Annotated in this window: 37 protein-coding genes; 18 read left to right on the forward strand and 19 right to left on the reverse strand. The window is 73.4% G+C overall.

What is annotated here, in order from left to right:
- The 3 genes from AC067A_RS35515 to AC067A_RS35525 all read left to right on the forward strand — a co-directional run.
- The coding region (locus AC067A_RS35515) for an acyl-CoA dehydrogenase family protein (protein ID WP_132919430.1) at positions 1-95 on the forward strand (95 nt) is incomplete at its 5' end.
- Between the two features lie 28 nt (positions 96-123).
- Complete coding sequence (locus AC067A_RS35520) at positions 124-909, forward strand: electron transfer flavoprotein subunit beta/FixA family protein (protein ID WP_479247461.1); 786 nt, start codon at positions 124-126, stop codon at positions 907-909.
- A gap of 39 nt (positions 910-948) precedes the next feature.
- Positions 949-1905 (forward strand): electron transfer flavoprotein subunit alpha/FixB family protein, encoded by a 957-nt coding sequence (locus AC067A_RS35525; protein WP_479247463.1) that lies wholly within the window; start codon positions 949-951, stop codon positions 1903-1905.
- Between the two features lie 81 nt (positions 1906-1986).
- Here the strand turns inward: AC067A_RS35525 and AC067A_RS35530 are convergent, their stop codons facing one another.
- The 3 genes from AC067A_RS35530 to AC067A_RS35540 form a co-directional block, all read right to left on the reverse strand.
- Positions 1987-2373 carry a zinc ribbon domain-containing protein gene (locus AC067A_RS35530; protein ID WP_479247464.1) on the reverse strand — a complete coding sequence of 129 codons (387 nt, stop codon included), beginning with the start codon at positions 2371-2373 and terminating at the stop codon, positions 1987-1989.
- Positions 2374-2490: 117 nt separating this feature from the next.
- Positions 2491-3198, reverse strand: a complete 708-nt coding sequence (locus AC067A_RS35535; protein ID WP_479247466.1) for a TetR family transcriptional regulator — start codon at positions 3196-3198, stop codon at positions 2491-2493.
- A gap of 88 nt (positions 3199-3286) precedes the next feature.
- Positions 3287-4048, reverse strand: a complete 762-nt coding sequence (locus AC067A_RS35540; protein WP_479247468.1) for an SDR family NAD(P)-dependent oxidoreductase — start codon at positions 4046-4048, stop codon at positions 3287-3289.
- Between the two features lie 190 nt (positions 4049-4238).
- Here AC067A_RS35540 and AC067A_RS35545 point away from each other — a divergent pair, with 190 nt between their 5' ends.
- Together AC067A_RS35545 and AC067A_RS35550 are read left to right on the forward strand one after the other, a co-directional pair.
- The gene (locus tag AC067A_RS35545; RefSeq protein ID WP_479247470.1) at positions 4239-4850 is read left to right on the forward strand and encodes a TetR/AcrR family transcriptional regulator; all 612 of its coding nucleotides are present in this window, start codon (positions 4239-4241) and stop codon (positions 4848-4850) included.
- The gene (locus AC067A_RS35550) at positions 4822-5340 is read left to right on the forward strand and encodes a GlcG/HbpS family heme-binding protein (RefSeq protein ID WP_479247472.1); all 519 of its coding nucleotides are present in this window, start codon (positions 4822-4824) and stop codon (positions 5338-5340) included. Before AC067A_RS35545 ends, AC067A_RS35550 begins: the two co-directional genes overlap by 29 nt.
- A gap of 110 nt (positions 5341-5450) precedes the next feature.
- Here AC067A_RS35550 and AC067A_RS35555 read toward each other — a convergent pair whose 3' ends face one another.
- Positions 5451-6602 (reverse strand): acyl-CoA dehydrogenase family protein, encoded by a 1152-nt coding sequence (locus AC067A_RS35555; RefSeq protein WP_479247474.1) that lies wholly within the window; start codon positions 6600-6602, stop codon positions 5451-5453.
- A 116-nt stretch (positions 6603-6718) separates the two neighbouring features.
- On the opposite strand from AC067A_RS35555, the gene AC067A_RS35560 reads away from it, so the two are divergent.
- A complete protein-coding gene (locus AC067A_RS35560) occupies positions 6719-7324 on the forward strand; it encodes a TetR/AcrR family transcriptional regulator (RefSeq protein WP_479247476.1) in 606 nt (201 codons plus the stop codon).
- 97 nt (positions 7325-7421) lie between these two features.
- On the forward strand, positions 7422-8738 hold the full coding sequence (locus tag AC067A_RS35565; protein WP_479247477.1) for an ROK family transcriptional regulator: 1317 nt from the start codon (positions 7422-7424) through the stop codon (positions 8736-8738).
- A 25-nt stretch (positions 8739-8763) separates the two neighbouring features.
- Here AC067A_RS35565 and AC067A_RS35570 read toward each other — a convergent pair whose 3' ends face one another.
- Positions 8764-10977, reverse strand: coding sequence for a discoidin domain-containing protein (locus tag AC067A_RS35570; protein WP_479247479.1), 2214 nt, complete (start codon positions 10975-10977; stop codon positions 8764-8766).
- A gap of 413 nt (positions 10978-11390) precedes the next feature.
- Here AC067A_RS35570 and AC067A_RS35575 point away from each other — a divergent pair, with 413 nt between their 5' ends.
- The 3 genes from AC067A_RS35575 to AC067A_RS35585 all read left to right on the forward strand — a co-directional run bounded on the left by AC067A_RS35575 (position 11391) and on the right by AC067A_RS35585 (position 13496).
- Complete coding sequence (locus tag AC067A_RS35575; RefSeq protein WP_479247481.1) at positions 11391-12227, forward strand: AraC family transcriptional regulator; 837 nt, start codon at positions 11391-11393, stop codon at positions 12225-12227.
- 82 nt (positions 12228-12309) lie between these two features.
- Positions 12310-12780, forward strand: coding sequence for a cupin domain-containing protein (locus AC067A_RS35580; protein ID WP_479247483.1), 471 nt, complete (start codon positions 12310-12312; stop codon positions 12778-12780).
- Entirely contained in the window at positions 12777-13496 is a 720-nt protein-coding gene (locus AC067A_RS35585) for an SGNH/GDSL hydrolase family protein (RefSeq protein ID WP_479247485.1), read from the forward strand. Before AC067A_RS35580 ends, AC067A_RS35585 begins: the two co-directional genes overlap by 4 nt.
- Positions 13497-13710: 214 nt before the next feature.
- Here AC067A_RS35585 and AC067A_RS35590 read toward each other — a convergent pair whose 3' ends face one another.
- The 5 genes from AC067A_RS35590 to AC067A_RS35610 all read right to left on the reverse strand — a co-directional run bounded on the left by AC067A_RS35590 (position 13711) and on the right by AC067A_RS35610 (position 20475).
- Positions 13711-14847: an XdhC family protein gene (locus AC067A_RS35590; RefSeq protein WP_479247487.1), complete on the reverse strand. Its 1137-nt coding sequence runs from the start codon at positions 14845-14847 to the stop codon at positions 13711-13713.
- A 41-nt stretch (positions 14848-14888) separates the two neighbouring features.
- Complete coding sequence (locus tag AC067A_RS35595; protein WP_479247489.1) at positions 14889-16361, reverse strand: NCS2 family permease; 1473 nt, start codon at positions 16359-16361, stop codon at positions 14889-14891.
- Positions 16362-16604: 243 nt separating this feature from the next.
- Entirely contained in the window at positions 16605-18992 is a 2388-nt protein-coding gene (locus AC067A_RS35600; RefSeq protein WP_479247491.1) for a xanthine dehydrogenase family protein molybdopterin-binding subunit, read from the reverse strand.
- A gap of 2 nt (positions 18993-18994) precedes the next feature.
- A complete protein-coding gene (locus AC067A_RS35605) occupies positions 18995-19582 on the reverse strand; it encodes a (2Fe-2S)-binding protein (protein ID WP_017238277.1) in 588 nt (195 codons plus the stop codon).
- 2 nt (positions 19583-19584) lie between these two features.
- Positions 19585-20475: an FAD binding domain-containing protein gene (locus AC067A_RS35610; protein ID WP_479247493.1), complete on the reverse strand. Its 891-nt coding sequence runs from the start codon at positions 20473-20475 to the stop codon at positions 19585-19587.
- 301 nt (positions 20476-20776) lie between these two features.
- Between AC067A_RS35610 and AC067A_RS35615 the strand changes: the two genes are divergently transcribed.
- Both AC067A_RS35615 and AC067A_RS35620 read left to right on the forward strand, forming a co-directional pair.
- The gene (locus tag AC067A_RS35615; RefSeq protein ID WP_479247495.1) at positions 20777-22474 is read left to right on the forward strand and encodes a PucR family transcriptional regulator; all 1698 of its coding nucleotides are present in this window, start codon (positions 20777-20779) and stop codon (positions 22472-22474) included.
- A 289-nt stretch (positions 22475-22763) separates the two neighbouring features.
- Positions 22764-23552, forward strand: a complete 789-nt coding sequence (locus tag AC067A_RS35620; RefSeq protein WP_479247497.1) for a hypothetical protein — start codon at positions 22764-22766, stop codon at positions 23550-23552.
- Positions 23553-23611: 59 nt separating this feature from the next.
- Here the strand turns inward: AC067A_RS35620 and AC067A_RS35625 are convergent, their stop codons facing one another.
- Both AC067A_RS35625 and AC067A_RS35630 read right to left on the reverse strand, forming a co-directional pair.
- Positions 23612-25306 (reverse strand): WD40 repeat domain-containing protein, encoded by a 1695-nt coding sequence (locus AC067A_RS35625; RefSeq protein WP_479247498.1) that lies wholly within the window; start codon positions 25304-25306, stop codon positions 23612-23614.
- Between the two features lie 120 nt (positions 25307-25426).
- Entirely contained in the window at positions 25427-26257 is an 831-nt protein-coding gene (locus tag AC067A_RS35630) for a GntR family transcriptional regulator (protein WP_479247522.1), read from the reverse strand.
- 443 nt (positions 26258-26700) lie between these two features.
- On the opposite strand from AC067A_RS35630, the gene AC067A_RS35635 reads away from it, so the two are divergent.
- Entirely contained in the window at positions 26701-27567 is an 867-nt protein-coding gene (locus AC067A_RS35635) for a (2Fe-2S)-binding protein (protein WP_479247500.1), read from the forward strand.
- 204 nt (positions 27568-27771) lie between these two features.
- Positions 27772-28878, forward strand: a complete 1107-nt coding sequence (locus AC067A_RS35640) for a DUF2637 domain-containing protein (RefSeq protein WP_479247502.1) — start codon at positions 27772-27774, stop codon at positions 28876-28878.
- A gap of 42 nt (positions 28879-28920) precedes the next feature.
- On the opposite strand, the gene AC067A_RS35645 is transcribed toward AC067A_RS35640, so the two are convergent.
- From AC067A_RS35645 to AC067A_RS35660, 4 genes are all read right to left on the reverse strand, one after another.
- Positions 28921-29325 carry an ATP-binding protein gene (locus AC067A_RS35645; RefSeq protein WP_026058037.1) on the reverse strand — a complete coding sequence of 135 codons (405 nt, stop codon included), beginning with the start codon at positions 29323-29325 and terminating at the stop codon, positions 28921-28923.
- Between the two features lie 68 nt (positions 29326-29393).
- A complete protein-coding gene (locus AC067A_RS35650; RefSeq protein WP_479247504.1) occupies positions 29394-31136 on the reverse strand; it encodes a pyruvate dehydrogenase in 1743 nt (580 codons plus the stop codon).
- A 27-nt stretch (positions 31137-31163) separates the two neighbouring features.
- Positions 31164-32705 (reverse strand): protein phosphatase 2C domain-containing protein, encoded by a 1542-nt coding sequence (locus tag AC067A_RS35655; protein ID WP_479247505.1) that lies wholly within the window; start codon positions 32703-32705, stop codon positions 31164-31166.
- Positions 32706-32843: 138 nt separating this feature from the next.
- On the reverse strand, positions 32844-36617 hold the full coding sequence (locus AC067A_RS35660; RefSeq protein ID WP_479247507.1) for a S8 family peptidase: 3774 nt from the start codon (positions 36615-36617) through the stop codon (positions 32844-32846).
- A 232-nt stretch (positions 36618-36849) separates the two neighbouring features.
- Here AC067A_RS35660 and AC067A_RS35665 point away from each other — a divergent pair, with 232 nt between their 5' ends.
- Both AC067A_RS35665 and AC067A_RS35670 read left to right on the forward strand, forming a co-directional pair.
- The gene (locus AC067A_RS35665) at positions 36850-37833 is read left to right on the forward strand and encodes a helix-turn-helix domain-containing protein (RefSeq protein ID WP_479247509.1); all 984 of its coding nucleotides are present in this window, start codon (positions 36850-36852) and stop codon (positions 37831-37833) included.
- Between the two features lie 290 nt (positions 37834-38123).
- On the forward strand, positions 38124-38606 hold the full coding sequence (locus tag AC067A_RS35670) for a DUF456 domain-containing protein (RefSeq protein WP_479247511.1): 483 nt from the start codon (positions 38124-38126) through the stop codon (positions 38604-38606).
- Positions 38607-38698: 92 nt separating this feature from the next.
- Here AC067A_RS35670 and AC067A_RS35675 read toward each other — a convergent pair whose 3' ends face one another.
- From AC067A_RS35675 to AC067A_RS35685, 3 genes are all read right to left on the reverse strand, one after another.
- Positions 38699-40051, reverse strand: coding sequence for an AlkA N-terminal domain-containing protein (locus tag AC067A_RS35675; protein WP_479247513.1), 1353 nt, complete (start codon positions 40049-40051; stop codon positions 38699-38701).
- A 208-nt stretch (positions 40052-40259) separates the two neighbouring features.
- Positions 40260-41375, reverse strand: a complete 1116-nt coding sequence (rsgA, locus tag AC067A_RS35680) for a ribosome small subunit-dependent GTPase A (RefSeq protein WP_479247515.1) — start codon at positions 41373-41375, stop codon at positions 40260-40262.
- A gap of 276 nt (positions 41376-41651) precedes the next feature.
- A complete protein-coding gene (locus AC067A_RS35685; RefSeq protein ID WP_479247517.1) occupies positions 41652-42776 on the reverse strand; it encodes a YihY/virulence factor BrkB family protein in 1125 nt (374 codons plus the stop codon).
- Between the two features lie 17 nt (positions 42777-42793).
- On the opposite strand from AC067A_RS35685, the gene AC067A_RS35690 reads away from it, so the two are divergent.
- Positions 42794-44467: an acyl-CoA dehydrogenase family protein gene (locus AC067A_RS35690; RefSeq protein ID WP_479247518.1), complete on the forward strand. Its 1674-nt coding sequence runs from the start codon at positions 42794-42796 to the stop codon at positions 44465-44467.
- Positions 44468-44766: 299 nt separating this feature from the next.
- Complete coding sequence (locus AC067A_RS35695) at positions 44767-46059, forward strand: helix-turn-helix domain-containing protein (protein WP_479247520.1); 1293 nt, start codon at positions 44767-44769, stop codon at positions 46057-46059.
- The last annotated feature ends 90 nt before the right edge of the window (positions 46060-46149 follow it).

Here is a 46149-nt window from a genome sequence, read left to right on the forward strand (position 1 = left end):
CCGTGGAGCGCATGATGCGCGACGCCAAGATCACCCAGATCTACGAGGGAACCAACCAGGTTCAGCGCATCGTGATGGCCCGCAACCTCCCGTAACCCCCCGCCTCTCGAAAGGAGCCAGGCCGTGACCCTGAAGATCGCTGTCTGTGTGAAGTACGTCCCCGACGCGACCGGCGACCGCGGTTTCGCCGACGACCTGACGACCGACCGCGAGGCCGTCGACGGGCTGCTCTCGGAGCTGGACGAGTACGCCGTCGAGCAGGCCCTGCGGATCTCGGAGGAGTCCGACGACGCCGAGGTCACCGTCGTGACCGTGGGCCCGGACGACGCCAAGGACGCGCTGCGCAAGGCGCTGTCGATGGGGGCCGACAAGGCCGTCCACGTCAACGACGAGGACATCCACGGCTCCGACGTCATCGCCACCTCCGCGATCCTGGCCAAGGCCCTGGAGAAGACCGGTTTCGACCTGGTCGTCTGCGGCATGGCCTCGACCGACGGCACGATGGGCGTGCTGCCCGCGCTGCTCGCCGAGCGTCTGGGCCTGCCGCAGGTCACCCTGCTCTCCGAGCTCTCCGTCGAGGACGGGCTCGTGAAGGGCCGCCGTGACGGCGACGCCGCCACGGAGCTCCTGGAGGCCCCGCTGCCCGCCGTCGTGTCGGTCACCGACCAGTCCGGCGAGGCCCGTTACCCCTCCTTCAAGGGGATCATGGCCGCCAAGAAGAAGCCGGTCGCCGAGCTGGACCTGGACGACCTGGACATCGACGCGGACGAGGTGGGCCTCGCCGGGTCCTGGACGCTGGTCGACGCCGTCGCCGCGCGTCCGGCCCGTACGCAGGGCACGATCGTCACGGACGAGGGCGACGGCGGCAAGCAGCTCGCCGCCTTCCTCGCCACCCAGAAGTTCATCTGACCCGCCGTCGGTCACTCACCCACACAGGAGCTACGAATCATGGCTGAGATCCTGGTTCTCGTGGACCACGCCGACGGTGCGGTCCGCAAGCCGGCCCTCGAACTGCTCACCCTGGCCCGCCGCATCGGCGAGCCCACGGCGGTCGTCCTCGGCGCCGGCGAGGCGGCGGCCTCGATCGCCGCCACGGCCGGGGAGTACGGCGCGGCCACCGTGTACGTCGCGGACGGCGCCGAGTTCACCGAGCAGCTCGTCGTGCCGAAGGTCGACGCGCTCACCCAGCTCGCCAAGGAGAAGGAGGTGGCCGCCGTCCTGGTGACCTCCTCCGGCGAGGGCAAGGAGATCGCGGCCCGCGTCGCGCTCCGCCTCGGCTCCGGCCTGATCACCGACGCCGTGGAGCTGGAGGCCGGCGAGAACGGCCCGGTCGCCACCCAGTCCGTCTTCGCCGCCTCGTACCAGGTGCGGTCGACGGTCTCGCACGGCGTCCCGGTCATCACGGTCAAGCCGAACTCCGCCGCCCCGGAGGCCGCTCCGGCCGCCGGCACGGTCGAGAACGTGACCGTCGCCTTCACCGGCAACGCCGCGAAGGTCGTCTCGCGCACCCCGCGCGTCTCCACCGGCCGCCCCGAGCTGACCGAGTCCGCGATCGTGGTCTCCGGCGGCCGCGGCGTCGGCGCCGCGGAGGGCTTCGCGGTCGTCGAGAAGCTGGCCGACTCGCTCGGCGCGGCCGTCGGCGCCTCCCGCGCCGCCGTGGACGCCGGCTGGTACCCGCACTCCAACCAGGTCGGCCAGACGGGCAAGCAGGTCTCGCCGCAGCTGTACGTCGCGGCGGGCATCTCCGGCGCGATCCAGCACCGGGCCGGCATGCAGACGTCGAAGACGATCGTCGCGGTCAACAAGGACCCCGAGGCCCCGATCTTCGACCTGGTCGACTACGGCGTGGTCGGCGACCTCTTCGAGGTGCTGCCGCAGCTGACGGACGAGATCGGCGCCCGCTGACCTTCCGGTTCCGCACACGAAGGGGGGCGGGGGTGGCACTCTGTGCCACCCCCGCCCCCCTTTCGTCGTCGGAGACGTCCGTCAGAACCAGCCGTCGAGCGGGACCTCGTCGCAGAGCCGGACCACCGGCCTGCGTCCGGTCTCCCCCGCACCCGAGGAGAGCTTGACCCGGACCCCGGGGCGCACCGCGTGGAGGGGTCCGTCGACCCGGCAGCGGACCACGAAGCCCTCGGTCATGTGCACCGGCCAGAGGTCCGCGTCGGCCGCGGCGACCCCGCGGCGCACGGATATCACGCCTTCGCCGTCGCTGAGTTCGGGCGCGAGGTCGGTCGACCCGCAGGTCGGACAGAGCAGGCGCTGGAACGTCGTGCTGTGGCACCAGCGGCAGCGCTGGAAATAGAGCTCGGAGTCCGGGGTCGATTCGTCGTCCTGGACGGCGGTCCCGCTCCTCAGTCCCGTGTGGAACACGATGCCTCTCCTTGCACTCGGCGGCTCGACCGTGCAAGGCAAAGATATGGCACTGAGTGCCATCAAATAAAGACCTCAGTTCCCTCAATTCCGGATACCGAGACCCCCTGCCGCCTCTCAGCCCTCGCCGAGGCTCGACTCGACCTCGCGCACCACGCGCCACATCGGGGTGGACCGCTTGGTGATCACCACGACCACGTCCCCGGTCTCCTCCGCCGGGGCCTCCGAGGCCGCGTCCGTGCTCCAGGTGCCGCGCACGAACTCCAGGGCCCGGTCGACCTCCGCCTGTGGGTCGCCCTCCCCGCCCGAGCGGAGCCAGTGGCGCAGGGCGTGGTTGTGGGCGGCGACGACGGCAGCCGCGACGACGTTGGCCCGCAGGGTGCCGTCCCTGCGGTCGGCCCAGCGGGTGCGGAGGTAGTCGCCGAGGGTCTTCTCGTACCGCCAGACGACCGACAGCTCGTAGGTGCGCAGTCCGGCCACCTCCCGGGTGAGCCGGTAGCGCTGCACCGAGAAGGTCGGGTTCTCGGAGTACATCCGCATGACGAGCCGGGCGGCGTCGCAGACCCGTACGACGGGGTCGTCGGAGTCGGCGCTGGCCGCGAGGAACCGCGTCATGTCGGCGAGGCACTGCTCGTGGTCGGGGAAGACCACGTCCTCCTTCGACGGGAAGTACCGGAAGAAGGACCGCCGGCCGACCCCCGCGAGCGTGACGATGTCGTCGACCGTGGTCTGCTCGTAGCCCCGCTCCAGGAAGAGCTGGAAGGCGGCGGCGATGAGGGAGTCCCGCATCGCGGGCTTCGTGGAGTTCGTCGACGCAGTTCCCATGGCCCGAACCTAACACCCGAAAGGACTCCCCGCGGCACTTGGTGCCGGAAGAATCCGGCACCGAGTGCTCTCAGGAGGGTACGGAGGTTCAGCGGGGAGCCATGCGCAGGGCGCCGTCCATCCGGATCGTCTCGCCGTTGAGGTAGTCGTGCTCGGCGATCATCGTGACCAGCCGGGCGTACTCCTCCGGGCGGGCGAGGCGCTGCGGGAAGGTGACGCTCGCGGCGAGGCCGGCCCTGACGTCCTCGCCGAAGCCGGCCATCATCGGGGTGTCGACGATGCCGGGGGCGACGGTGACGACCCGGATGCCGAACTGCGCGAGGTCGCGGGCCGCGGTCACCGTCATCCCGGCGACACCGGCCTTGGAGGCGGCGTACGCGATCTGGCCGACCTGACCCTCGAACGCGGCGATCGAGGCCGTGTTCACGACGAGGCCGCGCTGTCCGTGCTCGTCGGGCTCGTGGCGGGCGATGGCCTCGGCGGCGAGCCGCATCACGTTGAACGTGCCGAGCAGGTTGACCTCCAGCACCGTACGGAACAGGTCGAGGTCGTGCGGTCCCCTGCGGCCCAGGATGCGCGCGGAGGGGGCGATGCCGGCGCAGTTCACGGCGAGCCGCAGCTCGGCACCGTCGGCGTCGATCGCGGCCAGGGCCTCGCGCACCTGCTCCTCGTCGGTGACGTCGGCGGCCAGCAGCCGGACGCCCTCCGGCAGCTGCCCCGCGGCCGCCACGGCCTTGCCGAGGTCCAGGCCGTAGACGGTGGCGCCGCGGGCGGCGAGCGCGGCGGCGGTGGCGGCCCCGAGACCGGAAGCGGCACCGGTGACGAGAGCGGCGGAGCCGGCGATGTCCATGGAACTCCTCGTTCGTGTCGTGCGGGTGCGACCCTGCCGCCGGGATGGCCGCCGGATCGGGCGCGTGCCCGCGGAGGACCGCGCGGTCCGCGCGATCTGCGCCGCCCACCATAGAACCGTGGCCCGTGCCCCCGGAAGCGGAGGCCGAGGGCTCGGCGAGGAAGTAGTCGACCGGTCGTAGACTCGGACCATGGGGCGAACGAGTGACGCGCGGGAGCGCATCCTGGCCGCCGCGGAGCAGCTGATGCTGTCCCGCGGCTACGCGGCCCTGGGCGTGGCCGAGATCTGTGCGGCGGCCGGCGTCCCGAAGGGGAGCTTCTACTACTTCTTCGCGTCCAAGGAGGAGCTGGCGCTCGCCGTCGTGGACGAGCACTGGACCGCCCGGCGGGCCGAGTGGGACCGCGCGCTGGACCCGGACGTCCCGCCGCTCGCGCGGCTGCGGCGGCTGTACGAGTCCACCGGGGACGGGCTGCGCGCCGACCGGGAGAGCTGTGGCGTGGTCACCGGCTGTCTGCTCGGGAACCTGGCCCTGGAGATGAGCACCCGGACGGAGAGCGTCCGCGCGCGTCTGCGGGAGGTCTTCGACGAGCAGGTGTCCCTGGTCGAGGGGGCCGTCGCGGAGGCCCGCGACCGCGGCGAGGTCACGGTCTCCGACGCCGGGGCCGCCGCGCGCGCCCTGGTCGCCCAGCTGGAGGGCCAGGTCCTCTTCGCCAAGCTGTACGACGACCCGGGCCGCCTCGACGTCCTGTGGGCGGACTCTCTCGCCCTGCTCGGTGCCGAGGCGGCCGCCGCGAGCGGCTGAGCCGGTCAGAGGACCTGGTGGGCAGGTACGTGCCGTCGCGGCGGCCGCCCCGGCCGCCGCCGAGGCCGACGCCAAGAACAAGAACACCACCCGGTCGACGCACCTGACGATCGAGGCCGCGACGAAGGCCGCGCAGGCGACCCCGGCCGCCGCCGAGAAGGAGAACCAGCGCGTCTCCGTCGCCGTCGTCGACCGCAACGGCAACACCCTCGTCACCCTCCGCGGCGACGGCGCCGGCCCGCAGTCCTACGAGTCCGCCGTGAAGAAGGCCTACACCGCCGCCTCCTGGAACGCCCCCACCTCCGAACTCGTCAAGCGCCTCACCAACACCCCCACCCTCAAGGACATCCCCGGCACCCTCTTCCTCGGCGGCGGCGCCCCCGTCACCGCCAAGGGCGCCCCCATCGCCGGCATCGGCGTCGCCGGTGCCCCCTCCGGCGACCTCGACGAGAAGTTCGCCCGGGCCGGCGTCGCCGCCCTCGTCGAGTAGGCACGCGAGGAGCGGATGCGGCGAGAACCCCCCTCCCGGCACCCGGGAGGGGGGTTCTCGTGGTTCCCGGCCGGGCCCCGCGGGTCAGGCCGGCCCGGCGCCGGGCGGGGCTACGCCGGGCGCGCCAGGCCGCGGCTGATGACGAGGCGCTGGATCTGGTTGGTGCCCTCGAAGATCTGCATGATCTTGGCCTCGCGCATGTAGCGCTCGACGGGGAACTCGCGGGTGTAGCCGTAGCCGCCGAGGACCTGGACGGCGTCCGTGGTGACCTTCATCGCGGTGTCGGTGGCGATGAGCTTGGCGGCGCTGGCCTGGCGGCTGAAGGGGCGGCCGAGGTCGCGGCGGCGGGCCGCGTCCAGGTAGGTGGCGCGGGCCGCGTCGACGGCGGCGGCCATGTCGGCGAGGAGGAAGCCGAGGCCCTGGTGGTCGACGATCCTGCGGCCGAAGGTGGTCCGCTCGTTGGCGTAGTCGACGGCCGCGTCGAGGGCGGCCTGGGCGAGGCCGGTGGCGCAGGCGGCGATGCCGAGGCGGCCGCTGTCCAGGGCGCTGAAGGCGATCTGGAGGCCCTGGCCCTCCTCCCCTATGCGCCGGTCGGCGTCGAGCAGCGCGCCGTCCCAGTAGGCGGAGGTGGTGGGGACGGCCTGGAGGCCCATCTTGCGCTCCGGCAGGCCGAAGCTCAGGCCCTCCGCGTCCCCGGGGGCGAGGAAGCAGGAGATGCCGTGGCTGCCGGGGGCGGTGCGGGCGAAGAGGGCGTAGAAGCCGGCCTTGCCGCCGTGGGTGATCCAGGCCTTGGTTCCGGTGATCCGGTAGCCGCTGCCGTCGTCCTGCCGCTCGGCCTTGCAGCTGAGCGCGGCGGCGTCGGAGCCGGCCTGCGGTTCGGAGAGGCTGTAGCCGCCGATGGTCCGGCCCTCCAGCATCGCGGGGAGCCAGCGTTCCTTCTGCTCCGCGGTGCCGAAGGTGTGCAGGGGGTGGCAGGCCAGCGTGTGGACGCTGGTGGCGACGGCGACGGCCGCCCAGCGCGCGGCGAGCTCTTCGAGGACCTGGAGGTACACCTCGTACGGCTGGCCTCCGCCGCCGTACTCCTCGGGGTAGGCGAGGCCGAGCAGCCCGGCCTGGCCGAGGGTGGTGAAGAGACCTTCGGGATAGGTCTCGGCGGCCTCGTGCTCGTTCACCCGCGGAGAGAGCTCCTTGTCGGCGATCTCCCGGGTGAGGGCGATGAGGTCCGCCGCCTCGGGGGTGGGAAGCAGGCGGTCGACATCCATGTGCGACTCCAGCGGCGCGCAAAGTGGTACTGGGGAAGGTACTGCAGTACCGCTTAGCGTAGCGCAGAAGGGTGCCGCCGTGCCCCCCGGGACCGGCGGCCTGGAATACTGGGCGGGTGATCGAGACCCCCGCCGCCGACGCACCGAAGCTCACGGGCCGGGGAGCGGCGCGCCGCTCCGCCCTCTTCGAGGACCTCGTCGCCCTGCTCGTCGGCGAGGGTTTCGCCCGGCTGACGCTCGACGACCTGGCCGCGCGCCTGCGCTGCTCGAAGCGGACCCTGTACGGCCTGGCCGGCAGCAAGGAACAGCTGGTCCGCGCGGCCGTCGTGCACTTCTTCCGGCGCGCCACGGCCCGCGTCGAGGCGGGCCTGGCCGCGGCGTCCGACCCCGCCGAGCGCCTCGCCGCCTACCTGCGGGCGGTCTCGGCCGAGCTCGCGCCGGTCTCCCCGCAGTTCTTCGACGACGTGGCCGCCTTCGAGCCGGCGGCCGAGGTGTACGAGCGCAACACCCGCGCGGCGGCGGGCCGGGTCCAGCAGCTCATCGAGGAGGGGGTGCGCGCCGGCGTCTTCCGCGAGGTGCACGTGACCTTCGCGGCCGACGTCATCTCCTCCGTGATGGTCCGCATCCAGCGGCGCCAGGTGGCCGCGGCCACCGGCCTGGCCGACGCGGAGGCGTACGAGCAACTGGCCGAACTGCTCCTCAGCGGCCTCCGCAAGGCCTGACCCCGGCGCGGAGCGGCGTCGCACCCCGCCGGCGCCTCCTTGGGGCCCCGCCCCAGGCGGTACGTTTGAGGTGAGGACTACTTCACCAGGGGGCCCAGTGACCATGCGGAACGGCCGCACCGTGCGTGACCTGCGACGCGAGAACCGCACGGCCGTCCTCCAGAGCCTGTACTTCGACGGGCCGATGAGCCGTTTCGAACTGGGACCCGCGACCGGGCTGAGCTCGGGATCGGTCAGCAACGTGGTCGCGGAACTCGTCACGGAGGGACTGGTCGAGGAGGCGGGCAGCGTCGACTCGGCCGGCGGGCGCCCCCGCATCCTGCTCCGGGTCACTCCGGGCAGCGGCTGCATGATCGGCGTCGACGTCGGCGAGACCCGGGTCAGGATCGAGCTCTTCGACCTCACCCTCACCGAACTCGCCCGCGCAGAGCACCCGTTGGCGGTGGACAGTGCCCATCCGCACGACCGGTACGAGGTCGGGGTGGTGGTGGACCACATCCGCGAGGGCATCGCCGAGGTGCTGCGGACCGCGGAGGTGCCGGCCGAGCGGCTGCTCGGCGTCGGCGTCGGCGTGCCCGGGATCGTGGCCCCCACCCCCGAGGACGGCGCCGTCGTCCACGGCCAGACCACCGGCTGGGACGCCGTCCCGCTGGAGCGGCTCCTGCGGGAGGCCGTCGACCTGCCGGACTCGGTGCCGTACCGGATCGACAACGGCGCCAAGACCCTCGGCCAGGCCGAGATGTGGTTCGGCGCCGGCCGCGGCGCGACCAGCGCCGTGGTCGTGCTGTTCGGCTCGGGCGTCGGCGCCTGCGTCGTGGCGGACCCGATGGCTCCCGGCCGGGCGCTCGAATGGGGCCATCTGAAGGTGCGGGTCCGCGGTCGCCGCTGCCGCTGCGGCGCCCGGGGCTGCCTGGAGGCGTACGCGGGCGCGGAGGCCCTGCTCGAACGGTGGCGCGAGGCGGGCGGGAAGCCGCCGGGCGGCGCGGACGAGGAGACGGCCCTCACCTCGATGCTCGCCGCCGCCTATCCGGCCGGTCCTGACACGGAACCGGACGCCGCCGCGCTGGCCGTCCTGGAGGAGACCGCCGAGTACCTGGGCGCCGGCTTCGCCGACCTGGTGAACCTCTTCCAGCCCGAGCGGATCCTCGTGGGCGGCTGGGCCGGACTCCAGCTCGGCGCCCGCTTCCTCGAGACGGTCAAGGGATACGTGGCGGAGTACGCCCTCGCGTACCCGGCGGCCCGGGTGACCATCGGCATGGGGAGGCTGGGACCCGACGCCGTCACGGTCGGCGCCGCGATCCTGCCGCTCGCCGACTTCTTCTCCCGCGGCGGCCGGCGGGCCGAGGCCGCGGGCGAGGCCGCCGGGGAGCAGCCGGCGTGGGCGTCGGCCGTGCGGGACCGGGCGGCGCGCTGAGGACACGCCGCCCGGCCCGGTCGGGTCAGGGGTACGAGACCACCGTGGACGGCACGGTGGAGGTGCCCGAGGTCGGGGCTCCGACGTCGTTGACGACGTGCTCGTACTGTCCGTTCCCGCCGAGGGACACCACGAGCAGGTCGTGGAACCGCACGCCGGGCTTCACCGGGGCGCGGAAGCCGTGGTCCTGGCGGATCGTCGGGTCGACGTTGTAGTAGCAGTAGCTGCCGAGACCCCAGCCCTCGTGGGTGGTGACGGAGTCGTCGACGCGGTAGGCGGCGTAGCCCTTGTGGGGCCCGTCCTGGACGGCGGCCTGGTTCGGCGCGTCGTAGGCCTTCTCGTTCTGGAAGAAGATCGTGCGGCCGCGGTCACCGAACCACTCGACGTCGTACTTGTTGAAGTGCTCGACGAACAGGCCGGTGGCCAGGACGTCGTCGCCGTACACGCGGACGCCGTAGTCGGCCCGGTTGGTCTCCCAGCCGACGCCCTCGCCGTGGTCGGCGCGCCAGACCCAGGTGTGGTCGACGATGGTGTCGTCGCTGTGGACCGCCATGGCGACGGTGGCCTTGCCGGCTCCCGCGCCGCCGACGCGGAGGTACACGTCCTGGACGGTGGTGGGGTCGGCGGCGTGGTCGGCGGCCGAGTTCTGCGTGCCGATCTCCAGCAGGACCGGGGAGTTGACGGGTCCCGCGTCGATGAGGAAGCCGGCGAGCCGGACGCCGTCGACGTCGGCGACCTTCATGGCCGTCACGCCGTTGTCGGGGATGATCGTGGCGAGGCCGAGGCCCAGGACGACGGTGCCGGGGCGGTCGACCTGGATGGGCTGGTCGACGTGGTAGACGCCCGGGGTGAACAGCAGGTGGAGGCCCTGGCGCAGGGCGGCGTTCATGGTGGCGGCGGTGGTGCCGGGCTTGACCACGTAGAAGCCGCTCAGCGGGATGGACCGGCCCTGGAGGGTGCCCGAACCCCAGCTGGTGCCGCGGGCGTTGACCCGCTTCGCCGGCGCGAAGACCTTGAACTCGCCGCCCTCCCAGTACAGGAAGGGCTTCTCGCGGGAGACGGGGGTGGTGTCGAGCGTGGTGTAACGGGGCTCGGGGAAGCTCTGCGCCGGGGCGCCCTCGACGCCCGAGAAGACCTGGTTCCAGACGCTGTTGGACCAGCCGCCGATGGCGCTGTCGCGGGTGTACCACTGCTGCTGCGAGTAGTTGCCGACCTGGCCGTCGATCTTCGAGTCGGCGATGTAGCCGCCGCTGGCCCAGCCGTAGCCGTTGGGGGCGAGGTTGAGGCCGCCCTTCACGTGCATGCGGCGGAACGACGAGGCCTGGGAGACGGCCCAGCGGTCGGTGCCGCTGACGGGGTTGAGGGCGAGGTTCTCGGCGGCGCGCCAGAAGTTCTGGGTGGCGTTGCCGTTGAACCAGCCGGCGTCGACGGTCACGTCGCCGTTGATGGTGGTGTCGTCCGGGCGCAGCCCGAGGCCGGCGATCTGGGTGTAGAAGCCGATCTGGGCGTTGAGCCCGTTGTACGTGCCCGGCTTGAAGAGGAAGGCGTGCCGTCCGGTGCCGAACTGGGCCGACTCCTGCTGGGTGAAGACCTCGTCCAGCTTGGCCTGGATGCCGGGCGTGGACGGGTCGAAGACGTGCACGTTGGGGCCGAGGTCGCCGCCGCCGGGCAGGACCGGGCCGCCGTCGGCGGAGCCGTACACCTGGAACTCCCAGAGCGAGTAGCCGTATCCGGTGGCCCGGGTGGTGCCGTACACCCGGACGTAGCGGGCGGTGCCGGTGACGGGGAGGGACTCGTTGCCGCCGGGGCCGTTCGCCGTGCTGTAGGCGCTGGTCCAGGTGGTGCCGTCGGTGGACAGCTCGATGCGGTAGGCCTTGCCGTACGCGGTCTCCCAGCGGAGGTCGACCCTGCTGAGGGCGGCCGGGGATCCGAGGTCGACCTGGATCCACTGCGGGTCGGCGAAGGCGCTGGACCAGCGGGTGCCGGGGTCGCCGTCGACGGCGGCGCCGGCCGGGGTGCCGCCGTTCTCCTGGCTGGAGGCCGTGGCCGGCTTGCCCTGCGAGAGCAGGACGGGCGCCGCCGTGGCGGGGGGTGCGGCGACGAGTGCGAGCAGGCCGGCGAGGAGCGCCGTGACGAGCGCGGCGGCGCCCGCCCTGCGGGGTGTGGTGCGGGAGACGGGGCGGGGATCCTGGCCGGGCGGGGGTGGGGGTGGTGCGACGCGGGTGCCGGCTGCGGGCATGGGTCGATCTCCTCGGGGATGAGGGGGAGTCAGGAAGAGGAGCGCGCTCTCCGCAGCAGATGCTCGCGGGTGTTCCACAGAGGGGTCAAGAGATTCGACACGACTTTTCTTTTGGCCTGCATTAAGTATCGAGAAACCTGGGACGGGGGCGAGCGACATCATTCCTGGGTATGGATGCTCATCCCCCGGCCCCCGGACCGCCCCTACCGCCGCCGTACGACACGGCGTGGGAACGAGCAGGCGACCGCTCCGTACCGACCCCCGCTCGGCTCGGCGACTCCGAGCGGCGGGCGGCGCTGACCCGGCGGACGCACCCGGGGTGCCGGCAAGAACCGCGTCACCGGCCGCGAACGGTGGTGATCAGTCCTTGGACCGTGATCTTCCTGGGCCGGGCGGCTCGTACACTGACGAAGATGGAGGACCACACGGCCACCGGGATCGGTGCACGTCCGGCGCCCGTCTTGCGGGAGTACGTCGACTCGTATGTCGGCTTCGACCTCCGCGGGCTCCCGACGGGGGTGCACTGCGGCCCGCCGAGCCGCGCGCTCACCGCGGTGATCAGCCTGTCGGATCCCTTGGAGGTGGCGGCGGGCGTTGACGACGGGTCACCTGTCGCCCGCTTCGGCAGCGTGGCCGGCGGTCTGATGTGCCGGTCCGTCGCGATTCACCACGACGGACGCCAGCAAGGCGTTCAGGTATCGCTGACACCGCTCGGGGCCCGGGCCATCTACGGCATGCCGTCCGCCGAGCTCGCCCACCGACTGGTCCCACTCGACGAGCTTCTCGGAACGCTTGCCGTCGAGCTGGTCGACCGGCTGCGATCGGCGACCACATGGGCGGCGCGGTTCACCGCGCTGGACGAATTGCTCCTCCGGGCTGTCGGCCGTGGCGCCTGCGGCGACCGTGTGCGTGGGGTGCGCCCCGAGGTGGCCGAGGCATGGCGCCGCCTCGTCGCCGCGCGGGGTTGCGTCCAGGTCGGTGCGGTCGCCGCGGAACTCGGCTGGAGCCGTCGGTACCTCACCGAGCGGTTTCGCGGTGAGGTGGGCCTGTCGCCGAAGACCTTCGCCCGGGTCTTGCGCTTCGAGCACGCGCACGAACTGGCGGCGGCGCGGGACCCGCTCCCGTGGGGCGATGTGGCAACCGTCTCCGGCTATGCCGACCAGGCCCATCTCGTTCGGGACTGGCGCGAGTTCACGGGTCGATCGCCGACGGCCTGGCGTCGCGGCGAAGTCCTCCTCGGAGCCGGGTAGCCGCCGACCGCCTGCCCTTCGCGTCGGCTTCTCTTCCCTTTTCTTCAAGACCGCCCGATCGCTGTCGTGGACGATCGTCGGCATGAGACTCGTCAACCACGAACGCAATGCCATGGACCTGCGGGCCACCCCCGTGCACCTCGGACTGGGATCGAGAGCGAAACCCGTCGAGGGCTTCGCCTGGAACCCGGAGGTGCTCCAGGCCTACAGCGCCGCGGTCGCGGCAGACGGCGCCGAGGGCCGGATGGTGATGATCTTCGACGGCGACGGGCCCGGCGACCATTGGGAGAGCCACCCTGCAGGCGACGAACTGGTCGTTTGCCTCAGCGGGTCCGTGACGGTCACCCGCGACGTGAACGGGGTGCCCGACCACGTTCTGCTCGGGCCGGGCGAAGCCACCGTCAACCCGGCCGGGGTGTGGCACGCGGTCGACATGGAGGGGCCGGCGTCCATCCTGGCCATCACCGCGACCCTCGGCACCGACCACCGCCCTCGGACCGACATCCGCCCGACCGAACGCGTCGGCACGCCCAGCCCGGAGGAAGCGCCGTGACGACACGCATCGCGTGCCTCGGCGACAGCCTCACCCGCGCGCAGTTCAGCGTCGACTACCTGGATCTTCTCGGACGACGCCACCCTCCCGGTGACGTGCAGCTCGCCCGTTTCGGCGCCAACGGCGACTTCGCCTACAACCTCCTGCAGCGCCTCGACGCCGTCGTCACGAACCCACCCGATGTGATCACCGTGTTGATCGGGACCAACGACGCCCGGGCGAGCCTTGCCGGCTACCCCGTCGAGCAGGCCATGAAGCGCAAACAGCTCCCCCATCGCCCGTCGGCCGGCTGGTTCCAACAGTGCCTGGGAGCCGTCGTCGCACGGCTGCGAGCGGAGACCGACGCGACGATCGGTCTGCTGTCGCTCCCGGTGCTCGGCCAACAACTCGACGGAGCAGCGGCACAGGCGTCGGAGGCGTACAGCCGGATGATCACCGAGGTCGCCGCCACCGACCAGGTGGCCTACCTTCCGCTCCACGAACGCCAGATCGAGGAACTGCGCCAAGCGGACCCGCCGCCGATTTCCTACCGGGAGGTGACACCCGCGGCGGTCGTCGGCGTCCTCGTCCAGCACGCGGTGCTGCGCCGCAGCCTCGACACGATCTCGCGGCGGCGAGGTCTCGTGCTCACGACCGACCACATCCACCAGAACAGCCGCGGCGCCAACCTTATCGCTGAGGTCATCGACGCCGGTCTGCTGGCCCGGAGCGCGTAACTGGTTCCGGCGCCCGGCCGGTCGGATGCCGTCCACCGCCCGGAGGCGGCATGGCTTCGGGCAGCGGCTCGGTGCCGATCGGTGAGACGCCGTGTGCTGCTCGTCCGAAGCGCGGGACAAAAGCGCCGGCTACGGGCGCGGGTTGCGGCCCCGCCCCGCCGTTGCCGAGTACCGGCCGGCGCCTTCGCGTCACGACCCGGAGCGCCGGCCGGGATCAGGCGACGGAGCCTATCCGGCCGTCCGGCTCGCGGGGGCCGTCGTGGTGGATCGGGGTGTGGGCGCCGGTGAGGGAACGGCCGCTGCCGCCACGGCGGTTGGCGACGATCTCGGCGCCGATCGAGAGGGCGGTCTCCTCCGGCGTACGGGCGCCGAGGTCGAGACCTATCGGCGAGCGCAGCCTGGCGAGTTCGATCTCGGTGACGCCGACCTCGCGGAGCCGCTCGTTGCGGTCCTCGTGGGTGCGGCGCGAGCCCATCGCGCCGATGTACGCGACGGGAAGCCTGAGGGCGGCCTGGAGGAGGGGCACGTCGAACTTGGCGTCGTGGGTGAGCACGCAGAGGACCGTGCGGCCGTCGACCTCCGTCGACTCCAGGTAGCGGTGGGGCCATTCGACGACGATCTCGTCGGCCTCGGGGAAGCGGGCCGGCGTCGCGAAGACGGGCCGCGCGTCACAGACGGTGACGCGGTAGCCGAGGAACTTGCCGACCCGGACGAGGGCGGCGGCGAAGTCGATGGCGCCGAAGACGATCATGCGGGGGGCGGGGACGGACGACTCGACCAGCAGGGTCAGCGGCTGTCCGCAGCGGCTGCCGTCCTCGCCGATCTCCACGGTGCCGGTGCGACCCGCGTCGAGCATCGCGCGGGCCTCGCCCGCCGCGGTGCGGTCCAGCTCGGGGTGGCCGCCGAGCCTCCCCTCGTACGAGCCGTCGGGCCGGACCAGGAGGGCCGTGCCCTTCAACTCGTCGGGCCCGTCGACGATGCGGGCCAGGGCCGCCGCCTCCCCCGTGGCGGCGGCCGCGAGCGCGGCGGGGAAGACCCCGCCGCGGACCGGGGTGACGAGGATGTCGATGATGCCGCCGCAGGTCAGGCCCACCGCGAAGGCGTCCTCGTCGCTGTATCCGAACCGCTCGACGACGGTCTTGCCGTCTTCCAGGGCCTGGACGCAGAGGTCGTAGACCGCGCCCTCCACACACCCACCGGAGACCGAGCCGATCGCCGTGCCCTCGCCGTCGACGGCGAGGGCCGCACCCGGCTGCCGGGGCGCGCTGCCGCCGACCGCCACCACGGTGGCGACGGCGAAGGCGCGTCCCTGCTCGACCCACCGGTGCAGCTCTTCGGCGATGTCCAGCATTTCGGTCTCCTTGGCTGTGTGTGGAGGACGACGGTCGGGCGTCAGCTGACGCCCAGCCAGCCCTCGATCGGGTGAAGGGCGAAGAACACGATGAATATCGCGGTCAGGCACCACATGAACGCACCGACCTCGCGCGCCTTGCCCTGCGCCACCTTGATGACGGTGTAGGCGATGACGCCGGCCGCGACGCCCGGGGTGATGCTGTAGGTGAACGGCATCAGCACGACGGTCAGGAAGACCGGGATCGCGACGGAGCTGTCGCCCCAGTTCACGTGCTTCGCGTTCATCATCATCATCGCGCCGATGACGACCAGGGCGGCGGAGCCGACCTCGCGGGGCACGATCTGGGTGATCGGGGTGAAGAAGAGGCAGGCCGCGAAGAACAGGCCGGTGATCACCGAGGAGAAGCCGGTACGGGCTCCCTCGCCGACGCCGGTGGCGGACTCCACGAACACGGTCTGGCCGGAGGCGCCGGAGACGCCGCCGATCGCGCCGCCCGCGCCGTCGATGAACAGCGCCTTGGACAGGCCGGGCATCCGGCCCTTGTCGTCGGCGAGGTTGGCCTCGGTGCCGACGCCGATGATGGTGGCCATCGCGTCGAAGAAGCCGGCGAGGACGAGGGTGAAGACGATGACGCCGACGGTGATGTAGCCGACGTCGCCCCAGCCGCCGAAGTCGACGTCGCCCATGAGCGAGAAGTCGGGGCTGGAGACCGCGCTGCCCTTGAGCTCGGGGGCTCCGTTGGCCCAGGCGCCCGGACCCTTGGCGGGGATGTCCGCGACCGCGTTGACGATCAGCGAGACGATCGTGCCGCCGACGATGCCGATGAGGATCGCGCCGGGGACCTTGCGGGCCTGGAGGGCGAAGATCGCGAGCAGGGTGACCGCGAAGATCAGGACGGGCCAGCCGATGAGCTCACCGCCGGAGCCCATGGTGACGGGCGGGCCGAACTGCGGACCGGCGCCGACGAAGCCGGCCTTGTTGAAGCCGATCAGGGCGATGAAGAGGCCGATGCCGATGGTGATGCCGTGCTTGAGCGGCAGCGGGATGGCGTTCATGATCATCTCGCGGAGACCGGTGACCACCAGGAGGCAGATCACCAGACCGTAGACGACGCACATCGCCATGGCCTGCGGCCACGTCATCTGGGGCACGACCTGGGTGGCGAGCACACCGGAGACGCTGAGCCCCGCCGCGAGGACGAGCGGCACCTTGCCGACGAAGCCCATCAGCAGGGTGGTCACGGCAGCCGCGAAGGCGGTCGCCGTGATGACGGCGGAGGAGGCGAGGACGTTCTTCTCGACGTCGGGGCCACCGAGGAGGATCGGGTTGAGCAGGAGAATGTACGCCATCGCCATGAAGGTGGTGACGCCGCCGCGGATCTCCGTCGCGACGGTGGATCCTCTCTCCGAGATGTGAAAGTACCGGTCGAGCCAAGAACGGCCGGCGGGGACGTTGGAGCCGGAGCCCGCGTCCTCCGATGCGGTCTTGGGCTCCACAGACGACTGGGTCATGGGGCCTACTCCCAAGGTTCAAAGGGGCACCCGCATCAGACTTCGAAGGATTCTGATCTGGTTGAAGCTGCGGGATTTGGGATGCTGCGTGGGCTGCACGACCCGGGGGACGGCCCGAGACGAACGGAGTGAATCGGTACTGCGGGTGGAGCGGGTGGAGCGGGTGGTGCCGGGGGGGGTACTCCGGGCGGTGCGGGCGGGGAAGTGTGACGTTCCTGGGAGGCACACACCGCCCGGAGAGTCCTACAGAGTGCCGGTGAGCGCCTCGGGGCGGACCGGCGTCTTGTTGAGCTCCAGGCCCGTCGCCGCCCGGATCGCCGCGAGGACGGCCGGGGTGGACGACAGGGTCGGGGCCTCGCCGATGCCCCGGACGCCGTACGGCGCGTTGGGGTCGGCCAGTTCGAGGTACTCGACCGGGATGGTCGGCGTGTCGAGGATCGTCGGGATCAGGTAGTCCGTGAAGGAGGGGTTGCGCACCTTCGCGGTCTTCGGGTCGACGATGATCTCCTCCATCACCGCGACGCCCAGGCCCTGGGTGGTGCCACCCTGGATCTGGCCGACCACGGAGAGCGGGTTGACCGCCTTGCCGACGTCCTGGGCACAGGCCAGCTCGATGACCTTGACCAGGCCGAGCTCGGTGTCGACCTCCACCACCGCGCGGTGCGCGGCGAAGGCGTACTGGACGTGGCCGTTGCCCTGCCCGGTGACGAGGTCGAAGGCCTGGGTGGGGCGGTGCCGCCACTCCTCCTCGACCTCCACGGCCTGGTCCTCCAGGACGTCCGCGATGCTGGCGAGGGCCTCGCCGTTGTCGGTGACGACCTTGCCGCCCTCCAGGAGGAGTTCGGCGTTGGCCCACGCCGGGTGGTACGAACCGAACTTGCGCCGGCCGATCTCCAGGACCTTCTCGCGGACGATCTCGCAGGAGTTCTTGATGGCGCCGCCGGTCATGTACGTCTGGCGGCCCGCGGAGGTCGAACCGGCCGAGCCCACCTGCGTGTCGGCGGGGTGGATGGTGACCTGCTGGACGCCGAGCTCGGTGCGGGCGATCTGCGCGTGGATGGTGACACCGCCCTGGCCGACCTCCGCCATGGCGGTGTGGACCAGCGCGACCGGCTCGCCGTTGATGACCTCGAGGCGGATCTTGGCGGTCGAGTAGTCGTCGAAGCCCTCGGAGAAGCCGACGTTCTTGATGCCGACCGCGTAGCCGACGCCCCGGACCACGCCCTCGCCGTGCGTGGTGTTGGACAGGCCGCCCGGCAGCGCGCGGACGTCCGCGCCCTCGCCGGCGGTCTCCCACTGGCGCTCCGGCGGCATCGGGCGGGCCTTGACCATGCGCAGCAGCTCGGCGACCGGGGCCGGCGAGTCCACGACCTGGCCGGTCGGCATGATCGTGCCCTGCTCCATGGCGTTGAGCCGGCGCAGCTCCACCGGGTCCATGTCCAGCTTGGCGGCGAGCTTGTCCATCTGGGCCTCGTAGGCGAAGCAGGCCTGGACCGCGCCGAAGCCGCGCATGGCGCCGCAGGGCGGGTTGTTGGTGTAGAGGCCGATCGCCTCGATCTCCACGTCGTCGATGACGTACGGGCCGACCGAGAGGGAGGAGGCGTTGCCGACGACCGACGCCGTGGACGACGCGTAGGCGCCGCCGTCGAGCACGATCTTGCACTTCATGTGCGTGAGCTTGCCGTCCTTGGTGGCGCCGTGCTCGTAGTAGAGCTTCGCCGGGTGACGGTGGACGTGCCCGAAGAAGGACTCGTACCGGTTGTAGACCATCTTGACCGGCTTGCCGGTGCGCAGGGCGAGCAGCGAGGCGAGGATCTGCATCGAGATGTCCTCGCGGCCGCCGAAGGCGCCGCCGACGCCGGCCATCGTCATCCGGATCTTCTCCTCGGGCAGGCCGAGGCAGGGCGCGATCTGCTTGAGGTCCGAGTGCAGCCACTGGGTGGCGACGTACAGGTCGACGCCGCCGTCCTCGGCCGGTACGGCGAGGCCGGACTCGGGGCCGAGGAAGGCCTGGTCCTGCATGCCGAAGGTGTACTCGCCCTTGACGATGACGTCGGCGCGCTTGGCGGCCTCGTCGGCGTTGCCGCGGATGATCGGCTGGCGGTGCACGATGTTGGGGTGCGGGACGTGACCGGAGTGGTGGTCGTCGCGGTCCTCGTGGACCAGGATCGCGTCCGGGGCGGTGGCCGAGGCCTCGTCCGTGATGACCGGGAGCTCCCGGTACTCGATGACGACCTTGGCGGCGGCGCGGCGGGCGGTCTCCGGGTGGTCGGCGGCGACGAGGACGACCGGCTCGCCGTGGTGGCGGACCTTGCCGTAGGCGAGGACCGGGGTGTCCTGGAACTCCATGCCGTAGTTCTTCGCGGCCGGCAGGTCCTCGTGCGTCATGACGGCGTAGACGCCGTCCATCGCGAGGGCCTCGGCGGTGTCGATGGACACGATCTCGGCGTGCGCGACGGTGGACCGCAGGACCTGCCCCCACAGCATGTCCTCGTGCCACATGTCCGAGGAGTAGGCGAACTCGCCGGTGACCTTCAGGGTGCCGTCGGGGCGGAGGGTGGACTCGCCGATGCCGCCCTTGACGTGGTTCTGGGTGACGTCGCGGGGGATGCCCGTGGTGGTGCCAGCCATGATCAGACCGCCTCTCCCTGACGGGCGGCCGCGAGGCGGACCGCGTCGAGGATCTTCTCGTAACCGGTGCAGCGGCAGAGGTTGCCGGAGAGTGCCTCGCGGATGTCCGCGTCCGTCGGGGACGGGTTGCGCTCCAGCATCTCGTCGGCGGCGACCAGCAGTCCGGGGGTGCAGAAGCCGCACTGCACGGCGCCGGCGTCGATGAACGCCTGCTGGATCGGGGACAGTTCGACGCCCTCGCCGGTCTGGGAGTCCTGACCGGGCTTGGCCTCCCACTTCTTGGCGGCGTCGAGCGAGGTGCCGCAGGCGCCGGAGGCGCAACCGGCGTGCTCCGCGCGCTCCTTGGCGAAGTCGGCGAGACCCTCGACGGTGACGACCTCGCGGCCCTCGACCTGACCGGCCGCGACGAGACAGGAACAGACCGGCACGCCGTCGAGGCGGACCGTGCAGGAACCACACTCGCCCTGCTCGCAGGCGTTCTTGGAGCCGGGCAGACCCAGGCGCTCCCGCAGGACGTAGAGGAGGGACTCGCCCTCCCAGACGTCGTCGGCTTCCTGCGGACGACCGTTGACCGTGAAATTGACGCGCATGGTTATGCAGCTCCCTCAAGCGTGCGGCCGGTGCCCCGGTACTGCTCCCAGGTCCAGCCGAGCTGGCGGCGGGCCATGATTCCGACGGCGTGGCGGCGGTACTTGGCGGTGCCTCGGACGTCGTCGATCGGGTTGGCGGCGCCCGAGCAGAGGTCGGCGAACTGCTTCGCGATCGACGGGGTGATGATCTTGCCGTTGTCCCAGAAGCCGCCCTCCTCCAGAGCCGCGTTCAGGAAGGCCTCGGCCTCCTTGGCGCGGATCGGGGTCGGCGCGGCGGAGCCGATGCCGGTGCGGACGGTACGGGTCTCGGGGTGCAGGGCCAGGCCGAAGGCGCAGACGGCGATGACCATCGCGTTGCGGGTGCCGACCTTGGAGTACTGCTGGGGGCCGTCCGCCTTCTTGACGTGGACGGTCTTGATGAGTTCGTCGGGGGCGAGCGCGTTGCGCTTCACGCCGGTGTAGAACGCGTCGATCGGGATGAACCGGCTGCCGCGCACGGACTCGACCTCGACCTCGGCGCCCGCGGCGAGCAGGGCCGGGTGGGCGTCGCCGGCGGGCGAGGCGGTGCCGAGGTTGCCCCCGACGCCGCCGCGGTTGCGGATCTGCGGAGAGGCGACCGTGTGGGAGGCGAGCGCCAGGCCCGGCAGCTCGGTCCGCAGGTTCTCCATGATCGTGGTGTACGGAACGGAGGCGCCGAGCCGGACGTTCTCCTCGCCGACCTCCCAGTCGCGCAGCAGCTCGATACGGTTCAGGTCCAGGAGGTACTCGGGCCGCCGGTGGTCGAAGTTGATCTCGACCATGACGTCGGTGCCGCCTGCGATCGGCACGGCCGTGGGGTGCTCGGCCTTGGCGGCGAGCGCCTCCTCCCAGCTGGCGGGGCGAAGGAAGTCCATGGTGGCTCTCTTCTAGTGATGGATCGGGGGTCGAGCGGTGGGGCCCGGGGGGACGGCCGGCCCTCGACATCGTGTTCATGTGCTGTTCACGCGGTGTGTGGCCTAGTACACAAGCCCACGTTCGCCCGGGTGCAGTCACCGAAAACATGAAGGAGTTGGCTGGCGCCCTTGGTCGTCTTGTAGATTCGAACGAAAGGCGAGGAACAGGAACCTCGCTGTTTTCCCCTGGAAACGGTGGCACCACGCCACCGTCGACAACGCGACACCCACCCTCACCCAACGAAGGAACGGCGGCGACACGATGCGGCTGCGCGCACTGCTGGAGAACGACGCGCTGGGGCTGCGCCTGCTCGGCGGCGAGGACGAGCTGGACCGGACCGTCCGCGGCGTGATGACGACGGACCTCAAGGACCCCAGCCGGTACCTCTCGGGCGGCGAGCTGGTCCTCACCGGCCTCGCCTGGCGGGCCGACCCGTCCGACGCCGAGCCCTTCGTCCGGATCCTGGCCTCCGCGGGGGTCGCCGCCCTGGCGGCCGGCGAGGCCGAGCTGGGCGACATCCCGGACGATCTCGTGGAGGCGTGTTCACGCCACCGGCTGCCGCTCTTCGCGGTCAACGAGTCCGTTGCGTTCGCGACGATCACCGAGCACGTTGTTCGACAGGTCTCCGGCGAGCGGGCCGGTGACCTGGCGGCCGTCGTGGACCGGCACCGGCGGCTGATGACCTCGGGGCCGGCGGGCGGCGGCCCCGAGGTGGTCCTGGACCTCCTCGGCTCCGACCTGGATCTGCGGGCCTGGGTCCTGTCCCCCACCGGCCGCCAGATCGCGGGGGCCGGCGAGCCCCTGGAGCCCGGTCTCGCGGCGACCCTGGCCGGGGAGCACCTGGCCGCCACCCGCACGGGCCGGCGCGGCCCGCACCGGCTGAGCACCGCCGGGGCGACGTACTCGCTCTTCCCGATCCGCAACACCGGCCGCGGCGCCGCCCCGGCCTCCCGGGACGTGCGCGAGACGGTCCTGTCGGACTGGCTGCTCGCCGTCGAGGCGGACGCCGGGGACTGGCCGGCCGCCCGGCTGGACCTGCTCCAGGGCGTCACCCAGCTGATCGCGGTCGAGCGGGACCGGCGCGACGCGGCCCGCACGGTGCGGCGCAGGCTGGCCCAGGAGGTCCTGGAACTGGTCCAGACGGGCGCCGCGCCCGCCGAGATCGCGGCCCGCCTCAGGGTCGCCGCGCCGGTGCTGCTGCCCGGCCTCGGCACGGCGCCGCACTGGCAGGTCGTCGTCGCCCGCGTGAAGTGGGACCAGGACGCCGGACAGGGCCCCGCCGTGGACGGCGGGCCGGTCGCCCAGGCGCTCCTGGAGGAGATCCTCGTCGACCCGGCGACCGTCGGCGCCGAGTCCGCCGACCGGATCGCCGTCGCGCACAGCGGCGACGAGGCCATCGCCCTGGTCCCGCTGGCCGCGGGCCCGTTCCCGGACAGCGAGGACGAGGGCCCGGCGACCGCCCTCGGCCTGCACGCGGACGCGCTGCTGGCGGCCGTACGGGCCCCGCTCTCGGCCGGTCTCTCGGACGACGGGCGGCTCACGCTCGGCGTCAGCGCGGCCGTGCACTCGGCGGAGGGCCTCCGCGGGGCCCTGGAGGAGGCCCGGCACGCCCGCCGGGTCGCCGCGGCCCGCCCGGGCCGGGTCTGCGCCGCGGGCCACCACGAGCTGGCCTCGCACGTGCTGCTGCTGCCGTTCGTCCCAGACGACGTCCGCCGCGCCTTCACGGCCCGGCTGCTCGACCCGCTGCGCGACTACGACCGGCGCCACCGCGCGGAGCTGATCCCGACCCTGGAGGCCTTCCTGGACTGCGACGGCTCCTGGACGCGCTGTGCGACGCGGCTGCACCTGCACGTGAACACGCTGCGCTACCGGGTGGGCCGCATCGAGCAGCTCACCGGCCGCGACCTCTCCCGTCTGGAGGACAAGCTCGACTTCTTCCTGGCCCTGCGGATGAGCTGATCCACTCCGCACGGATTCACCCTTTCGATGGAGTCCGAAGGAGTGACGTCCGCGCTGGTGGGGGCCCGTCGGCCGCAGCCGCCGACGGGCCGTCGGGTGGCCTGGTCCCGGGCCCCGCGGCGATCTGACGGCCTGTCGGCCGTGGCCGGGACGGCGGTGAGCGCACTGCCGGGACTCTTGTGAATTCTTTCACCTGACCCCTTGGCCAGGTGCTGCCCATGTGCTGAGATGCGGGTCTACTCAACAGCTCGACGGCGCGCTCGGGGAGGGCAATGTGGCGGATACCGCCATGTCTGGTTCCGAATCAAGGGGTGGCGAAGATCCGTCCCTCGCCTACGGCAAGGAGACGCCCGTGGAGACCGCCATATGGCGGCTCCGCTCCCGCGGGTGCTGGACGGACGCGGCCGCGCTGCTCGCGCCGCACGCGACCGAACCGGCCGCCGCACTCCAACGGGCCGCGCTGCTCATCGAGCGCTGCCTCTACACCGAACAGGGCTGGGCCGACGCCGAGGAGGCGCTGCGGGCCGCCGAGGCCGTCGCCCGCACCGACGAGGAACGCGGCGCCGCGGCCTGCGAACGCGGCTATCTCGCCTACGCCTCCACGCTGTTGGGCGTACGCGACCGGGCCGACGAGGCACGGATGGCGCTGGGCCGGGCGGCGGCGCTGATCGCCCCCGACGCGGAGGGCCGGCCGTTGCTCGACTTCCGGCGCGGGCTCGTCGCGCAGAACCTCGGCGACTCCCCGGAGGCGGCCCGCGCCGCGTACCGCAGGGCGCACGCCGGGGCGGCGGCCCGGGGGGACGCGCTGCTGCTGTCGTCGACCTGGCGTCACCTCGCCGGACTCGCCTTACGTGACGGGGAGTTGGCGGAGGCGCGGCACGGTTTCGCCGAGTCGCTGCGGATCCGCGAGGAGCTCGGCTACCTGGTCGGCACCGCCCCCGCGCTCACCGCTCTCGCCGACACCGAGACGGAGCCGGAGGCCGGCCGGCTGCGGGCGGAGGCGCGCCGCCTCTTCCACCTGCTCGACGGGGTGCCCACCTGGCTGTCGGCCCAGCTGACACCCCGCACCGCCACCTGAGGTCCCGTACGGCACGGGGCCGCCGGCCACGGAGGAGGTCCCGCGCGCGGGACCTCCTCTCAACTTCCCACGATGCCGCGAGAGTCGGGGACGAGGCAGACGAGGCTCTCGTCGGTTCCGACGACGAGGGAGCCCGCCCCCGTGACGGCGACCGCGCGGACCGGGGGGCCCGGACGGAAGGAGAGCCGCGGGCCGCCCTCGGGGCGGTGGAGCTCGACGAGGCCGTCGGCCCAGGCCGCGGCGACCAGGGGTCCGTGCGGGGTCTGCGTCGCGTGCAGGGAGACGACCGGGGAGGGGCGCTCGGCGAGGGGTTCGGGACGCGGCTCGCGGCCCGGTGTCCAGAGCCTCACGGTGCCGTCCGCACCGCCGGAGCAGACGAACGGGGTCTCGGAGTCCACCGCGGACACCGCGGTGACCCGGCCGCTGTGCGAGGCCGCCTGGTGCAGGCCGGTCAGGCCGAAGGCGTGGACGGAACCGAGCCGGTCCCCCACCACCACCGAGCCCGCTATCGCAGCGAGGGCCGTTCCCGGGTGCCGGGCCAGGGTCGCCGAGACGGCCTCGGTGAGGCGCTCCAGATAGGGGGCCCGTGGCGCGGTGCCGCGCACGGTGTGCAGCCGGCCCCGGTCGTCGAGCAGCAGCACCGTGCCGTCGGGCGCGGGCGCGAGCGCGGTGACCCGGCCGGGGACGGTGTGCGCGAGGCGCCCGGCCGGGCTCGCGTCCGCCTCGTGGAGCAGCCGTACGGCCCCGGTGCGGTCGCCGACGAGCAGCGTCCCCTCCAGCGGGCCGCCGGCCGAGCCGAGGACGGTGACCGGACCCGGCCAGGGCGGGGTCAGATCGCCCTGGTGACGGGCCCACCGGAGCCGCCAGGGCGCGCCTTCCGCGAGCGCGGCGAGGGTGGGGCGCAGCCGGGGGTCCGCTCCGTCGCCGAGTGCGGCGAGCAGCACCAACGCCCTTTCCGCCGGGGCCTGTTCACGACAGAGGGACTGTCCGGCCCGCATCCATGCGGCGCGCAGCCCGCCGTGGTCGTCCGCCGCGCCCCCGCCGGGGCGGGCGGGGGCCTCGGGGCCGTCGAGGGTGTCGGCCAGACCGGCGGCCGCGGCGCCGGTGACGTACGCGGTGGTGACGAGCAGCGGGTCGGCGGCGCAGACCGCGACCGGGTCGGAGAGGTCCGGCAGCGGCCGTGCCGCGGGTGCCGCGGGGGCGGATCCGCCGGGTTCGGGGTCGCCCTCCAGGTCGACGAGGGTCACCCGGCGCTCGGCGCGGAGCGCCGCCGGGGCCGGGCTGCCGCTCCTGGCCTCGACCACCAGGCGGATCCGTCCCACGCCGGCGAGCTCTCCGATCAGCCGGGTGAGTTCGGCCGGCTCGGCCGCCTCGTGCAGGTCCGTCAGGAGCAGGACGGCCCGTCCCGCGGGCCGCGCCTCACTGGTGGCCAGCGCGTGCACGAGGTCGCCGGGCGACTTCGCCACCACGCCGAGCCGGTCGGCGATCGTCCACGCCGCGCCGAGCACGCTCTGCCCGGCCAGGGGCACCAGCACCCGGCCGGTTCTCCGGCGCGGTCGCCCGGCCCGCGGGCCGTAGGCGGCGAACCAGCCGAGCAGGGCCGTCTTCCCGCTGCCCGCCGCCCCGGTGACCACGCAGAGCCGCGGCGCCTCCGGGTCGGTCAGCCAGCCGAGCAGGGCCGCGGCCTCCGTTTCCGTGCCGGTGACGGGCCGGCGTCCGTCCCATGCCGAGGACGGGGTCACGGACGACGTCATGGGGCACCTCACGGGCACGACGGTGCGGGCGGCTGACGCCTCCGACTCTAGTCGCCCCGGGAGCCGGGGGTGCCTTGTCGATCGAGCCCGTCGGGCCGGTCGGTCCGACGGGGCCGGGCCTCAGGCCTCCGACCCGGCGAAGTGCTCCCGTACCAGGGACTGGACGACGGTCAGGTCCCGGGCGATCAGGGCGTCGAGGAGCGCGGTGTGCTCGGCGGCGTCGGCGACGAGGTCGCCGTGGCGGAGGGCGGGAGCGCTGATCAGGGGCCACTGGGAGCGACGGTGGAGGTCGTCGGCGACGGCGAGGAGCTGGGTGTTGCCGGCGAGGGAGAGGACGGCGCGGTGGAAGGCGCGGTCCGTCTCGGCGTAGTGGGCGCGGTCGCCCCGGGCGGCGGCGGCCGCGGTCGCCTCGGCGAGCGGCCGGAGCTCGGCCCAGCGGGCGGCCGGGACGGTGCGGGCGAGCCGCAGCATGACGGGGACCTCGATGAGGGCCCGCACCTCGGCGAGCTCGGCGAGCTCGCGCGGGGTCCGCTCGACGACGCGGAAGCCGCGGTTCGGCACGACCTCGACGGCGCCCTCGACGGCCAGCCGCTGCATGGCCTCGCGCACCGGCGTCGCGGAGACGCCGAAGCGCTCGCCGAGGGCGGGCGCGGAGTACACCTCGCCGGGCACGAGCTCGCCGCCGACGAGCGCGGTGCGGAGGGCGTCGAGGATCTGGCCGCGCACGGAGTGCCGCCGCACCTCCCGGGGCGCGCGGGGCGCCGGCTCGCCGTGGGTGTGCTCGCCCCGGACGACCGGCCCGTCACCCGCCCGGGCGGGACCGGGGACGTACGCGGGGCCACGAGCGCCGTACCCCTCGCGGGTGGCCTTCGCCACGGGACCACGAGCGCCGTGACCGTCGTCGGCGTCCTTGCCCGCGGGACCGCGAGCGCCCCCCGCACCGGCGTCCATCGCCGCGGGGGCGCCGCCGTAGCCCTGGCGGGTGCTTTCCGCGGGGCCGCCGTACCCCTCGCGGGTGCTTTCCGCGGTCGGGCCGCCCGCCGTGCCCGCGGGGTGCGCGGACCCTCCCGACCGGCCCTGTTCGGGTACCCGTGCGGCGTCGCCGAAGGGCGGGGACGGTCGGTCCGTCGCCCGCTCGCGCGCTGCGCTCTGCTCCACCCGGGTCCTCCTGGGGCCTCGTACCGGGCCCGGCTCGCGTGGCCCGGGTCCTCTGTGCACCATAGGCGAACGGACCGGCGCCACGGGGGCGAGGGCCTGCCCGGCGGCCTCGGCCGCGATCGGCCGGATCGGCCCCGGGGCCCGCATCGCGGGCCGGGGGGCGGCGGTGGTGAGAGGTGATCCCGAATCGGGTAAGGTAAGGCTAACCTGCTTACGATCGCGATTCGGTGGTCCGCATGACCGTCCCCGCCTTGTTGCCCGCTCCGCCCGCCTCGCCCGTCGCGGCCTCCTACGCGCGACTCGCCGAGGCCTTCTCCGGCCTGCGGATAGAGGAACCGGCCCGGGGCGAGCGGCTGCCGCGGGGCGCCGGCTGGGTGGGCGCGGACGAGCTCGCGGCCGGGGGCCCCGCCCTCGACGCCTTCCTCGCCTGGGACAACGCCCAGGTGCTGCGCGACTACGGCACCCAGGCCCGCCCCGACGTCGTCGCGAGCTTCGGGTTGCACCGCTACGCCTGGCCCGCCTGCCTCCTGGTCACCGTGCCGTGGTTCCTGCACCGGCGGGTGCCCCGGCTGCCCGTACGGAACGTCGCCTTCCAGCGGGCGCTCGGCCGGATGTCGGTCCGGGTGGACGAGTTCGCCTGCCTGCCCGGGGACCCCGCCGCCTCGCTCCCCGGCGCACGGGTCGTCGCCGACGAGGAGGCGTTGCGGGCCGAGGTCCGCGCCTCGCTCGCCGAGCACTTCGAGGAGGTGCTCGGCGGCTTCGGGCCCCGCATGAGGCGCGGCCGCCGGGCCCTGTGGGGCATGGCCACGGACGAGATCGTCGAGGGCCTCTGGTACGTCGGCGCCCTGCTCGGCGAGGAGCGGCGGGCGATGGCCGAGCTCGACCTCCTGATGCCGGGCACCGCCAAGCCGTACAAGCCGTACGCGGGCGCCGCGGGCTTCCGCGAGCTGGCCGGGGCCGAGGACGCCGACGGCACCCCGCGCGCCACCCGCGACCGGGCGACGTGCTGCTTCTTCTACACCCTGCGCCCCGAGGACACCTGCCTCACCTGCCCGCGCACCTGCGACGCCGAGCGGGTCCGCCGGCTGACCGCGACCGCCTGAGGCTCCCGGGTGATTACGCCACCCGCACGGGTGACGTAAATCGAACTCAGTTCCCCTTCCCTGCATGCGCGTTCGACCAGATCGCACCTATTCGTATGCCGTGGGCCCCCGATGGCGTGCTCTTGCCGCGAAACCCCTTGAGCGCCGCACGGGGTCGGCCAGTATGGGCCGCCAAACGCCCTACTGCGATGCAAGGGACACCGCATGAGACTGACCGACATATCGCTGGACTGGCTGCTTCCGGGTGGCGTGATGGTGGCCGGAGTCCTGACGGCGGTGGCGGTGCTCGCGCGCGGGAAGCGCGCCGGTGACCAGGCCGCGGCCGAGGACTCCTGGGAACGCAGCGAGGAACGCCGCAGACGCAAGGAGGCGGTCTACGGCACCGCGTCCTACGTCCTCCTCTTCTGCTGTGCCGCGGTCGCCGCGGCGCTCTCCTTCCACGGGCTCGTCGGCTTCGGCCGGCAGAACCTCAACCTCGCCGGCGGCTGGGAGTACCTCGTCCCGTTCGGCCTCGACGGCGCGGCCATGTTCTGTTCGGTGCTCGCGGTCCGCGAGGCCAGCCACGGTGACGCCGCCCTCGGCTCGCGCCTCCTCGTCTGGCTGTTCGCGGGCGCGGCGGCCTGGTTCAACTGGGTCCACGCGCCGCGCGGCCTGGGACACGACGGTGCGCCGCAGTTCTTCGCGGGCATGTCCCTCTCGGCGGCGGTCCTCTTCGACCGGGCCCTGAAGCAGACCCGCCGGGCGGCGCTGCGCGAGCAGGGCCTGGTGCCCCGCCCGCTGCCGCAGATCCGTATCGTCCGGTGGCTGCGGGCTCCCCGGGAGACCTTCGCCGCCTGGTCGCTGATGCTCCTGGAGGGCGTACGCACCCTCGACGAGGCGGTCGACGAGGTGCGGGAGGACCGGCGGGAGAAGGAGCAGAGCCGGATCCGGCGGCGCGACCAGGTCAAGCTCGACCGGGCGCGGCTCAAGGCGATCAACCGTCAGCACCGTGCCTTCGGGCTCGGCCGGGGCGGTGGCCGTCAGGTCGAGATGGCGGCCCTGAACGCCGCCGCCGGTTCGGGACCGGGCGCCGGTTCCGGCTCGGGCTCCGCGACGGCCGCCGTGCAGGCCGCCGTCGCGGAGCCCGCCATAGCGGATCCCGGACAGCTGCCGCTTCGACCCCGGCCCTCCCTGCAAGCCGTGCGGGGCGCTGAGTCCCGCTCGGCGGACTCCCGGACGGTGGATCTCACCGCAGAGGACGACACCCAGACGCTGCCCCGGCTCGACTCCCTGGAGCGCAAGCTCAAGGACCTGGAGCAGCAGTTCGGCTGAGCAAGGAATCGTGGAGATCCCGTAAACCGGTGGGGCCGCCTCTCAGGCGGCCCCACCGTTCAGTTCGAACCACACCACCTTGCCCACGCCGCTGTCCTCGACCCCCCAGGAGTCGGCCAGGGCCTGGACGAGGACGAGTCCCCTGCCGTGCGTACCGTCGTCGGCGGGCGGTGCGTGCGGCGTCTCCAGGCCGGGGACGAAGTCCCGGACCTCGACCCTGAGCTGCTCGGGAACGACCGTCGCCGTGACGACGGCCCCGTGGTCGGTGTGGACCAGGGCGTTGGTCACCAGCTCGCTGGTGAGCAGTTCGGCCACGTCGGAGGCGCCCGGCCCGCCCCACTTCCGCAGCAGTTCGCGCAAGGCATGCCGTACCTCCGGCACCGCGGTGAGATCGGCGCATCCCACCTTCCTGAGCAGTTGAGTCGGCTGTCGCGCCTCCCCGGCCATAACCCCCACCCACACGTCGTCGAACAGGCTCACGGGGATGCATGCCCCGCGGGGGCGCCCGCATTCCCTCAGGGGCGGGGCACGTTCCGCAGGTTGGAGCGGGCCATCTGGAGCATCCGGCCCACGCCGCCGTCGAGGACGATCTTGCCCGCCGAGAGGGCGAAACCGGCCACCATGTCCGCGCTGATCTTCGGCGGGATCGAGAGCGCGTTGGGGTCGGTGACGATGTCGACCAGGGCCGGGCCCTTGTGCTTGAAGGCGTCCCTGAGGGCTCCCGCCAGGTGCTTGGGCTTCTCGACCCGGACGCCGTACGCCCCGGCGGCGCGGGCGATGGCGGCGAAGTCGGGGTTCTTGTTCGTCGTCCCGTACGAGGGCAGCCCCGCGACGAGCATCTCCAGCTCGACCATGCCCAGCGAGGAGTTGTCGAAGACGATCACCTTCACCGGCAGGTCGTACTGGACGAGGGTGAGGAAGTCGCCCATGAGCATGGAGAACCCGCCGTCGCCGGAGAGCGAGACGACCTGCCGGTTCCGGTCGGTGAACTGGGCGCCGATGGCCTGCGGCAGGGCGTTCGCCATGGAGCCGTGGGTGAACGAGCCGATGATCCTGCGCCGCCCGTTGGGCGAGAGGTAGCGGGCCGCCCAGACGTTGCACATGCCGGTGTCGACGGTGAACACGGCGTCGTCGTCGGCGAGGTCGTCGATGACGGAGGCGGCGTACTCGGGGTGGATGGGGACGTGCTTCTCGACCTTGCGGGTGTAGGCCCTGACGACGCCCTCCAGGGCGTCGGCGTGCTTCTTGAGCATCTTGTCGAGGAAGCGGCGGTCGGTCTTGGCTCGGACCCGCGGGATCACGCAGCGCAGGGTCTCGCGGACGTCCCCCCAGACGGCGAGGTCGAGCCGGGAGCGGCGGCCGAGGCGTTCGGGCCGGACGTCCACCTGCACGATCTTGACGTCGTCGGGCAGGAAGGCGTTGTACGGGAAGTCGGTGCCGAGCAGGATCAGCAGGTCGCACTCGTGGGTGGCCTCGTAGGCGGCGCCGTACCCGAGCAGTCCGCTCATGCCGACGTCGTAGGGGTTGTCGTACTGGATCCACTCCTTGCCGCGCAGGGCGTGGCCGACGGGCGACTTGACGCGCTCGGCGAACTGCATCACCTCGGCGTGCGCCCCCGCGGTGCCGCTGCCGCAGAACAGCGTCACCCGGTCGGACGCGTCGATCAACCGGACCAGCGCCTCGATCTCGCCGTCGCCGGGGCGGACGGTGGGCCGGGTGGTGACGAGCGCGGTGCCCGACGTCTTCTCGGGGGCCGGCTGGGAGGCGATGTCACCGGGCAGCGAGACGACGCTGACGCCGCCGCGCCCGACGGCGTGCTGGATCGCCGTGTGGAGCAGCCGGGGCATCTGCTCGGGGTTGGAGATGAGTTCGCTGTAGTGGCTGCACTCGCGGAACAGCTGGTCGGGGTGGGTCTCCTGGAAGTAGCCGAGGCCGATCTCGCTCGACGGGATGTGCGAGGCGAGGGCGAGCACCGGTGCCATGGAGCGGTGGGCGTCGTACAGGCCGTTGATCAGATGGAGGTTGCCCGGCCCGCAGGAGCCCGCGCAGGCGGCGAGGCCCCCGGTGATCTGGGCCTCGGCGCCCGCGGCGAAGGCCGCCACCTCCTCGTGCCGCACCTGGACCCAGTCGAGCTCCGGGGTGCGGCGGATGGCGTCGACGACCGGGTTCAGGCTGTCGCCGACCACGCCGTACAGGCGCCGGACGCCCGCGCGCACGAGGATGTCGACGAACTGTTCCGCCACGTTCTGTTTGGCCATGGCTCCATCAACACACGGCCCGTCGCGTTACGCCTCCCAGACGGCGACCCCCGTGCGGTCGTCGGCGTAACCGGTCACCCTCAGCTGGGTGTCGGCGAGGAAGGCGGCGAGGCCGGGGGGCTCCCGGTCCGCCCAGCGGTCCGCCAGCGCGCGGGCGAGGGCGGGTTCGCCGCGCATCGGCTCGGCGAGGCCCGGCGAGGCGAGGAGCAGGGTGTCGCCGGGCCGGGCGACGGAGGCGCGGAACCGGAACGGCTCGGACGGCGGCGGCACGGGCTCCTCGACGAGCGGTCCGGGCGCGGTCGTGATGCCGAGGTCCATGGTGAGCCGGTCGCCCTCCTCTGTCGCCTCCGGGGCGGACGGCGGGGAGCCGAAGCCGAGGACGGGCGCGCCGACGACGGCCGGTTCGGGCAGCAGCGGCTCCAGGTCCTGCCAGGCCCCGTCGCGGAGCCTGAAGAGGCCTCCGCCGCCGATGCCGAAGAAGACCCGGGTGCGGCACTCGGGGTCGGCGGGCACGAGCAGGCAGCGCAGGGTCGCGGTGTACTCGTCGGGGGTGAGGCCGCGTTCGGCGGCGCGCGCCCTGAGCTTGCCGTACGTGCGGTCGGTGAGCCGGTGCAGACCGGACTTGAGGTCGCCGCGGCGGCCCGACCTGATGTCCTCGGAGAGCCGGGCGTGGCTGCGGCAGACGGCCTCGGCGATCCAGTGGCAGGCGTCGGCGGCGGCGAGGTGGGCGTCCTCGGCGGCGCGGGAGCCGGCGGCGACGGCGACGAGGACGAGCGCGGTCTCGTCGTGGCCGAAGCGGGCGGTGAGGAGGGCGTCGCGGCGGGGCTCGCCCCGGTAGCGGGCGGAGTCGCCGCGCACGGAGGCGGCGCGCAGGGTGCAGGTGCCGTAGCGGGCGCCGTCGAGGACGGTGTCGGAGACCAGGCCGGCGAGCTCGCCGGGGCGGGCGACGGGCAGGGCGGTGGGTTCCGCCTCGTAGGTGGGCGGTCTGCTGCCGACGAAGCCGGCGCGCGGCCGGGGCAGGTCGACGGGTACGGAGACCTCGACGGTGAGGTCGGGGTCGGCGCCGGGTGCGCCCGCGAGGTCGGTCCGCGGGGCGGATGCGGGGTCGGTCCGCGGGGTGGATGCCGGGCCGTCGGCCTCCGGCTCCTCGGGCTGCGGATGGCCGGTCGTCGGCCGCTCGGTCGTCGGCCGCTCGGTCGTCGGCTGCCCGGTCGTCGGCTCGTCGGTCGTCGGCTCAGGGAGCACGGGTACCCGGGCGGTGGGCGTCTCGACGGGCGGGGCTGCCGGGGGCGGCGGGGCCGGGAAGGTCCGGGGCCCCGCCTCGGGGACCTCCCAGGGTGCCCGGCCGGGCACGGGAGGCGGCAGGGAGGGGAGCACCCCCGCCGCCGGGAGCACCGCAGCCGGGGGCGGCGGGCTCGGCGGCGGGGGTGCCCCGCCCGGTGGGCCGGTCGTGGCGCGGGGCGCCGAATCGAAGTGGTCGTCGAGCGTGTCACCCGAGACCGGCGGGGCCGTGTCCGGCGCCGCGTCGTCGTAGAGCTTGTCCCACCAGTTGTCCCCCTGCTGAGTCATGCCCTTATTGTCCACCGCTCGCGGCGCACGAAAACGGGACATCAGGAAAACCGTTGCTGCAAACGGGTGGTCCGTTCATGGGTGGTCCGCCGGGCGGCCCCACCCCCCACGGGAAGGACGCCCGGCGGACCGGCGTGATCAGCGCACGTCGTAAGCGCGGACCACGGTCTGGGTGACGGAGTTGCCGTTGGCGTCCGTCAGTTCGGTCCTCAGTGTGACCTGCCGGCCGGTCGCGCCCGCGTGGTCCACGGTCGCGGTCCAGCCGCCGCCTTGCTGAGAGACCCGCGCTTCGGTCCAGGTCGTGCCCCCGTCGTAGGAGTACGACAGCCTGGCCGAGGTGAGCGCTGCGGGGGTGTAGCCCGCGTGACCCGTCGCGGTGAGGCCGATCTGCTGGCCGTCGGTCGCGGCGAGGGTCTTGAGTCCGTCCTCCGGAAGGTTGTACCGGGGGAAGAGAATCGGGATGCCCTGAGAATAGACGGTCTCGTCAAGCTTGGAGGTGAATTCCCACACCGAGTTGACGGAGGTGGAGCGGGCCCACACCCTGCTGCCGATCTTCATGGTGTTCTGTTCGAGCCTGTACGTCCCGGCTTCTGCCGGTACCTCGAAGACTCCGAACGGCCAGCTGCTCCGGCCGAGCTCCTCGCCGTCGCGGCTCAGCGCCACGTTGCCGATGTCGCCGAAGGAACCGGGCACGGCGTGGTGCGTGTTGTCGCCCCACATGGCGTTCGCGAAGCCGATCAGGTTGCCCTGGCGCTCGGCGACGAGGACCGGCTTCCCGGTGTCGTCCCGCGGTGCGGTGGGGGCGAGGACGCCGTCGTACCAGTTCTCGGTGCGGTGTTCGCCCGACGTGTACGCGTGCGGGGTGCCGACCATGATCTCGCCGAACGGGAAGCTGCTGCCGACCATCGGCTCCCAGGTGGTGTCGCCGGCCGAGTAGTACTCGGTGCGGGCGCCGGGGGCCGGGACCGACTCCAGCGAGCCGAAGCCGACGCGGACGCCGTCCGGGCGGCGTGCCGCCGGGAAGTCCACGAAGTCGGTGGCGAGGCCCGCCGAACCGTACGTGGAGTCCGTGCGGCCGAGCTCGCGGTCGCGGACCCGGTACGCGCGGTCGTCGCGGATCGCCCCGGCCTCGGGGAAGGCCAGGTTGTAGAGGTACGGGCTCTTCGCGGTGGCCTGCCAGGCGAGGATGACCTCGCCGGCCGCCAGCTTGCCGAGGAGCGCGGCGGCCTCGTCCGACGGGACGGACAGGACGGGGAGACCGAGGCCCGCGAAGCCACCGCCCGGGTACCAGCGACCGGGGGCCGAGTGGTACGCGACGACGGCGACGGCGCCTGCGGCCTTGGCGTTCCGGGCGAGGGTGCCCGCGGCGGTGGTGTCGTCCGGCAGCCGGACGAGGGCGATCCGTCCCTGGACCCCGGCGGCCTTCAGTTCGTCCGGCGTGCCCGTGCCGGCGTCGACGAGGCGGGCGGAGCCCGTGCCGTCGAGGTTGTCGGAGCCGACGGAGCCGGTGAGCGGGTGCAGGGTCAGGCCGTCGCCGGTGCGCAGCGCGGTGATCTGCGGGGCGGCGGCCCGCCAGTAGCTGCCGAACTCGAAGTCGCCCTCGTCGGCGCGGCCTTCGACCGAGGCGTAGTAGCCGCGGATGGTGCGCGGTCCCGCCGCGGTTCCGGCGTGCAGCCAGACGTCGTCCCAGGAGCGGGCGAACGCCAGTGTGGCGCCGCGGAGTTCGGAGGGCCGGTCGGTCTTCGCCGACAGCCGGTGGGCCTTGCGGGCGTCGAGGACGACGGTGGTGTCCTTCCTCAGCTCCAGCTGGGGGTGGCCGAGGTAGCTGAGGGAGTCGGTCAGCGTGGCGCCCTCGCCCGCGTCGGGGGTGGTGACGAAGGAGGAGAGGAAGTAGCTGCCGGGGCGCAGCCGGTAGACCTGGTCGGCGGCTCCGTCGTTGAAGCGCCGTTCGCCGCTCGCGTCGTCGGTGCCGATGACGTCGAGGGAGGAGGCGCCGGCGGCGGGCTTTCCCTGACGGTCGATCAGCTTGACGCGCAGAGTGACCGTTTCGGGCTCGACGTACAGCGAGAACGGGGTGGAGACGTGGATGCCGCCGGGGCCGGTGGCGAGGACGCGGCCGGTGACGTCGCCGTACTGGGCGGGCTCCAGGCGGGCGTCGGGGTCGAGAGCGAGCGGGACCCGAGCGGTGGCCCCGGCCGGGACGGTGACGGTGCGGGCGCCGAGGCGGGCGACGGGCGCGCGGACGGCGGATCCGTCGTTGCCGGTGACCTTCTCCACGGCCAGCGTCAGGGTGACGGGGGCGTCGGAGCCGTTGGTGTACGGGACCGTGACCGTGGTGCGGTCGCTCCTGTCCTGCGGCCAGGCGAACGTCCCTCCCTGGACGGCGGGGGCACCGAGGACGGTCTGGTCGACGGCCGCCTTGACGTCGAGGCGGCCGCCGCCGACCTCGCGGACGTCTCCGGGGAGGTCGCTGTCGGCGGAGGAGACGAGGGCCGCCTTGACCTGCTGGGCGGTCCAGTCGGGGTGGCGCTGCTTGACGATGGCGGCGGCGCCCGCGACGTGCGGGGTCGCCATCGACGTGCCGGACATGGACTGGTAGGCGGAGACGCCGCGGCCGCCGGCCGCGGCGGCGGAGATGCCGACGCCGGGCGCCGCGATCTCGGGCTTGAGGGTGTGGTTCACGATCGTCGGGCCGCGGCTGGAGAACCACGCGGTGGAGTCGTCGCGGTCGGTGGCGCCGACGGTGAGCACGCCGGGCGCGCAGCCGGGCGAGGAGACGGTGTTGAGCGCCGGTCCGGAGTTGCCCGCGGCGACGACGAACAACGTGCCCTCGTTCCGGGCGAGTTCCTCGGCCGCGACGCTCATCGGGTCGGTGCAGTCGGTGGGGACGGGGCTGCCGAGGCTCATGGAGACGACGTCGGCGCCCTGGGCTACGGCCCACTCCATGCCGGCGATGATCCAGGAGGCGGCGCCGGATCCGGAGTCGTTGAGGACCTTGCCGTTGAGGAGCTGCGCGCCGGGGGCGACGCCCTTCTTCCTGCCGTCACCGGCGGCGCCGGAGCCGCCGACGGTGGAGAGGGTGTGGGTGCCGTGGCCCTGGCGGTCGTCGGTGGTGTCGGAGTCGGTGAAGTTCTCCGAGGCGGCTATGCGGCCCTTGAGGTCGGGGTGTCCGGCGTCGGCGCCGGTGTCGAGGACGGCGACCTTGGTGCCGGTGCCGTCGTAGCCGGCGGCCCAGGCCTCGGGGGCGTGGACCTGCTTCGTCGACCGCTCCAGGGTGGCCTCGACCTTGCGGTCGAGCCAGAGCTTCTCCAGTCCGGCGGCGGAGCGGGCGCCGGGAGCCGTGACCTCCGCCCAGAAGGTGGCGGCCTGCTTCTTCTCCGCCGCGAGGGCGACGCCGTCGACGGCCTTCAGGACCTGGCCGCGCCGGGCGCCGCGCGGGGTGGCGGGGACGGAGCGGGCGAGGTCGGAGCCGTAGACCGCGATGAGGGGCAGGGTGGTGGTGGCCGCGTCGTCGTAGCCCTGGCGGACCAGTCCGGTGACGTTGAAGAGCTCCTCGTCGACGCGTCCGGCGGCGAGCGCCTCGGTGGCGTCCTCGGGGTAGACGTAGAGGTCCTGGCCGGAGCGTCGGGTCTGGACGAAGGGGACGGTGCCGTCCTCGCGGGGCAGCGCCGTGGCCGCCGGGTCGCCCGCGGCGTCGCGGGTGACCAGGACGCGGTCGCCGGTGACCAGGGTCACCGTGGCGGTCCGGCCGCCGGCCGCTCCTCCGGCGCGGGCCTGGGCCTCGCTGCCGACCAGCGGTGGTCTGCCGGCGGTGCCGTCCTGAGGCTCGTCGGCCATGGACGGCGAGACCGCGGTGACGGCCAGGACGGCGGCGGTCGCCGCCCCCAGGGCCGTACGCGAAATCGGGCGCATCGCTCTCCCCATCTGAATTCGGAAAAAGGGCGCAAAGGTCCCGTTTCCGAAGGTGGTTGGTGCTGCGGTGGCGCCACATTGGCAGAGGTGAGGGCGGTGCAGGGATGATGGGGGCGGCGGGAATGCGCCGTGGCCGTTTCCCGCCAGGTCACCAACGGAACGAATGCCTCCGGTGGATGTCCCGGAAAGATCGGGAACGCCCGCCGGAGGTAAGGCGAGGGGTGGGGCATCCATGCTGGGAGCGATAGGACTCGACGAGCGCCAGGAGTCCGCGTACCGGGCCCTGGTCGCGCTGGGCGCCGCCGAGGTCTCCGATCTCGCGCACCGGCTCGCCCTGCCCGAGCGGGACACCGAGCGGGCCCTGCGCCGGCTGGAGTCCCAGGGGCTCGCCGCCCAGTCCTCGGCCCGCACCGGCCGGTGGGTGGCCGCCCCGCCCGCGGTGGCGCTCGGCGCGCTGCTCACCCAGCAGCGCCACGAACTGGAGCAGGCCGAACTGGCGGCGGCGCTGCTCGCCGAGGAGTACCGCGCGGAGGCCGAGGCCGTCGCCGTGCACGACATGGTGGAGGTGGTGACCGGCGCGAGCGCCGTCACCCACCGCTTCCTCCAGCTCCAGCTGGGCGCCACGGAGGAGGTCTGCGCCCTCGTCACCGGCAAGCCGATCGCCGTCACCGGCCTCGAGAACGACGCCGAGGAGCAGGCGGCCGGGCGCGGGGTGCGCTACCGGGTGGTGATCGAGCGCGAGGTCCTCACCCTCCCGTCCGGGCTGCTCGAACTGTCCGCGGCGCTCGGTCGCGACGAGCTGATCCGGGTCGCGGACCGCGTCCCGACCAAGCTGGTGGTCGCCGACCGGTCCCTCGCCATGGTCCCGCTGACCGGCCGGGGCGCCGAGCCCGCTGCCCTCGTCGTGCACGCGAGCGGGCTCCTCGAATCGCTCACGGGCCTCTTCGAGTCCGTGTGGCGGGACGCTCTGCCGCTGCGGCTCGGCGCCGGCGCGCAGATCACCGAGGACGAGGCCCCGGGCCCGGACGGGCTGGACCTGGAGATCCTGTCCCTGCTGCTCGCCGGCATGACCGACGCGAGCGTGGCCAAGCAGCTCGACCTGGGCCTGCGGACCGTCCAGCGGCGCGTCAAGGGCCTCATGGAGCTGAGCGGCGTCACCACCCGCCTCCAGCTCGGCTGGCACGCGTACGAGAAGGGCTGGGTGGCCCGCGGCTGACCCGGCCGGCGACCCCGCGCACGACCCCGGCCCACGCGGCCGTCCGTCGCGGGTGCGGCCGACGCGGGTGGCCGACGCGGGTGCGGGCGACGCGGGTGCGGCCGACGCGGGTGGCCGACGCGGGTGCGGCCGACGTGGATGGCCGTCGCGGGTGGCCGAGGTGGATGGCCGACGCGGATGCGCCGTCCCACGCGGGTACGGCCGGCCCACGCGGGTGGCTGCGCCCCGCGCGTAGCCCGGACGCCCCTCGCGACCTGCGGGGAACGCCGTCGTCCGGCACGCTGGGCAGCGTGGGTGTGTGGCAGCTCCTGATGGTCGCGACGGTGATGCTGCTCGGTCTGTTCGGGGTCCTGGCCCCCGGCGTGCCGGGAACGTGGCTGGTGTGGGCGGCGATGCTCTGGTGGTCGCTCCACGAGCGGACCGGCCTCGCCTGGATCCTGCTCGTCTCCTCGACCGGTCTGCTGCTCCTCACCCAGGTGATCGTCTGGCAACTGCCACCCCGCCGCTTCCGGGGCGTCGGCATCACCCGCCGGATCGTGGCGTACGCGGGGGTGGGTGCGCTCCTGGGCTTCGTCCTGGTCCCCGTCATCGGGGCGATCCCCGGCTTCGTCGGCGGGATCTACCTCGCCGAACGGCTCCGCCTCGGCGGCCACGGCCAGGCCCGCGCGGCCACCCGGACGGTCATGCGCGCCGCCGGCACGAGCGTCCTCGTGGAACTCTTCGCCTGCCTGCTGATCGTGGGCGCCTGGGCGGGCGCGGTCATCTGGGCCTGAACTCCGTCACCCGTCCGGCCCAAGGCCTGTCCGGCCATTCGCGTCGGAACATGCCGGGCGGGCCGGACCCGGCGGGAATGGCCGGACGGGCCCTAGCGGGCCGGGCCTCCGGCGCGGGCGTACAGCCGGGCGTACGAGCGCCAGGGGCGCCACTCCTCCGCGTCCGGGCCGTTCGCCGGGGGCACGTCGGGGTCGCCGAGGGCGCGCATGCGGATGAGCGCGGCGGCCTCGGCCGTGACGCCGGGGACGGCGAGCAGGGCGCGGACGGCGTCGTCGCGGTCGGCCCCGGGGTCGAGGCGGACGGTTCCGTCGGCGAGGGCCCGGGCGAGCGGGCCGGCCACCGGGTGACCGGCCAGGGCGGCCGGCTCGGGGAAGACGTGGGTGAGGGCGCCGCAGGCCACGGCCAGCGGGACGCCGTGCGGCTCGACGACCCGGGCCGACTCCTCGGAGCCGAGGACCGTCCGCAGCGCGAACTCCTCGGGTTCGGCCGTGCCCGGGGAACGGACGCCGGGCCGTGCGGCCACCTCGGCCGCGAGCGCGGGGGCGGCCCCGAGGCGTTCGGCGACCGCGTACGGGTCGGCGTCGAGGTCGAAGAGGCGGCGCAGCCGGTGCACGGCGGTGGTGAGGTCGCGCAGCTCGGTGAGGTGGATCCGGGCGTCGAGCCACCGTCCGGCGGAGCGTTCGTCGACGGAGACGACGCCGGTGCCGTACGGGAGGCGGAGCGTGCGCCGGTACGTGCGGGCGCCCGGGACCCCGACGACCTCCTCGACGCGGGGCACGGCCTCGGCCGCGAGCAGGTCGAAGACCTCGCCGGCCGCGTACGGCCCCCGGTGGGCGAGCCGCAGCGGCACCCCGGCGGCGAGCGCGGTACGGCCGCCCGCGCCGCTGCCCGCCTCGGCCCGGAGGGCGGTGGGGGTGCGGGCGTAGACGGCGCGGATGGTGTCGTTGAACTGGCGGACGCTGGCGAAGCCGGCCGCGAAGGCGATCTCGGTGACGGGCAGTCCCGTGGTCTGGAGCAGCAGCCGCGCGGTGTGCGCCCGCTGGGCGCGGGCGAGGGCGACGGGTCCGGCGCCGAGCTCGGCGGTGAGCTGGCGCTGGACCTGCCGGGTGCTGTAGCCGAGGCGTCCGGCGAGCCCCGGCACGCCCTCGCGGTCGACGACGCCGTCGCCGATCATCCGCACGGCGCGCCCGACGACGTCGGCCCTGACGTTCCACTCGGCCGAGCCGGGGACGGCGTCCGGCCGGCAGCGGCGGCAGGCGCGGAAGCCGTGGCCCTGGGCGGCGGCGGCCGTCGGGAAGAACGCGACGTTCTGCCGTTTCGGCGTGACGGCGGGGCAGCTGGGACGGCAGTAGATCCCGGTGGTCCGGACGGCGAAGAAGAACTCTCCGTCGAACCGCGCGTCCCTGCTGCTGACCGCCTCGTAGCGGGTGTCGTCGTCCCTCACGCCTCCCAGTGTGCGGCGGCCGACCGACCGGGGCTCGCGGTTTTCGGACACCACGCTCCCCCGGCGGCCGGGCCTGCCCGCTCCCGCGGACGCCGGAGCCGTACGACCACGGCCCCCGGGCACACGCATCCCCGGAGCCGTACGACCACCGCTCCCCGGGCACACGCCATCCCCGGAGCCGTACGACCACGGCCCCGGGGTCCGTGCGCTACCGCAGACGCCCGCTGCGCTTGAACTCGCCGGCGGCGCGGCCCGCGTCTCCCTTGCGCTTCCAGTCCTTGCGGATCTCGTTGCGCAGGCGGGCGTCGGTCTTTGCCACGAGGCGCTGGTTCTCGCGCAGGAGCTTGCGGAAGCTCTCCAGCCGGCGCACGGGCAGGGTGCCGTCGTCGATCGCCGCGAGGACCGCGCAGCCCGGCTCCGCCTCGTGGGCGCAGTCGGGGAAGCGGCACGCGGCCGCGAGCTCCTCGATCTCCGAGAAGACCTGGCCGACGCCGGTCTCGGCGTCCCAGAGCCCGACGCCGCGCAGGCCGGGGGTGTCGATGAGGACGCCCCCGCCGGGCAGCACGAACAGGTTGCGGGTGGTGGTGGTGTGGCGGCCCTTGCCGTCCATGTCACGGGCGGCCTGGACGGCCATGACGTCCTCGCCGACCAGCACGTTGGCGAGGGTCGACTTCCCGGCGCCGGAGACGCCGAGGAGCACGGTCGTCCCGCCGGCGACGGTCGCGGCGAGCACGTCGAGGCCCTCCCCGGTGGTCGAGCTGACGGGCAGCACCTGGACGCCGGGGGCGACCGTCTCCACGTCCTCGACGAGGTAGGACAGCCCGACGGGGTCGGGCACGAGGTCCGCCTTGCTGAGCACGATGGTCGGCTGGGCGCCGGACTCCCACGCCAGGGCGAGGAAGCGCTCGATGCGGCCGAGGTCGAGCTCGACCGCGAGGGAGACGGTGATGACCGCGTGGTCGACGTTGGCGGCGAGGATCTGGCCCTCGGACCGCTTGGACGAGGTGGAGCGCGCGAAGGCCGTACGGCGCGGCAGGCACGCCCGTACGTAACGGGGGTCGCTGACCCCCTCGGGGTCGACGGCCGCCCAGTCGCCGGTGCAGACGACCCGCAGCGGGTCGTGCGGGGTCACGAACGCCGTGTCGGCGCGGACGACCCCGTCGGCGGTGGCGACGTCGCACTGGCCGCGGTCGACGCGGACGACGCGCCCGGGGATCAGCCCCTGGGCGGCGTAGGGCGCGAAGTCGGCGGCCCAGCCGGAGTCCCAGCCGTGGGCGTCGAGCAGAGAGGAGGTGGAGGAACCAAGGGAAAGCGAGAAAGACAAGGGGGACCCTTCAAGGGGCGGCCCCGGCGCCGGAAGTCGGCAGTGTGGAGATCAGCCGGTGGCCGCGGAGGTGGTGTGGAGGAACATCCGCGTGTGGGCAAGGCCCTTCGTGACGGCAACCATCGATCACACCTCCTGTGTCTTTCGCACGTGTCCTTTCGCGATCACGTGTCGCACGGATCGCGTCGCACGCGATCACGACCCGCGCGATCCCGTACGGCGTTCACCGTAGCCGGAGTGCTCCGGCACGCGCCACGGGTTTTACGCGGCGCGGGTTCAGTCCTTCTCCCAGCCGGAGTGGAGGCGGGACTTCACGTCGTCCGGGGGGAGGAACTTGGACCAGCGCTCGGGGAACTCGGACGGCATGTCCGGGTCGTCCTCGTCGACGTCCTCGGCCTCGGCGCGGACGCGGGCGACGAGTTCGGCGGCCTGGAGGGCGCGGGCCCGCTCGTTGGCCTCGCGGGCGGCGGCGGTGGCGACGGAGGGCCAGACGCGGTCGATGGCGGCGTTCACGGCGGCGCCGACGAGCACGGCGAAGGCGGAGATGCCGATCCAGAGGAGGACGGCGATGGGGGCGGCGAGCGAGCCGTAGATGGTGGGGCCCTCGACCTGGCTGGTGAGGTAGATCCGCAGCAGGAAGCTGCCCAGGGTCCACATGGCGAGCGCGACCAGGGCGCCGGGGATGTCCTCGATCCACGGCGACCTGACGGGCACGGACACGTGGTAGAGCGTGGTCAGGAAGGCGACCGAGAGCAGGGTGACGGCCGGCCAGTACAGGACGGCGACGACCTCCGTGCCCCAGGGGACGAGTTCGACGACGCGGTCGGGGCCGACGACGGCGAGGGGCAGCACGACCGCACCGATGAGGAGCGCCACGATGTACAGGAGGAAGGCGAGGAGCCGGGTCTTCACGATGCCGCGGTGGCCGTCGAGTCCGTACATGACGGTGATGGTGTCGATGAAGACGTTCACCGCGCGCGACCCGGACCAGAGGGCGATGGCGAAACCGAGGGAGATCAGGTCGGGCCGTTTGCCCTGGGTGACGTCGTCCAGGATCGGTTTGGCGATGTCGTCGACGCCCCGGTCGGAGAGGACCGTTCCGGCGGCGCGGAGGATGTTCTCCTGGATGCTCGCCACGGTGTCCGTGTTGGTCCAGTCGTCGGCGTACCCGAGGAGGGCGATGAGGCCGAGGAGCAGCGGCGGCAGGGACAGCAGGGTGAAGAACGCGGCCTCGGCGGCCAGACCCAGGATCCGGTACTCGATGCACGAGTTGACGGTGTCCTTGAGCAGCAGCCAGACCATCTTCCGCTTCGAGACGTTGCGGTAGAGGACGCGCGCGCGGTGGAGCCTGCTCCAGGGCCGCCGCTCCGGTCGTTCGGGTGTTTCGCTTGCTGCCTGCACCTGCTTACCGTATCGGCATGGCAGGGAGCACCCACACCGTGACCAACCAGGCTCCGCCCCTGGTGGGGTACGACGTCTTCTCGTGCGATCGGGCGCTGGCGGAGGCGGTCGAGCGACACCTCGCGCCGGAGCTCCTCGCGGAGGCGCGCCACGAGCTGGCCCTGCTGGGCCGGGCCTCCGGTTCGGAGCAGGCCCGGGAGTGGGGGGAGCTGGCGAACGCGTTCCCGCCGCGGCTGCGGACCCACGACCGGTACGGCGTCCGGATCGACGAGGTCGAGTTCCATCCGGCCTGGCACCGGCTCCTCGACAAGGCCGTGGGCGCCGGGCTCACGGACGCGTGGGGCCGTCCGGGTGGTCACGTGCGGCGGGCCGCCGGGTTCGTGGTGGCGTCGCAGCCGGAGGCGGGCCACGGCTGCCCGGTGTCGATGACGCACGCGGCGGTGCCCGCCCTGCGCGTCGAGCCGGAGCTCGCGGCGGTCTGGGAGCCGGCGGCCACCTCGCACGTGTACGAGAAGGGGCTCGGCACGGTCGCGGAGAAGCCGGGCGTGCTGCTCGGCATGGCGATGACGGAGAAGCAGGGCGGCAGCGACGTACGGACGAACAGGACGGAGGCCCGGCCGCTGGCGGCCGACGGCGAGTACGTCCTGACGGGGCACAAGTGGTTCTGCTCGGCCCCGATGTCGGACGCGTTCCTGGTCCTGGCGCGGGCTCCGGCGGGGCTCACCTGTTTCCTGGTGCCGCGGGTGCTCGCGGACGGCTCGCGCAACCCGTTCGCGCTCCAGCGTCTCAAGGACAAGCTGGGCAACCGGTCGAACGCCTCCGCCGAGGTGGAGTTCGACGGGACGACGTGGGCGCGCCGGGTGGGCGAGGAGGGGCACGGCATCCACACGATCATGGGCATGGTCGCGGCGACCCGGCTGGACTGCGCCCTCGGCTCGGCGGCGCTCATGCGGCAGGCGGTGGCGCAGGCCGTGCACCACTGCGCGTACCGCGAGGCCTTCGGCGGGCTGCTGATCGAGAAGCCGCTGATGCGCAACGTCCTGGCCGATCTCGCCCTGGAGTCGGAGGCGGCGACGGTCCTCGGCATGCGTCTCGCGGCGGCCTGCGACACCGTCGACGACGGCGGCGCCGGGGCCGGGGCCGGGGCCGGGGCCGGGCAGGAGCGTGCCCTGCTCCGCATCGCCGTGCCGGTGGCGAAGTACTGGGTGACGAAGCGGTGCACGCCGGTGGTGGCGGAGGCGCTGGAGTGCCTGGGCGGCAACGGGTACGTGGAGGAGTCCGGGATGCCCCGGCTGCTGCGCGAGTCGCCGCTCAACTCCGTCTGGGAGGGGTCGGGGAACGTCCAGGCGCTGGACGTCGTACGGGCGCTCCGGACCGGTCCGGAGGTGCTCGACGCCTTCCTGCGGGAGGTGGGCGCGGCGCGGGGCGCGGATCACCGGCTCGACCGGGCGATCCGGGGCCTGCTCGTCGAACTGGCGGACCTGGAGGGGATCGAGGCGCGGGCGCGGCGCCTCGTGGAGCGGATGGCGCTGGTGCTCCAGGGTTCGCTGCTCGTCCGGTGGGCGCCGCCCGAGGTCGCCGACGCGTTCTGCGCGGGGCGCCTCGGCGGGGACGGCGGGTCGGCGTTCGGGACCCTGCCGCACACCCTGGACCTGCGGGCCCTGGTGGAGCGGGCGCGGGTGGTGGTCTGAGGTCCGTGCGGCGTCCGGCCGCCGCGGGCCCACGTGGGGACCGCGCGCGCCAGGGGTGGACCCGCGAACGGGTCGGCACGCGCGGAAAAGCGGGGGTGGTGCTGCGCCGACACGGCACCACCCGCCGCTGGTCTCAGCCTCGCCGAGGGGGCCGGTCGATCGCCAGAGTTGCAAAGGGTTGCAGGATTGTGCGAACCGGGCCTCGCGAAGCGGTTCAGGACGGCACGATGGGCACCGACACTCCGGACGTCTGCCCACTGCAGAACCGATACAGCACCCCGGGTGGCTGGGAGAGACCGATGAAGAACACGCAGCTCGACATGAGGCGGCTGGCCTCCATGGACGCCGCCCAGGCCACCAGACTGCTGCACCGGGTGCGCGAGGAGACCCTGGCGGGCCGTACGCCCCCGATCGCGCCCCGTCCCGTGATCGACGCGTCCTGGCAGCGGATGGCCCGGCTCGGTCTCGACCCGGACCGGGGCACGAGCAGCGTGCTGCTCCAGCGGGAGGAGCTGGAGGAGCGGCGCAGGACGACGCTCCTCTCCGACGTCATGCAGACGCTGAGCGGCGGGCTCGCCGGCATCGCCGACGCCTCCCTCCAGATCATGGTGGTCACCGACGAGCACGGCCGGGTGCTCTGGCGGCAGGGGAACGCCGCCGTGCTGCGGCAGGCGAACGGCATCTGCCTGGAGGAGGGCGCGGCCTGGTCCGAGCACACCACCGGCACCAACGCGGTCGGCACCGCGCTCGCCATGGGCCGGGCGGTGCAGGTGCACTCCGCCGAGCACTACGTCCAGGCGCTGCACAACTGGACCTGCGCCGCCGCCCCCGTGCACGACCCGCGCGACCACCGCCTGCTCGGCATCCTCGACGTCAGCGGTCCGGCGTCCAGCTTCCATCCGGCGATGCTGGCGCTGGTCGGCTCCGTGGCGCAGCTCGCCGAGGCGGAGATGCGGGAGCGGCACCGCGGGGCGATCGAGCGGCTGCGGGCGGTGGCCGCGCCGATCCTGTGCCGGGTGGGCGGCCGGGCGGTCGCCGTGGACACCCACGGCTGGACGGCGGCGGTGACCGGGCTCGCGCCGGTGGACCGGCTCACGCTGCCCAAGTCCTTCCGGGCCGGTCGCGTCTGGCTGCCCTCGCTCGGGGTGTGCTCGGTGGAACCGCTGCCCGGCGGCTGGCTGCTGCGGGTCCAGGAGGAGGCCCGGGCCGCGGAACCCGGCGCGGAGGCGGCGAGCCGGGTGGTCCTGGACCTGAGCCGGCCGCGCCGCTGGACGGTGTCCGTCTCGGGGGCGGCCGGCAGCTGGCAGCAGGAGCTCAGCCCCCGGCACGCGGAGCTCCTCTACGTCCTGGCGCTCCACCGCGACGGGCGGACGGCCGCGGAACTGGCGGACGACGTCTTCGGCGACCGCACGCGGACGGTCACCGTGCGTGCGGAGATGTCCCGGGTGCGCCGGAACCTGGCCGGGGTGCTGGCGCACCGGCCGTACCGCTTCCGCGAGGAGGTGGCGGTGGAGATCCTGCGCCCCCGCCTCCCGGCCGACCTGCTCCCCCACTCGACGGCCCCGGCGGTCCGCGCCGCGGCGAGGACCTAGGTGTATTGATCACGAGCGTTGTTGACACTGGTCTGGTCTTGAACATGGCGAAGACCTCCGGTGTGGTGGGAGCTGTCTAGGAACTCACCA

It is taken from the genome of Streptomyces sp. NPDC043176 (genome assembly GCF_056436715.1).

What these genes read in the sequence shown, in the direction of transcription:
- AC067A_RS35525 (WP_479247463.1), top strand. Translation starts at nt 949, where the DNA reads ATGGCTGAGATCCTGGTTCTCGTGGACCACGCCGACGGTGCGGTCCGC.
- AC067A_RS35535 (WP_479247466.1), bottom strand. Translation starts at nt 3,198, where the DNA reads ATGGGAACTGCGTCGACGAACTCCACGAAGCCCGCGATGCGGGACTCC.
- AC067A_RS35540 (WP_479247468.1), bottom strand. Translation starts at nt 4,048, where the DNA reads ATGGACATCGCCGGCTCCGCCGCTCTCGTCACCGGTGCCGCTTCCGGT.
- AC067A_RS35545 (WP_479247470.1), top strand. Translation starts at nt 4,239, where the DNA reads ATGGGGCGAACGAGTGACGCGCGGGAGCGCATCCTGGCCGCCGCGGAG.
- AC067A_RS35555 (WP_479247474.1), bottom strand. Translation starts at nt 6,602, where the DNA reads ATGGATGTCGACCGCCTGCTTCCCACCCCCGAGGCGGCGGACCTCATC.
- AC067A_RS35570 (WP_479247479.1), bottom strand. Translation starts at nt 10,977, where the DNA reads ATGCCCGCAGCCGGCACCCGCGTCGCACCACCCCCACCCCCGCCCGGC.
- AC067A_RS35575 (WP_479247481.1), top strand. Translation starts at nt 11,391, where the DNA reads ATGGAGGACCACACGGCCACCGGGATCGGTGCACGTCCGGCGCCCGTC.
- AC067A_RS35580 (WP_479247483.1), top strand. Translation starts at nt 12,310, where the DNA reads ATGAGACTCGTCAACCACGAACGCAATGCCATGGACCTGCGGGCCACC.
- AC067A_RS35590 (WP_479247487.1), bottom strand. Translation starts at nt 14,847, where the DNA reads ATGCTGGACATCGCCGAAGAGCTGCACCGGTGGGTCGAGCAGGGACGC.
- AC067A_RS35595 (WP_479247489.1), bottom strand. Translation starts at nt 16,361, where the DNA reads ATGACCCAGTCGTCTGTGGAGCCCAAGACCGCATCGGAGGACGCGGGC.
- AC067A_RS35600 (WP_479247491.1), bottom strand. Translation starts at nt 18,992, where the DNA reads ATGGCTGGCACCACCACGGGCATCCCCCGCGACGTCACCCAGAACCAC.
- AC067A_RS35605 (WP_017238277.1), bottom strand. Translation starts at nt 19,582, where the DNA reads ATGCGCGTCAATTTCACGGTCAACGGTCGTCCGCAGGAAGCCGACGAC.
- AC067A_RS35610 (WP_479247493.1), bottom strand. Translation starts at nt 20,475, where the DNA reads ATGGACTTCCTTCGCCCCGCCAGCTGGGAGGAGGCGCTCGCCGCCAAG.
- AC067A_RS35615 (WP_479247495.1), top strand. Translation starts at nt 20,777, where the DNA reads ATGCGGCTGCGCGCACTGCTGGAGAACGACGCGCTGGGGCTGCGCCTG.
- AC067A_RS35620 (WP_479247497.1), top strand. Translation starts at nt 22,764, where the DNA reads ATGTCTGGTTCCGAATCAAGGGGTGGCGAAGATCCGTCCCTCGCCTAC.
- AC067A_RS35625 (WP_479247498.1), bottom strand. Translation starts at nt 25,306, where the DNA reads ATGACGTCGTCCGTGACCCCGTCCTCGGCATGGGACGGACGCCGGCCC.
- AC067A_RS35630 (WP_479247522.1), bottom strand. Translation starts at nt 26,257, where the DNA reads ATGGACGCCGGTGCGGGGGGCGCTCGCGGTCCCGCGGGCAAGGACGCC.
- AC067A_RS35635 (WP_479247500.1), top strand. Translation starts at nt 26,701, where the DNA reads ATGACCGTCCCCGCCTTGTTGCCCGCTCCGCCCGCCTCGCCCGTCGCG.
- AC067A_RS35640 (WP_479247502.1), top strand. Translation starts at nt 27,772, where the DNA reads ATGAGACTGACCGACATATCGCTGGACTGGCTGCTTCCGGGTGGCGTG.
- AC067A_RS35645 (WP_026058037.1), bottom strand. Translation starts at nt 29,325, where the DNA reads ATGGCCGGGGAGGCGCGACAGCCGACTCAACTGCTCAGGAAGGTGGGA.
- AC067A_RS35650 (WP_479247504.1), bottom strand. Translation starts at nt 31,136, where the DNA reads ATGGCCAAACAGAACGTGGCGGAACAGTTCGTCGACATCCTCGTGCGC.
- AC067A_RS35655 (WP_479247505.1), bottom strand. Translation starts at nt 32,705, where the DNA reads ATGACTCAGCAGGGGGACAACTGGTGGGACAAGCTCTACGACGACGCG.
- AC067A_RS35660 (WP_479247507.1), bottom strand. Translation starts at nt 36,617, where the DNA reads ATGCGCCCGATTTCGCGTACGGCCCTGGGGGCGGCGACCGCCGCCGTC.
- AC067A_RS35665 (WP_479247509.1), top strand. Translation starts at nt 36,850, where the DNA reads ATGCTGGGAGCGATAGGACTCGACGAGCGCCAGGAGTCCGCGTACCGG.
- AC067A_RS35690 (WP_479247518.1), top strand. Translation starts at nt 42,794, where the DNA reads ATGGCAGGGAGCACCCACACCGTGACCAACCAGGCTCCGCCCCTGGTG.
- AC067A_RS35695 (WP_479247520.1), top strand. Translation starts at nt 44,767, where the DNA reads ATGAAGAACACGCAGCTCGACATGAGGCGGCTGGCCTCCATGGACGCC.